The organism is Amycolatopsis sp. NPDC021455 (assembly GCF_040640995.1).
GTDB lineage: Bacteria > Actinomycetota > Actinomycetes > Mycobacteriales > Pseudonocardiaceae > Amycolatopsis.
In genome coordinates this window covers 1-56,187 of record NZ_JBFACT010000032.1, presented here as the reverse complement: position 1 = coordinate 56,187, position 56,187 = coordinate 1, and the positions used below count along the sequence as shown (strand labels likewise).

Sequence of the window (56,187 nt, the reverse complement as noted above, 5' to 3'; positions counted from 1 at the left end):
TGGTCGTCAACCGGGCCCGGCTCGGCCTCGACCTCTTCGGGGGCAAGCTGCTCCCCGTCGGCGGGCTGGGCGAAATCTGGTCGTCCTACCTCACCCCCTGGCACGCGATCGCGGGCGGCACCGGCGCGCCCGCATCGGCGACACTGCCGGTCCTGGGCACGCTCGGCGCGGTGTTCGCCCCGATCGGCGGCCCGGCGGCACTGGTGGCGATCCTGCTCCTCGGCGACATCCCGCTGTCCGCACTGAGCGCGTACGCGGCGACGCGGCGGCTTCGCGTGCGTCGCTGGGTACGCGCCGTCGTCGCCGCGACCTACGCGCTGCTGCCTGCCGCGACCGCCGGCGTGGCCCAGGGCCGTCTCGACGTCGTCGTGGTGCACCTCGTGCTGCCGCTGGTCGCCGCGGGCATCGCCGGGCTGCTCGGGCACGCGGACACGCGCTGGCTGCACGTCTCCGCGCTGTCGGCGTTCGGCGTCGCGCTGCTCGGCGCGTTCTCCCCGCTGGCGCACGGGCTCGCGCTGGCGGGACTGCTGATCGGCTTCGTCGTGCTGCCCGCGCCGACCGGGCTGGCGCGGCGGATCGCGTCGGTCGGGATCGTGGTGCTGCTGCCGCTGGCGCTGCTGCTGCCGTGGCCGACCGTGCTGCTGCGGCACCCGGAACTGCTGGTGCAGGGCCTGGGCGGCGCGGCCGCGGCGGTTTCCGGCACGGATCTGGCCGGGCTCGACCCCGGCGGACCGGGCGCCTGGCCGATCGGGGTGGCCGTCATCGCGGCGGCGCTGGTGGCGCTGGTCGTGCGGCCGACGAAACTCGCCGCGGGCGGCCTCGCGCTGGCCGCGCTGGGCGCGGGCGGGCTGGTCCTGGTGCGGCTGGTGACCGCGACGCCGATGCAGGGCGGCCCCGCGGCGCACGGCTACGCGGGCGTGCCGCTGCTGATCGTCGGCGCGGGGTTGCTGTGGGTCGTGCTGGGTTCCTGGCAGCGCGGCGGCTCGGCCGGGATCCCGGCGACGTGGCTGCCGAAGGTGTTCGCGGTGGCCGGGGTCGTGGTGTTCCTCGGGCTGGCGGCCGGCGCGGTGGTCATCGGCTCCCAGGGACCGCTTCGCGCCGGCGACCGGCCTTCGCTCGCCCCGGAGGTGACGGCCGAGCTGGCGGCGTCCGGCCGGTCGGTGCTCGACCTGGCGCCCGACGCGACCCGCCAGACCGGCGGCCGCCTGCCCCGTTACGGCGACGACGAGCTCGCCCCGACGCCCGGCACACCCACCCGGCTGGCTTCCTGGCGCCGGGACCTGGGCCAGGGCGACGCGGCGGCCGTCCAGCGCGGGTTCGCCTCGGCCGCCGTGGCCGGCGTGCAGTTCGTGGTGCTGCCGCCGGGCGTCGACCCCCAGGCGTATCTGCCGCTCGCGAAGGACATGGTGTCGGTGGCCGCCCCGACGTCGGACGGCCGTGGCGTGCTCCGCCTGCTGCCCCCGGCCGGTCAGGTGATCCTGATCTCGCCGGAGCAGGCGAAGGCGGCGGTCACGGGCGGCGGCGCACCGGGCAACGCGCCGGGTGTCGCACCGGTCCGGGCGAACCTGCCGGACGTCCGCGTCCGCGTGTCGGACGGCCCCACCGGGCGGCTGCTGGTGCTGGCCGCGGAGCAGGAGGCGGGCTGGAAGGCGTCGGTGGGCGGCAAGAGCGTGCCGATCGTGCCGGCGTGGGGTCACCAGGTGGCGGTGTCGGTGCCACCGGCCTCGTCGGAGGTGACGGTCGAATACCCGGGCACCGAACGGAACCTGCTGCTGCTGGCCCAGCTGGCGGCGGTGCTGTTCACGCTCCTGACGGCGGTCCCGGCCCGGCGGCGCCCCTGAAACTGTCGGTGCCGGCCGGTAACGTAAAAACCGGGGGTCCCCCCACGCGCGCGGGTTGTGGGCTTCGCAGCGACCTCCGCCGGGGACGGGACCACCGCTAAGAGCCCACCACCGCCCACCGTGCGAGGCCGCGGGGTTCCGAGCGTCGCGAATGAGTCATTGGGGACCTCGCACGTCCCGAATGAGTCATTCGCGACACCGGCCGGCGTCGCGGCGAGCTCTCAGTCGGGAGCTACTCGCCTTCGATGACGTCCGGCTCCACGCCCAGATAGCCCGCCACCTGCTCCACCAGCACGTCGTGGACCAGCTCGGCCAGCTCCGACGGGTCCTTCGCCCGCGCCTCCAGCGGCCGCCGGTAGAGCACGATCCGAGCCCGCGTCGGCAGGCCCGTCCGGTCCACCCCCGCGGGGACCAGCCGCGACAACGGCACCGCGCCGTCGTGCAGGACGCCGTCCGCCGGGGAGTGGCCGTTCTCACGGACCTCCGGCACGTCGTCGACCGCCACGTCGAGCTTCGTCAGCTCGTGGCGCCAGCGGGCTTCGATCGGCTCCAGCGCGTCGAGCACCAGGGCGTCGAACCGCTCCGCGCGGCTCGCGGCGGCGGGCAGGGTCGCCGGATACAGCGTCCCGCGCAGGCCCCGGCCGTGCCGGTCCCGTCGCGAGCGCCGCCGCTGTCGGTAGTCACGAGCCGTCGCCACGCCACGAAGTCTATGCGGTCGGCGGGTCGCAGCGCGTGTCGCTCCTGGAGACCTTGCGGCGACGCGCTATCGTTTCGTTTCGTGCGGAGCGTACGGAAGTGTTCGCGTACTGGCTGTCTCGAGCCAGCTGTGGCCACGCTGACGTATGCCTACAGCGACTCCACCGCCGTCGTCGGCCCGCTGGCCACCGCCTCCGAGCCGCATTCGTACGACCTCTGCGAAGCCCACGCGCTGCGGCTGACCGTCCCCAAGGGGTGGGAAGTCGTCCGGCACGAAGGCGCCTTCGCCGCGCCGGACCCGTCGGCCGACGAGCTGACCGCGCTGGCCGAGGCCGTGCGCGAGGCCGGCCGCTCCGACAAACCCGCGCCCGCCCCCGAGCCGGAGGGCCCGTCCGGGCGCCGCGGCCACCTGCGGGTGCTGCCGGGCCGCGCCTGAACGCGTAACCCACTCACACCGCCGGTAGGCTTTCCGCGCGGCGCAGCGGGCGCCAGGACGACTATTCGCGGGAGACGGCGTGCCAGACCTTTCGAGCATCGTTAAGGCCTACGACATTCGCGGCGTGGTCGGCGAGCAGCTCGACGCGGACCTCGTCCGCGACTTCGGCGCCGCGTTCGCCCTGCTCATCAAGCCCGAAGCGCCTTCCGTGGTGATCGGCCACGACATGCGCGACTCGTCGCCGGCGCTGTCCGCGGCCTTCGCCGAGGGCGTCACCTCGCAGGGCCTCGACGTCGTGAGCATCGGGCTGGCCAGCACCGACCAGCTGTACTTCGCGTCGGGCTCGCTGAACATGCCGGGCGCGATGTTCACCGCCAGCCACAACCCGGCCAAGTACAACGGCATCAAGCTGTGCCGCGCCGGCGCGTCCCCGGTCGGCCAGGACACCGGGCTCGCGGAGATCCGCGACACCGTCGAGCAGGGCGTGCCCGGGTTCGAGGGCCAGCGCGGCACGGTGACCGAGCGGGACGTCCTCGCCGACTACGCGGCCTACCTGCGCAACCTCGTCGACCTGTCCGGCAGCCGTCCGCTCAAGATAGTCGTCGACGCCGGCAACGGCATGGGCGGCCACACGGTGCCGACCGTGTTCGCCGGGCTCCCCATCGACATCGTGCCGATGTACTTCGAGCTCGACGGCAGCTTCCCGAACCACGAGGCCAACCCGCTCGACCCGGCGAACATCGTCGACCTGCAGGCGAAGGTGCGCGAGGTCGGCGCGGACGCCGGCGTCGCCTTCGACGGCGACGCCGACCGCTGCTTCATCGTCGACGAGCGCGGCGAACCGGTTTCGCCGAGCGCGATCACCGCGCTGGTCGCCGTCCGCGAGCTCGCGAAGGACCCGGGCGGCACGATCATCCACAACCTGATCACGTCCAAGGGCGTGCCGGAGATCGTCGCCGAGCACGGCGGCAAGCCGGTCCGCACCCGCGTCGGGCACTCGTTCATCAAGGCCGAGATGGCCAAGACCGGCGCCATCTTCGGCGGCGAGCACTCCGCGCACTACTACTTCCGGGACTTCTGGCGCGCCGACACCGGCATGCTGGCGGCGCTGCACGTCCTCGCCGCGCTCGGCGAGCAGAGCGGCCCGCTGTCCGAGCTGACCAGCGCGTACTCCCGCTACGCGGCTTCGGGGGAGATCAACTCGACGGTCGACGACCAGGTCGCGAAGATGATGGCCGTCAAGGACGCCTTCGGCGCCCGGTCCGGCGTGGAGATCGACGAGCTGGACGGCCTCACGGTGCAGCTGCCGGGTGGCGCCTGGTTCAACCTGCGCCCGTCGAACACCGAACCGCTGCTCCGCCTGAACGTCGAGGCCGCCAACACCGAGGCCGTGCAGGGGCTGGTGGACGAAGTACTCGCGCTCATCCGCAGCTGACCAGTCCGCGATGAAGGGCGCAACTGTGTCCTGAAGGTGCCCTTCATCACACCTCTCTGCGTGGTATGGAGGAACCATGGCCATCACGCTCGACGCCCAGCTCCTCGAGATCTTGGCGTGCCCGTCGCCCGATCACGCCCCGCTCCGGCCGGGCGCCCCGGACGACCCCGAGGCCGACGCCTTGACCTGCACCGAATGTGGTCGCGTGTACCCCGTCCGTGACGGGATCCCGGTGCTGCTCCTCGACGAGGCGACCCTGCCCGGGGACCACGGAAACTCCGATGCCGACAGTGCTTGACGACACGCTGCTCGACGACCCCGCGCGGCTGGCCGAGGCCGACAGCGCGGGGTTGCTCCGTGCCGCCGCGATGGCCGGCGCCCAGGTCCGGGCGACCGCGGAGATCGCCGCCGAGCTGGAGCTGTCCGACCGGCTCGACATGGGCCGCCCGCGCGCGCTCGTGCTGATCGACCGGCCGGGCGTGAGCCGCACTCTCACGCGGCTGCTGGCCGCCCTGCTGACGCCGTCGTGCCCGGTGCCGGTGGTCGTCGCCGAGGTGGTGCCGAGCTGGATCGGCGCGCTCGACGTCGTGTTCGCGCACACCGACGACCCCGGCGACCGCGAGCTCGCCGCGTCTCTGGAACGCGCCGCGCGCTACGGCGCTTCGGTGGTGCTGTCGGCGCCGTCCGAGGGGCCGGTGGCGGCCGCCGTCGCGGGCAAGGGCCTGCTGCTGGCGCCGCGCATCCCGGTGCCGCCGGAGCTGGCGTTCCCGCGTGGCCTGGCCGCCGGGCTGCTCACCGCGAACGCGCTGGGCCTGCTGATCTCCGACGTCCAGGTGCTGGCCGACCAGCTGGACCTCGAAGCCGAGAAGGACTACCTGGCCCGGGAGTCGTTCGCGAACCCGGCCAAGGCGCTCGCGCTGCGGGTGGCCGACCGCGTCCCGCTGCTGTGGGGGCTGGACCCGGTCGCGGTCGCCGTCGGCGAACACGCTGCGCACGCTTTCGCCGCCCACGCGGCCACGGTGTGCGACGTCGAGGACTATCGTCAGGCCCTGGCGCGCCCCGCACTGCGGCGGGCGGCGCAATCAGGTGGCGCGGAGCGTGACATCTTCGCCGATCCGGACGATCCCTCTGGTGACATCCCCACCCGGGTGCTGCTCCTCTCGGTGCGGACCGGTCCGGCCACGGACGCGGCGCGCTACCAGGCCGAGGATCTGCTGCCGGGTGCGGACGTCATCGCGCCGGCCGAGGAGATCGAGGCCGACGAAATCGTGCGGGCCGCGGTGCTGGCACTGCGGTTCGAACTGGCGGCGGTCTATCTCGGGCTGGCGGCGGGCAGCATCGGCGGCGCGGGCCGCTTCGCGCCCGCGACGGCGTGAGACCCGCCTAGCACCGGCACTGCCGGTGCCGAAGGAGTGGAGTTGAGGTGACAGTGGAGCTGCTGCGCAACGCGGTGCGGCCCTACGCCTGGGGATCGCGGACGGCGATCCCCGAGCTGCTGGGCCGTCCGGTACCCGCGCCGCACCCCGAGGCCGAGCTGTGGATGGGCGCCCACCCGGGTGACCCGTCGCACGTCATCGGCCCGGACGGCACCGAGCGGAGCCTGCTGGAGCTGGTCGACGCCGACCCGGTGACCCAGCTCGGCGAGAAGTGCGCGACGCGGTGGGGTGGGCGGCTCCCGTTCCTGCTCAAGATCCTGGCGGCGGAGGAGCCGCTGTCGATGCAGGCGCACCCCTCGGCGGCTCAGGCCGCGGAGGGGCACGCCCGTGAAGAGCAGCTGGGCATCCCGAGGGACGCGCCGAACCGCAACTACCCGGACCCGACGGCGAAGCCCGAGCTGGTCTGCGCGCTGACGGAGTTCCACGCGCTGGCGGGGTTCCGGGCGCCGGACCGCACGGTGAAGCTGCTCAAGGCGATCGAGACGCCGGGGCTGGCGAAGTACACGGGACTGCTGGAGGCCCAGCCGGACCCGGCCGGGCTGCGCGCGCTGTTCACGACGTGGATCACGCTGCCGCAGCCGTCGCTGGACTCGCTGCTGCCGGAGGTGCTGGACGCCTGTGTCCGGCACGTCCAGGAACACGGCGAGTTCGCGGCCGAGTGCCGGACGATCCTGGAGCTGGGCGAGGCGCACCCGCGGGACGCGGGCGTGCTGGCGGCGCTGCTGCTGAACCGCCTGACGCTGCGCGCGGGCGAGGCGATCTACCTGCCGGCCGGCAACCTGCACCTGTACCTGCACGGCACCGCCGTGGAGATCCTGGCGAACTCGGACAACATCCTGCGGTGCGGCCTGACGCCGAAGCACGTGGACGTGCCGGAGCTGCTGCGCGTGGTCGACTTCGCGTGCGGCGAGATGCCGGTGCAGTGCGGTGACGTCGGCGGCCGGATGGCGGTGTACCGCACGGACGCGCCGGAGTTCGAGCTGTCGCGGGTCGAGTGGGCTGCCGGGCAGGACGACGAGATCTCGGTCGACAGCGTCGGCCCGCAGATCCTGCTGTGCACGGCGGGCTCCCTGCTGGTGACGGCGGACGACGGCGAGCAGGTCGAACTGCGCCGCGGCCAGTCGGTGTGGCTGCCGGCGGCGGACCCGCCGGTCCGCGTGCGCTCCCTGGCCGGCGCCCGCTCCCAGCTCTTCCGCGCCACGGCGGGCACCTGCGAGGACTGACCCGCGCGTACCTGGAGGGTCGGCTCGCGTACCTGCAGGGTCGGCTCGTGAACCGACCGTCCAGGTACGCGAGCCGACTGTCTGGGTACGCGAGCCGACTCTCTGGGTACGTGCGCCCCGGGGTTTCCGTGTGCGTTCCGTGTGGTGGCTTGCGCCACGATCTACACCCGAGGGGATGACCCTGGTGCGCTGGTGCGCGCCGCCGGTTCCCTGGGGGTGGCGCCGGTCTGTTCGCCCGGCGTCCGTGGGCTTGAGGTGGTGCCGCGAGGGGGCGGCACCACCTCGTCAGGCCGGTTCGGTGAGGGCGAGCAGGACACGCCGGACGGCGGCCGCGCTGGCGTCGCGCGGGTCGGCCAGGCGCGCGGCCTCGGCGGCGGCTTCCGACGCCGAAGCCTCGTCGCCGGCGGCCGCGTAGGCCCGCTGGAGGACGAACCAGGTGAGGCCCGTCGCGGCCTTGCCGCCCATTTCGCGGAATTCGTCGAGGCAGGCGCGGAGCACCGGGATCGCTTGCGCCGCCCGGCCTTCGCCGACCCAGCCGGCCGCGATCGCGCGGGTGCAGGAGAGCTCGCGCGGGCGTTCGTCCAGTTCCCTGGCGATGCCGCGGGCCTCCTCGAACGCGGCCGTCGCGCGGTCACGGGAGCCCGTCGCCGCCGAGATCGCGCCCAGCGTGCGCAACGACTTCGCCAGCGCCGAGCGCGCCACCGTCTCGCGCAGCAGGTCCACCGACTCCGCGATGGCCGCCGCCGCTTCCGCGTGGTCGCCGGTGAGCAGCGAGGACCATGCGAACTCGTGCAGTGCCGTGCCGATCCGCCGCGGGTCGCCGGTGTCCCGCGCCGACGCGCACGCGGCCCGGTCGACGTCCCGCGCTTCGGTGACCCGGCCGAGCCGGAGCAGCGCCGCCGACTCCGCGGCCCGGACTCCGGCCGCCTCCGGCTGACCGTCCACAGTGAACAGTTCGCGGGCGTCGGCCGCGGTCTGCAGGGCTTCTTCGGCGCGGCCCAGCCCGATCAGGCAGTGCGCCAGGTTCGCCGAAACCCACGCGTGGGTGCGGTGGTCGCCGTGGGCCTCCAGCTCCTTCGCGCATTCGCGATACGAAGCGGCCGCCTCCTCGTACTGCCCGCGCGCGTGCCGCAGCAACGCCAAGTGCGCTTCGGCGAGCACGGCCTGCCGCCGGTCGTCCGCCGTCGCCAGCACTGTCTCGTAGTTCGCGCGCAGGTCGGCGTAGTGCCCGTGCAGGTACAGGTACACGCCGAGCTTGTCCAGCAGCAGCAACGCTTCCCGCGTGCCCAGCGATCCGATGAGCCGCATGAGGTTCGCGCGCTCGGCCGCGAACCACTCGTCCGGGCGTGCGAGCAGCCGGGCCACCAGCGCGTCCGGCAACGGCTGCGCGAACGGCTCGTGGGCCATGGCCGGCATCGGCACCGTGCGCGGCAGGCGAGCGGCGGCCGCGTCGGCGAGCGCGAAGGTCGCGGCGAGCACTGTCTCGACGCCGCCTTCTTCCGGAGGGCCTTCCGCGGCGTACAGCCGGACGAGGTCGTGCATCCGGTACCGGCCCTCGCCGGTCCGGTCGGCTCCGCGCGCCTCCAGCAGGCTCGCCTCGACGAGCTCTTCGACGGCCTCGTCGGCGTCCGGGTCGCCGACCAGCGTCGTGACCGCCCAGGCGGGCAGGTCCGCCAGGCGGCACCGGCCGAGCAGCCGGAACGCGCGCCGCGCGGGCGGCCGCAGGCCTTCGTAGCTCAGCGCGATGCTGCTCCGGACGGCCAGGTCGCTCACGGTGAGCTCGTCGAGGCGGCGGACCTCGTCTTCGAGCCGGTCGGCCAGCTCGGCGAGCCGCAGGTGCGGGCGGATGGCCAGCCTGCTGCCCGCGATCCGCAGGGCCAGCGGCAGCCGCGCGCACGCGGCGACGATCCGTTCGGCGTCGGCGGCCTCCCGGGCCGCCCGCGCCCCGGCGAGCCGGTGCAGCAGCTCGGTGGCGTCGGCCCCGGACAACGGGCCGAGGGCCAGCCGGTGCGCCCCGGCGAGCCCGCTCAGCCGGCGACGGCTCGTCACGAGCACCGCGCAGCCCGGCGTGCCGGGCAGCAGGGTGCGGACGTGCTCGGGGTCGACGGCGTCGTCGAGCACCACCAGGACCCGCCGGTCGGTGAGGCGGCCGCGGAAGACCGCCGCGCGGGCCCGCACGTCGTCCGGGACCGCCGGGCCGGGCACGCCGAGCGCGCGCAGGAGGTCGGCCAGCACGTCACCGATGTCCCGGTCCGCGAGGGGCACGTACAGCTGGCCGTCCGGGAAGCGCGCCCGCAACCGGTGCGCGGCGCGCACGGCGAGGGTGCTCTTGCCGGCGCCCGGCTCGCCGCTGAGCACCGCGACCGGGACGCCGGCGCCGCTGCCGAGCACGCCGGTCAGCTCCGCCAGCTCCGCGTCGCGGCCGGTGAAGTCCCCGATGTCGGGCGGTAGCTGGCAGACCGGCCAGACGGGTGGGGGCACCGGCACGGGCTCTTCGCCGCGCAGGACGGCGGCGTGCACCCGGCGGGCGTCCGCGCCGGGCTCGACGCCGAGCTCGTCGACGAGGGTGGCCCGCAGCCGCCGGTAGACCTCCAGCGCGTCACCCTGCCGCCCGGCCCGGTGCAGCGCGGTCATCAGCTGCGCGGCCGGCCGTTCGCGCAGCGGATGCTCGCCGACGACGGTCTGCAGCTCGCCGATCAGCTCCCCGTGCCGCCCCGCGGCGAGTTCGGCGTCGACGCAGTCCTCGAAGACGGCCAGCCGCTCGGACTCCAGCCGCGCGACGTCGGCATCGAGCCGGGGCACGTGCAACCCGGCCAGCACGGGCCCCCGCCACTGCGCGAGCGCCTGCCGGTAGTGCCGCGACGCCTCGGCGGCGTCCCCGGCCCGCTGAGCCTCGGCGACGGCGGACCGGAACACGAGCAGGTCCAGCTCGTCCGGCTCGACGCGCAGCCGGTAGCCGAGCGGCCCGTGCTCGATCCGCAGGCCGTCGATCTTCTCGCGCAGCCGCGAGAGGTAGGTGTGCAGGTTGGAGGCGTGCGACTTCGGCGGGCCGCCGGGCCACAGCGCCTCGACCAGCACGTCGACGTGGACGGGCTGGTCGGCGTGGAGCAGCAGCACGGCCAGCAGGGTGCGCTGGTGGTCCCCGCGCAGCGAGAGCCACCGCCCGGGCGGGCTCTCGACGGCGAGCGGCCCGAGCACGCCGAAGTGCGCCATGTCACCTTCTCCGGAGTGGTCGACTGGGAAAGCCACGGTAGCGAAGGGGTCCGACAAAACCGGTGGCCGAGGTTAGCCACGGTCGGGACGGTCCCGAGTGCGCGCTCCCATTAGGCTCCACCCGGACATTCAGGACCTACCCGGGGAGCGGTCGTGTCAGCTGGAGGCGGAACCAAGGCGATCATCGCGGCACTCGCGGCCAACGCCGGGATCGCGGCGGCGAAGTTCGCCGGCTTCCTCGTCACCGGGTCGTCGTCGATGCTGGCCGAGTCCGTGCACTCGCTCGCCGACACCTCCAACCAGGGGCTGCTGCTGCTCGGCCAGAAGACGTCGCGGCGGGAGGCGGACCAGGAGCACCCCTTCGGCTACGGCCGGGACCGGTACTTCTACTCCTTCATCGTCGCGCTCATGCTCTTCACGCTGGGCTCGGCCTTCGCCATCTACGAAGGCATCCACAAGATCGGCCACCCCGAGCCGCTGGAGTCGCCGATCGTCGCGGTGGTCATCCTGGTCGTCGCCCTGTGCCTGGAGGGCTACAGCTTCTTCACCGCGATCACCGAGTCGAAGAAGATCAAGGGCGACGCGAGCTGGTGGGGTTTCATCCGGCAGTCCAAGGAACCCGAACTGCCCGTCGTGCTCCTGGAAGACGCCGGCGCGCTGCTCGGGCTCGTCTTCGCGCTGCTCGGCGTCGGGCTGGCCGTCGTCACCGGCGACCCGGTCTGGGACGGCGTCGGCACCCTCTTCATCGGCGCGCTGCTCGGCGTCATCGCGATCATCCTGATCGTCGAGATGAAGAGCCTGCTCATCGGCGAAGGCGCCAACGAGCCGATGCTCGCGACGATCGTCGACGAGCTCGCCGCCGGCAAGGTCGAGCGTGTCATCCACATCCGCACGCAGTACCTCGGCCCGGACGAGCTGCTCGTCGCGGCGAAGCTGGCGATGGTGCCGGGGCTCGACACGGCCGAGGTGGCCACCGCCATCGACGACGCCGAGGCCCGCGTCCGCGCCAAGGTGCCGGTCGCCAAGCTGATCTACCTCGAGCCGGACCTCGACCGGAGCCTTGCGCGATAGCCGAAGAGCTGCTTCGTGACTTTCGGTGAGCCGTCACGAGGGTGACCCGTTAGGGTGACTTACTGCGATACATGCAGGCCAGCCGCAGGAGGTCAACGGTGCCCGGAACGGGATTGTGGCGCACTAAAACGATCGAACAGTCCATTGCGGACACCGACGAGCCGGACACGAAGCTCCGCCGGAATCTCAGCGCTTGGGACCTCACGGTCTTCGGGGTCGCCGTCGTCATCGGCGCCGGCATCTTCACGCTGACCGCTCGTACCGCGGGCGACTACGCCGGCCCGTCGGTCTCGCTGGCCTTCGTGTTCGCCGCGATCGCCTGCGCGCTGGCCGCGTTGTGCTACGCGGAGTTCGCCTCGACCGTGCCGGTCGCGGGCAGCGCGTACACGTTCTCCTACGCCACCTTCGGCGAGTTCATGGCGTGGATCATCGGCTGGGACCTGGTCCTCGAGCTCGCCGTCGGCGCGGCCGCGGTGTCCAAGGGCTGGTCGGTGTACCTCGAGACGGTGCTCGGCTACCTCTTCGGCAAGGGCACGAAGACGACCTTCGACATCGGGAGCGTGACGGTCGACTGGGGTGCGCTGCTCGTCGTCGCGATCCTGACGACGCTGCTGGCCGTCGGCACGAAGCTGTCGTCGCGGGTGTCGATGGTGATCACCGGCATCAAGGTCGCCGTGGTGCTGTTCGTGATCATCCTCGGCCTCTTCTACATCAAGGGCGCCAACTACTCGCCGTACATCCCGCCGGGCGAGACGGGCGGGGCCGGTCAGACGGGCGTCGACCAGTCGCTGTTCTCCCTGCTCGCGGGCGGCGCGAGCAGCTCGTTCGGCGTCTTCGGCCTGCTGGCCGGTGCCTCGCTGGTGTTCTTCGCGTTCATCGGCTTCGACATCGTCGCGACCACCGCGGAGGAGACGAAGAACCCGCAGAAGGCCGTGCCGCGCGGCATCATCGGCTCGCTGGTGATCGTCACCGTGCTCTACGTCGCGGTATCGCTGGTGGTCGTCGGCATGACGTCGTACAAGGACCTGGCCACCTCGGCGGGTGACGGCAGCCACAAGACCCTCGCGACGGCGTTCGCCGCGAACGGCGTCGACTGGGCGGCCAACATCATCTCGTTCGGCGCGCTGGCCGGCCTGACCACCGTCGTCATGGTGCTGATGCTGGGCCAGGTCCGGATCATCTTCGCGATGTCGCGCGACGGCCTGATGCCGCGCGGGCTGGCGAAGACCGGCGAGCACGGCACGCCGAAGGGCGCGACGCTCATCGTCGGCGGCCTGGTCGCGGTCGCCGCCGGGTTCTTCCCGGCGGACAAACTCGAAGAAATGGTCAACGTCGGCACGCTCTTCGCGTTCGTGCTGGTCTCGGCCGGTGTGCTGGTGCTGCGGCGGAAGCGGCCCGAGCTGCCCCGGGCGTTCAAGGTGCCGCTGGTGCCGCTGATCCCGATCCTGGCGATCCTCGCCTGCCTGTGGCTGATGCTGAACCTGACCGTGCTGACCTGGCTGCGGTTCCTCGCCTGGATGGTGCTGGGCGTGGTGATCTACTTCGGGTACAGCCGCCGGCATTCCCTGCTGGGCAAGCGGCAGGCCGGGGAACCCGTCGAGGTGCCCGAAGCCTGACTTGCGCGAGAAAAGCCCCGTCGTCCTGGATCCCCAGGTCGGCGGGGCTTTTCGCGTTTGGTTGCGTAACGCCAGGTTACGGCTTGATCAAAAGGATCTTGCGATTCGTACCCAATGGGGGACCCGCTGTAAGGGGTCGGGTGACGTGCGATACGTTTCCCTCCTTCGTGTGCCACTGACGGGTGAATTACAGCCGCGTGATTACCACGTGCGGTGGCGCTGCGATCCCCCGAATTTGCCGTTCTTCCCCCGTTCGGTACAGGAGACACTCAATGCGCAGACGTACCTTCCGCGGCGCCGTGGCGGTCATGGCGATCACCACCGCTGCCCTGATCGGGACCGCCGGCTCCGCGCTGGCCTGCTACCCCTCGGACGGCCGGGCCACGCCGGTTCCGAAGACCAACGTGACCACCTGCGAGAACGCCAAGCTCCCCGGCGAGACGCTGGTCAAGTCCGACGAGCTGCCGACCGATGTCATCGACATCGAGGGTGGTGTGCCGAACAAGGACAAGACCCTGACGATCAAGCAGGTCGCCAAGGGCGTCACGATCACCGCGATCGTGGTCAAGGGCGGCGACGGCTACAACATCTACGTCCCGGGCGAGAAGGGCCTGTCCCAGACCCCGCCGTGGAAGGACCTGAAGTCCCCGCTGAACGGCGGCCGCCAGGTTCCGACCATCAGCCACTGGTTCGTCTGCGGCACCACCAAGAACACCCCGCCGGAGACCGCCACCACCGCGCCGACCAAGCCGTCGACGCCGACGAGCACGAAGCCGAGCGCTCCGGTGTCGGAGACCTCGGTCTCGCCGACCAAGACCACCGCTCCGGCCGTCGTCCCGGCGGGCAACGAGTCGGGCACCGGCGGCGGCCTGGCCAACACCGGTTTCGACAACAGCTGGCTGATCTGGGTCGCCGGCCTGCTGCTCGTCGCCGGTGGCGGTCTGCTCGCGCTGCTGAAGTTCCGCCGCAAGGCTTCCGAGTGAAGCTGAGCTAGCTCACGGCTGAAGGCCCCTCGCTCCGCGCGCGAGGGGCCTTCACCGTTTCGGGGGGAAGTCGCCGAAGAGCAGGCCCTGCTCGCCGCAGGACGGTTTGCCGAGGCCCGCGGCCATCGCGACGGCGTGGTCCCATTCGGCGTCGACCACGTAGTCCTGGTGCTTGAGCACCCCCGGCGCCCAGCGGTGCCGCCCGGTCGGCCCGCGCAGCGGGTCCGGCAGCCAGTGGTCGCCGCCGAGGATCAGGACGCCGTTCTCGTCCGCGGTCGCCGACACCGGGCCGCAGCCGCCGTCCGGCAGGAACCCGACGCCGTGCAGCCGCCGGTCGGCGACCGAGTGCCGCCAGGTCGTCACCCCGCCGCCGAAGATGTCGGTCCCGCGGCACAGGGCGCGCCACCGGCCGTCGAGGTCGGCGAACAGCCGTTCCAGCGACTCCTGCGGCAGCAACGCCGGAAACGCCCGCTGGTAGCCCCACTGCAGCGGCGACCCCGCGGTCAGCACGCCGACGCGCTCGAGGTCCGCCTCCGGCAGCTCGGCCGCCAGCCGTGCGGCGGCCATGATCGTGAGCAGGCTGCCGAGGTTGTAGCCGGAGAGCACCACCCGCGTCCCCGGCTCGGCGAGGTGCTCGCGGGCCCGCGCGGCCAGTTCCGGGACGACTTTCAGCGCGTAGCACGGCGGAACCGTCGGGTGCGCGGCCCGCGGCCAGAAGCAGACCAGGTCGGCCAGCGCGCCGAGGTGACGGCTGCGCTGCGGGGTCCGCGCGGCCGTGTAGACCACGCGCAGCAGGCCGGCGGCCAGCGCGCCGAGCGCGACCACGCCGATCGCCGACAGCGGCCCGAACCAGCGGGGTACCAGCCCGAACCCGAACCGCAGCACCAGCAGTGCCGCGCCGCCCGCGGACATCGCCGACGCCACCGCCAGCGCGAGGTGGTGCAGGTGACGGCGTTCCCACGCCGACCGCGCCCACGCCGCGGCGGCTTTGGCCTCCTGCTGGTCGTCGTGCTCCATCAGCTCGACGATCTCGGGGATGCCGCGCCGGAGCCGCCGCAGCGGGACGGCGACCGCGAAACCCAGCACGCCGAGCACCGCGGCCAGCGCCAGCCCGGCCCCCCACAGGACCGTGACCAGCACATACGTGTCGGGTACGCGCAGGATCCCCGCGCCGGAAAGCCGCCGGACGGCTTCGGCGAGCCCGGCGCCGAAGCCGCCGCCGAGCAGACCGGCCAGCGCGAGCACCGGCGCGGCCGCCCAGCCGCCCATCCAAGGCCGCAGCCGTCGCGGCTTGTGCTTCCAGCCGGGCCGGGCCAACAGCGCGGCCGGGGCCAGGAACAGCGCGAACAGCACCGTGACGCCGACCAGCGCCGCGCCGAGGCCTTCGACGACGCCGTTCGTGCCGGGCAGCGGGCCGGCGCCCGGCCCGTTCGAAAGCACCAGCCGCACGGCGGCCACGACGACCAGCAGGCCGGCGAACGCGAGCACGCCGGGCCGGGCGAACCGGCCGGTGTCGACGCCGATCGCGGCCGCGACGACGGTGGCGAGCACCGCGGCCAGCGTGACGATCCACACGACCAGGTCGAAAGTGTTGCCCGGCACGCGGAACGGCCCGCCCAGCAGCAGCAACGCGACCGACGCCAGCGCCGCGACGGTGTGCAGGCAGCGCAGCGCCGGCGTTTCCGGGTCGGCCCGCATCCGCAGCGGCCCGCCGGTCAGGTCGCCGTCGGCGTGCACCGCCCAGGTCGCGCTCGAGATCCGGTGCAGCACGAAGATCACGAGCAGCAGCGGCAGCACGCCGACGACGATCCGCGCCGGGACCGACCGGACCGCGTCGGGGATCGCGGGCAGGCAACCCGATCCCGGCGCGAGGCACTGCGCGGCGAAGAGGTCGAGTGCGATCGCCGCCAGCTGGCCCATCAGGAGCATCGTCAGCAGGAGGGCGGCGACGCGCAGCAGGCCGCGGCAGACAGCGCCGAGGACGCGCGCGAGACGGCGGTCCGGCGGCACCGGCGGCAGCATCCAGAACGCGACGTTGGCCAGCGAGAACGGGAACAGCAGTGCCCAGGTGGCCTTCGCGGCGCCGCCGGAGGTCATGCCGTGCCACAGATAGCCTTCGAGGGTGCGCGGGATCGACCGGCCCAGTGCCGGCAGCACCGGCCCGGGCGCCGGTCTCCGCAGCCGGTCGGCCGGGCGGACCACGCGGCCCAGGCCGTCGCCGGCGACGTCGACGGTCGAAACGGCGTCGAGCAGCGTCTCCCCGCTGGTGCCCACGAGACCGGCGACGCGGATTTCCACGACGCGGGTGTCGGGGCCGGGCATGGGCACGGTAAGGGCCTCCTAACACTTTGAGTGACAGTCGAGCGGACAACGGTAGTGTTCGGGTGTCATCGAGTCTTGGAGGAATCGCCACTATGACCCCCGAAAGCGTTGCCAAGCGGCACGAGACCCGCAACGGCATCGAGTTCGCCGTCGCCGACCTCGAGGCCGCCGAGTTCGGCCGCAAGGAGATCCGCCTCGCCGAGCACGAGATGCCGGGACTGATGGCGCTGCGCCGTGAATACGCGGAGGTCTACCCGCTGCGCGGGGCGCGCGTCTCGGGCTCGCTGCACATGACCGTGCAGACCGCGGTGCTGATCGAGACGCTGGTCGCGCTGGGTGCCGAGGTGCGCTGGGCGTCCTGCAACATCTTCTCGACGCAGGACCACGCGGCCGCGGCGGTCGTCGTCGGCCCGCACGGCACCACCGAGGAGCCCAAGGGCGTCCCGGTGTTCGCGTGGAAGGGCGAGTCGCTCGAGGAGTACTGGTGGTGCACCGAGCGGATGCTCACCTGGGACGGCGAGGGCCCGAACATGATCCTCGACGACGGCGGTGACGCCACGATGCTGGTGCACAAGGGCACCGAGTTCGAGAAGGCCGGCGTGGTCCCGACCCCGGACGAGAACACCTCGGACGAGTTCCGCGTGTTCCTCGAGCTGCTGCGCGCTTCGGTGGCGTCGGACAAGGACAAGTGGACGAAGATCGGCGAAGGCGTCCGCGGCGTGACCGAGGAGACGACGACCGGCGTCCTCCGGCTCTACCAGCTGGCTGCGGCGGGCGAGCTGCTGTTCCCGGCGATCAACGTCAACGACGCGGTGACGAAGTCGAAGTTCGACAACCGCTACGGCATCCGCCACTCCCTGATCGACGGCATCAACCGCGGCACCGACGTCCTGATCGGCGGCAAGGTCGCGGTGGTCTGCGGCTACGGCGACGTCGGCAAGGGCGCGGCGGAGTCCCTGCGCGGCCAGGGCGCGCGGGTGATCGTGACGGAGATCGACCCGATCTGCGCGCTCCAGGCGGCGATGGACGGCTACCAGGTCCGCACGCTGGAGAACGCGCTGCCCGAGGCCGACATCGTGATCACGACGACGGGCAACAAGGACGTCGTGCTGGTGGAGCACATGGCGAAGATGAAGCACCAGGCGATCCTGGGCAACATCGGCCACTTCGACAACGAGCTCGACATGGCGGGCCTGGCGCGTTACCCGGGCATCCGCCGGATCAACATCAAGCCGCAGGTCGACGAGTGGGTCTTCCCGAACGGCAACACGATCATCGTGCTGTCCGAGGGGCGCCTGCTGAACCTGGGCAACGCGACCGGGCACCCGTCGTTCGTGATGTCGAACAGCTTCTCGAACCAGGTGATCGCGCAGATCGAGCTGTTCACCAAGTACGAGGAGTACGACAAGGAGGTGTTCCGCCTCCCGAAGAAGCTCGACGAGAAGGTGGCGAAGATTCACCTGGAGGCGCTCGGTGGTGAGCTGACGAAGCTGACCAAGGAGCAGGCGGAGTACATCGACGTCGACGTCGAAGGGCCGTTCAAGCCGGAGCACTACCGGTACTGAGTTCTTCGCGTTTTCGCAGGCCAGGGCCGTCCCGAAAGTGTTCGGGGCGGCCCTTTGTGCTGCGCTTGTGACAGTGATAGCACGAATGGGTGACGTGTTATCATGGAGTGGTGAAACAGTTGATCACGAGGATCGACGACGAGCTGCACGCCCGGCTGAAGGCGAGGGCCGAAGCCGAAGGGCGCAGCATGAACGACCTGGTCACGGAAGCGTTGAGGGGCGTTGTGGCGAAGACCGAGACACGTGCGGAATGGAAGCGGCGGCTGATCGCCGAAGGCAAGATCGTGCAGGTGGAGCCGCCGGCTCACGTGCCGACCCTGGACGAACTCGAGGACCTGTCCCGAGGCTGGGGCACGGCTGTGAGCGAAGCGCTCGACTGGACCCGAGGGGAGTGGTGACCGTGCTGTACGTCGACACCAGTGCACTGGTCACGGCCTACCTCGGGGACGAGCCGGAGCACACCAAGTTCCGCAAGTTGCTGCTCGAGGGCGATGCCCCGGTGTTGAGCAGCGACTTCACCCGCATCGAGTTCGCCGGCGCCATGACGGCCGCCAAGCGGACCGGCCGGATTCCCGATCCGGCGGCGATGCTGGCGCACTTCGATCACCTCGCCTCCCCGGACGGGAATCTGGTGCTCATCCCCTTCAACCCGGACCGGGTCATTCCCGCCGCTCGCCGGCTGGTCACCGACAACTACCCGGTACGCACCCTCGACGCGATCCACATCGCGGTGGCGATGCACGACACCGCCGAACTGACCGGCGGCGAACCGGTCACCTTCGTCACCCGCGACGAGCGTCAGGCCGATGCCGCCAAGGCCAACGGATTCGAGGTGCTGTGATGGTCGACCTCATGGCGGGCATCGCCGTGTTCGACTACGAGCGGGCGCTGGCCTGGTACGAGACCGCCCGCGGACCGCGAGACCTCCGACAACGGCGTGCGGAAGATGCTCTACCGCGACCCCGAGGGAAACGAGATCGGCATCGGCGGTCTTCCCGCGTAAACTCACTGCCGTTCTTGGCTTCACGAACCTCACGGCCCGGTGGGTAGTCCGGGCGGTCCGCGCAGGGCTCGTTGTCCCGTCAAGGGAAACCGGTGACGCCAGGCTGATCCGTCACGCCTGGAGGTTCCCGATGAGCGGGGTGTTCACGCTGTACCACGACGGCCGGTTCTGGGTCGGCGTCTACGAAATCCACGAAGACGGCCTGGTCCGCGCCGCGCGCCACGTCTTCGGCAACGAGCCCAACAACGCCGAGCTGGCCGCCTTCGCCGCCGGCCGCGACTTCGTGCGCCTGGCCGACGAAGCACGCAAAGCCCCGCCGGTCGCCGCGGAACAGCGCCCGACCGCCCGCCTCAACGCCAAACGCCTCGCGAAGCTGGCGAAGAAAGCCCAGAACGACGAAGGCATCGGCACGGCCGCCCAACGCGCCTTGCGCGACGCGGTCACCGAGCGAGCGGCCGAGAACAAGGCGGCCCGAAAACGCCGCGCCGCGGCCGAGGCCACCCGCCGCCGAACCCTGGCTCGCACCAAGGCCCGAGCCAAACACCGCGGCCACTGAGCAACCGTGTCGACCCTTCAATCACGCGTGTCGACTCCTGAATCACGCGTGTCGACCTTTCCGAAGCGGAAGTCGCCGGCCCCAGTAGTGATCAGTCGGCCGACACGCGTGATCGGAGGGTCGACACGCGTGACTGGAGGGTCGACACGGCGGTCAGTTCCACTCCACCGCGACCCCGGCCAGCCCGGGCCCGGCGTCGCTGAAGAACGCGCTGCTCACGCCGCCCATGTCGCACGCCAGTTCCTCCGCCACCACCGGCAACGCGTCGTCGCGGGCCCGGACCTGACGCGTGCAGCGCGCAGGCAGCGCGTTGCGGTCGAACCGCAGCTGAACCAGGTAACTCGCGCACCGGTCCCGCAGCATCCGGTAGTAGCCCGGCGACGCCGATCCCGAATCGTCGCGGACCTCGAAGCAGAACACGTGGATGTCGCCCTCGGCGAGCTTGCGGTCGAACAGCAGCTCCGTCGCCATCGTGTCCGCGTCCGGGTTGCGGCGCATCCGGCCCACCCGGCAGCCCTCGTCGGTGATCAGCTCGACGTCGTCGATGCGGCAGCCCGGGTCGCCGTTGTACACCGTCAGGTAGCGGTCCGGCCCGTGGCGCCGGGCACGCGTCACCAGCCGCGTGCGCAGGCTGACCTGGCGGTGTTCGGCGTCGAACGTGATCGTGTCGTGCACCGACAGCAGCTCGAGGTCCGCGTTGTAGTGGTTCGACGACGGGTACGCGCCGAGCTCGGCCAGCAGGTCCTCCACGATCGACCCCATGTCGCCGGAGCGCAGGTCGTGGAACGACGCCGCCGGCTGGTGGCCGCGCCGGACCAGGCGCGGCCCGATCAGCACGACCAGGGCGTCCGCGGGCAGCTGGAGGACCGATTCCAGGGCCCGGACCGCCGGCAGCGCCTTCGGCACCTCGGGCTGACGCAGCCCGCGCTGCCAGTAACTCAACGTCGACTGTCCGATTTGGACGCCACGCAGCGCGAGGTGGGCGCGCAGCCTGGCCAGCGAGAGGCCGCGGTAGGCGATCGCGAGTCTCAAGGCGTGGTGGAACTCGCCGGTGCGGAGCGCCTCGGTCAGCTCTTTCGGCAGCTCGGCGACCGATGCCCGGGTCGTGCGGGCGCCATCGATGATCAGTGGGAGGTTCCCGTCTTGTACCACCGCTCGTCCCTTCACCCGACCAGTGTGTGCGCTGGGCGTGAACACCGCGGAACGTTCACGTTAGCAGCGTAGAGTGGACGTGCCGACCCCCGTTCAGGGTGGTTGGCCACGTAAGGCCGAGTGTTCCGCGTTCCGGCAATGCCCCGGAACGGTCCGTTGGTCCGGATGGCGTTCTTGCTCCGGGTGACCGCGTTGTTCACCGTTGTGACCACCGCTGGTTCGCCCCACGTTCGAGCAGGAGGCCGTCCGTGCAGGTGACGTCGAGCCGGGTTCACGCCGTACTGGCCGTGAGCCTGATGTTGTGCCTGGTCGCGCCGGCCACCGCCGTAGCCGCGCCCGGAGTGCCGTCGACGTACCAGGACCGGATCGTGCTGCAGCTCCAGCAGAAGAACCAGTGGTGCTGGGCCGGTGCGGGCAACACCATCGCCGCCTTCCACGGCGCGGTCGTCAGCCAGACGCGGTTCTGCCAGCTCGCGCACGGCGAGACCGGCCAGGACTGCGCGAACCTGACCGGCACCCTCGCCGACGACCAACGTGCTTTCGCCCGGCTGGGCTTCACCTCGCCCGGCCGCTACCTCGACCGGCGCGTCTCCTTCACGGCGATCCGGACGGAGACCGCGGCGAACCGGCCGGTGGCGACCCGCGTCGGCTGGCGCTCGGGCGGCGGTCACGTGCAGGTCGTCCACGGCTACGACACCAGCGGCGACTGGGTCTTCTGGAGCGACCCGGGGCCGGCCAAGCGCTACAACTGGTCGACCTACGGGTACTACGCGCAGAACCCGGCCTTCACCTGGACGCACACGCTCACCGGGATCGCCCGATGAGCAGGCGGGTGCTGGTGCTCGCCGTGCTGACCGGCGCGGCGCTGCTGATGACGGCCCCGGTGTCAGGCGCGGCCCAGGCCGCCGGCATCAGCAGCGCCGACGCCGTGGCCGCGCACGACGCGGCCGCCGGCGTCCAGGACGTCCTGGCCCGGTTCTTCGCGCAGGCGCCGGGCGCCCAGAGCCCGGTTTCGGTGCGGATCGAGCCGGACGCCTTCCCCGTGTACGAGCTCTCGCCGGACTTCGTCGCGGGCAAGCCGGACGCGGCGCCCGGCGAGTTCGCCTACTTCGCGATCCCCGCACGGGCGTCCGACGGCCGGACCGCGACGCTCTGGTCGGTCCGCGGCGAGAACGACGCCTGGCAGGTCGGCAACATCGCCTCGGGTGACGTCGAGAGCGCGTACGCCCGGAAGCTGCCTTCCGGTGCCCAACTGCTGCACGAATCCCAGATCGACGCCTGGTACGCGGTCCGCGACGGCCGCGTGACGTCGCTGTCGGACGGCAAAGCGGCCACCGTCGCCGACTACCGGCGAACCGTCGAGGCGCGGTACGCGGACAAGCTCCCCGGCTCGCGTTACGACCGCGACGGCGACGCCGGCGGCTACGACGCCACGTCCCAGGTCATGCCCCGCGGTGACGGCGGCCCGGCGCCCGCCGGCCACGACACCGGCTGGGTGCCGCTGCTGATCCTCGTCGGCGTGCTGGCGGTCAGCGGCGCCGGTTACGTTTTCCACCTGCGGCGGCACGCCGCCTGAGACGAACCGGCGGGCCCGGTGCCGATCCCTTCCACCGGGCCCGCCGGTCCACCACCGATAATGACGTCCGTGGGTCGACTGGTGGTCATCGAAGGGCTCGACGGCGCGGGCAAGCGCACGCTGGCCGACGGGCTGACGGCGGAACTGCGCGCGAAGGGCGCGAGCGTGGCTTCGCTGGCGTTCCCGCGTTACGGCAAGAGCGTGCACGCCGACCTCGTCCGCGAGGCGCTGCACCGCGGGCACGGCGATCTCGCGGACTCCGTCTACGGCATGGCCATGCTCTACGCTCTCGACCGCAGCGGTGCCGCGGACGAGATCCGCGAGCTGCGGGAGGCGCACGACGTCGTCCTGCTCGACCGCTATGTCGCGTCGAACGCCGCGTACGCGGCCGCGCGTCTGCGTCAGGACGCGGCGGGCGAAGTCGTGAAGTGGGTGTGGGAGCTGGAGGTCGACCGCTTCGGCCTGCCGCGCCCGGACGCGCACCTGCTGTTGCGGGTCGCGCCCGCCGTGGCGGCCGAGCGCGCCGAACGCCGTGCGGAGTCCGAGACCGGCAGGGAGCGCGACGCCTTCGAAACCGACGACGGCCTCCAGCGGCGGTGCGCGGCGGTGTACGACGAGCTGGCCGCGTCGGGCTGGCTGGCACCGTGGCACGTCCTGGACGGCGTCGCGGGCGTGGACCTCGAAGCGCTGGCGACGGCACTGCTGAACTAGAGTCCACAGTGGACGCTAGTCCCGGAAGTACCCCAGCTGCGTTCCCAGGTCCCGCCCGCCGTCGGCGGAGAACTCCTGCTCCCACCGGGCGGAGGTGGCGGTGATGTGCGACCAGGTGAAGTGCGCCTTGATCGGCTTCCCGTCGCGGGTGTCGTCACCGTAGAAGTCGCCGCGCCACGGGAGCCCCGCTCGGGGAAGCGGATCTCCTCGGTGTTGCCGCCGCCGTCGAAGATCGGCACGCAGGTGGTGGTGCCGGAGAAGACGTCCCAATCGTCGCTGCCGGCGAAGAGTGTCTTGAGCCGCCGCTCGGCCTGGACGCCCGCGGAACTGGTGTCACACAGGAAAAGCACCATCCGCGCGATGGCGCGGCTGTATCCCTAGTCCCGGAAGTACCCCAGCTGCGCGGAAAGCTCGTCCGCCGCGTCGGTCATCGGCTTCACGATCTGCTTGACCCGCTGCTTCGAAAGCCGGTACGACGGCCCGGAAGCGCTCATCGCCGCGACGACGTCCCCGCCCGGGCCGTGGATCGGCACGGCCACCGCGTGCATGCCGAGTTCGAGTTCTTCGTAGCAGGCCGCGTAGCCGTCCTCGACCACCCGTTCCAGTTCGGTCAGCAGCTCTTCCGGCTCGACCGTCGTGCGCGGCGTGTACTGCTCCAGCTTCCGCTTGAGGACCCGCTTGCGCTCGGTTTCGGCCATGTACGCCAGGAGGATCTTGCCGCTGGACGTCGCGTGCAGCGGCGTCCGCTGGCCCGTCCAGTTCTGCGTGGTGATCGCCGCCGAGCCGCGGGCCTGGCTGATGTTGATGGCGACGCCGTCGTCGGCGATGGCGATGTTCACCGTCTCGCCCAGCTCCTCGGCGAGCGACTGGCAGGTGGCGCGGCCCAGTTTCGCCAGGTCCATGCGGCCGGTCGCGGCGCCGGCGAGCCGGACGACGCCGAACCCGATCGCGTACTTCCCGCGTTCGCCGAGCTGCTCGACCAGGCCTCTCGTCTCCAGGACGCTGAGCAGGCGCGACGCCGTCGACTTGTGGACGCCCAGTTCGCCCGCGATCTCGGTGATGCCGGTTTCGCCGTTGCGGGCGAGCAGTTCCAGCACGCTGATCGCCCGGTCGACCGATTGCACCTGGCTCTGAGTTGCGTTGCCCGAGTCCTGGTTCCGCATGGCGCAACAGTATCCGTTTCGGGGGGTTCCTATCGGCTGAGTGGGCGAATCTCTTGACGGAGACGCCACTGAAGCCGGATTGTTGCGCAGGAAGCGCAGAGTCGCGCAATGCGCAACTTTCACGAACCGTCCCGGCATCTCGACAGTCGTTCTCGGAGGCCCTGATGATCCGCGCCTGCGCCGTAGCCGACCTGCCCGAAGGCGAATCCCTCCGCCTCGGCGGCCCCGTCCCGATCACGGTGTTCCACACCGAGGACGGCTTCTACGCCGTCGACGACACCTGCACGCACCAGGACGCTTCACTCGCCGACGGCTGGCTCGAAGGCTGCTTCGTCGAATGCCCGCTGCACGCCGCGCAGTTCGACCTGCGCACCGGCGTCCCCACCTGCCTGCCGGCCAAGGAGCCGCTCCGCACCTACGCCGTGGTCGTCACCGACGGCGTCGTGTACGTCGAAGCGCCCGTCCCGGCCGTTCCCTGAGCCCTTCCTCGCAGGTCCATGAGGGGCACCTTCACGGCTTTCCCAGCTATGAGGGTGCCCCTCATGGACCGTCCAAAGCCGCCGGTACCGGCACCCGGATGGAGCAGGGGAGAGTCGCGATCTTGATCTTTCTGGTGGTCAAACACGCGGGTCGTGCGTGCGGGCGCCGGAACTAGTGCGAATATGTGGACATGAAGGCACGTGTTCTCGTGGTCGACGACGACCCCGCCCTCGCGGAGATGCTCACCATCGTGCTCCGTGGGGAGGGGTTCGACACGGCGGTGGTCGCCGACGGCTCACGCGCGCTGCCCGCGCTGCGTGAGCTGAAGCCCGACCTCGTCCTCCTCGACCTCATGCTGCCCGGGATGAACGGGATCGACGTCTGCAAGGCGATCCGCGCCGAGTCCGGGGTGCCGATCGTCATGCTCACCGCGAAGAGCGACACCGTCGACATCGTCCTCGGCCTGGAGTCCGGGGCGGACGACTACGTCGTCAAGCCGTTCAAGCCGAAGGAGCTGGTCGCGCGGGTCCGCGCCCGGATGCGCCGCACCGAGGCCGAGCCCGCGGAGTCGCTCACCATCGGCGACCTGGCGATCGACGTGCCGGGCCACGAGGTCACGCGCGAGGGCAAGGCCATCCCGCTGACCCCGCTGGAGTTCGACCTCCTGGTGGCGCTGGCCCGCAAGCCGCGCCAGGTGTTCACCCGCGAGGTGCTGCTCGAGCAGGTGTGGGGCTACCGGCACGCGGCCGACACCCGGCTGGTGAACGTGCACGTCCAGCGGCTGCGTTCCAAGGTGGAGAAGGACCCGGAGCACCCCGAGGTGGTGTTGACCGTTCGCGGTGTCGGGTACAAGGCCGGCCCGCCGTGATCACCCGATGACCGCGGAGACCGTCAGAAGGATCCCCGCGTCCGCGCGCTCGACGGCACGCCTGGTCAGGCGTGTCGTCGTTTTCGCGCGCCGTCGTGCGGTGGCGTTCAACGAGCTGTGGAAGCACTCGCTGCAGTTCCGCGTCACCGTTTCGACGCTCGCCCTGTCCTCGGCCGTGGTCTTCGTGCTGGGGATGGTGCTGCAGAACCAGATCACCGAACGGCTGCTGGACACCAAGCGCGACGCGGCGATCGCGCAGACCCGCGCGGCGGCGGACACGGCGGCCGGTGAGCTGGTCGGGCTCGGCGGCGAGACGACCGACGCGCTGGCCAACCGGCTCCAGAACGCGCTGAAGAAGATCGCGATCACGCCGACCAGCCAGGACGCGGCGGGTTCGGCGGCGGGCACGTTCGTCCCGGTGCTCGCCAGCGGTGGCCACGACCAGTCCGGCGAGGAGCCCACGTCCGCCGGGCCGTTCGAGAACGTGCCCCCGCGGCTGCGGCAGTTCGTCGAAGCCAACGAAATGAGCCGCGTCGAGCACACCGTCACCGACCCGGACGGCGGCCGCACGACGTACCTGATCGTCGGTACGCCGCTCAACACCGTCGCCACCCCGCTGCAGCTGTACCTGCTGTTCCCGCTGACGACCGAGCAGAACACGGTCTCGACCGTGCAGAACACGCTGCTCGTCGGCGGGCTCGTGCTGCTGCTCCTGCTGGCCGGCATCACGAACCTGGTGACGCGGCAGGTGGTGCGGCCGGTCCGGCAGGCGGCCGCGGCGGCCGAGCAGTTCGCCGGCGGCGACCTCGACCAGCGCCTCGCCGTGCTGGGCGAGGACGACCTGGCGAAGCTCGCCGTGTCCTACAACGAAATGGCCGCCAGCATCCAGCGCCAGATCCGCCAGCTCGAGGAGTTCGGCGGGCTGCAGCGCCGGTTCACCTCCGACGTCTCACACGAGCTGCGCACCCCGCTGACCACCGTCCGGATGGCCGCGGACGTGCTGCACGCGTCCCGCGAGCAGTTCCCGGCCGGGCTCGCGCGCTCGACCGAGCTGCTGGTCGACGAGCTGGACCGGTTCGAAGCGCTGCTCGGCGACCTGCTGGAGATCAGCAGGCTCGACGCCGGGGTCGAGGAGCTGGCCGCGGAGTTCATCGACGTCCGCCCGATCGCCACCCGCGCGGTCGAGCAGGTGCGGGTCATCGCCGGCAACGCGGGCAGCTCGGTCGAGCTCGTGCTGCCCGACGAAGAGGTGATCGCCGAGGTCGACGCCCGGCGCGTCGAGCGGATCCTGCGCAACCTGCTCGCCAACGCCGTCGACCACAGCGAGGGCAAACCGGTGGTGCTCACCGTCGGGGCGAACGAAACCGCCGTCGCCATCACGGTCCGCGACCACGGCGTCGGCCTGCGGCTCGGCGAAGCGGACCTGGTGTTCAACCGGTTCTGGCGCGCGGACCCGTCCCGCAACCGGCGCACCGGCGGCACCGGCCTCGGCCTGGCCATCAGCCAGGAGGACGCGCGCCTGCACGGCGGTGAGCTCGACGCGTGGGGCGAGCCCGGTCACGGCGCCTGCTTCCGGCTGGTGCTGCCGCGCCGCCAGGACGTGCCCGCTGGCGACTCGCCGCTGGCGTTGCCGCCGCCCGACCGGACGGCGCCCGAGCTGCCGCTCGGGGTCATCGAAGTCACGCCGGCGCCCGAGGCGATCTTCGCCGAACGTGAAGGAATCGGTCAGTGAACCCACACCGTCGGCGGGTGGCACGGCTTGTGCTCTCGGTGTTGAGCGTGCTGCTCCTCGCCGGCTGCGCGAACGTGCCGCTGGAGTCACAGCCCCAGGTGGTCCCCGGCGAGCGCCAGGGGCCGGGCTCGGGTGACGTGGTGCCGGAGCCGCCGCCCAACCTCGACCCGCTGAGCCTGGTCCGCGCGTTCGTCGGCGCGACGCTCAAGCCGGGGCAGAACTACGCGGCCGCCCGCGCCTACATGGACGAGCAGAGCCGGGTGAACTGGCGGCCGAGCCGCAGCCTGACGATCATCCAGAACACCTTCGGCACGGTCTACGAGGCCAACCCGAAGCCGGACCCGAACACCCAGATCGTCAACGTGCGCGGAACCGAGCTCGGCACGCTGGACCAGAACAGCGCGTTCGTGCCGGGCGCCGACCAGGCGCTGCTCCAGCTGAAGGTGCGCAAGCAGGCGACCGGCCAGTGGCGGATCGTCGACCCGCCCCCCGACCTGTACACGACCGAGTCCGACTTCAGCGAGAACTACACGCCGGTGCCGGTGAACTTCTACTCGGAGTCGTCGGGCACCTTCGTCCCCGATCGGCGCTACGTCGTCGCGAAACCGCAGTCCGGGCTGCCGGGCAAGGTGATGGACCTGCTGGTCAGCGGGCCTTCGCCGAGCCTGGCCGGTGCGGTGAAGAACCTGCTCGGCGAGCCGGTCGAGATCGACACGAACGTCAAGAACCTGGACGACGGGACGCTCGTGGTCCCGCTGACCGGGGTGACGGGCGTGACCGACGACGTCCGGAAGCTGATGGCCGCGCAGATCGTCCTGTCGCTGCAGTACGTCACGAACGCGCGGATCCGGATCCTCGCCGACGGTGCCCCGCTCGTGCCGAACCACCCCGACTGGCGGGCGAACGAGCTGCCCTCCTACAGCGTGCCGGTGTCGCCGGCCATCCAGCAGCTGGGGCTGATGACGGTCGGCGGCCGGATCCGTTCGCTCGGCGACGGCAACCCCGTCCCCGGCCCGGCGGGCAACGGCGGGTACGACGTCGTGAGCGCCGCCCAGTCACTCGACGGCAAGCGGCTCGCGGTGGTGGAGCGCAGCGGCGGCAGGGTGCGGCTGCGGATCGGGGACCTCGGGCACGAGCTGCCGCCGGTCGACATCGGCGGGAGCACGCTGAGCCGTCCGACGTGGCGCTCCGGCACCGGCGAGGTGTGGACGGTGGTCGACCAGTTCTCGGTGGGCCGGATGGTGGTGAACCCGAACGGCCAGTGGACCCCGCTGGGGGTCAACGCGACGGACCTGGTCCAGCAGGGCGGGATCACGGAGCTGCGCTTTGCCCGCGACGGCGCCCGCGTCGCCGCGGTGATCAAGGGACAGCTGTGGGTGGCGTCGGTGGTCGGCAGTGGCGACTCGGTGTCGCTGCGCGAGCCGCGTCACCTCCAGCCGCGTGACCTCGACGACGTCCTCGACGTCGACTGGGACGCCCAGGACAACCTGGTGGTGGTCACGAAGTCGCCGTCGCAGCCGGTGGTCCGGGTGACGATGGACGGCCAGCGGATGGACGCGTTCAACAGCTCCAACCTGACGCCCACGGTCCACGGTGTCACGGTGGCCCCGGGCGCCCCGATCGTGGTGGCGGACGCGAACGGGCTGTGGATCGCCTCGGTGCTGGGCGAGGTCTGGCGGCCCCACAGCCACACGATGAAGGACGCGGATCCGTTCTATCCGGGCTGAGGCCTGGGTTTCACCTGGTCGGGTGACGTCGGGACGTTCGAAACTGTCGGTGCCGGTCGTGACACTGTCCGTGTGCTGAAGAAACTGCTCGACCTCCTGATCCCCAGCCGCTGCGCCGCCTGCGGAGCCCGCGGCGAGCCGTGCTGCGCCCGATGTGCGGGCGTGTGGGGCTCGGCCACCGAGGTGGTCCGCGCGCCGACGACGGGCCTGGTGCGGGTCTTCGCGCTGGCCCGCTACCGCGGCGTGGCCCGGCGGTTGCTGATCGCGTACAAGGAACGCGGCCGTCGTGACCTGGCGGAGCCGCTGGGCCGGGCCTTGGCGGAGGCGCTGGTCGCGCTGCCGGCCGGCTTCGATGCTGCGCGTCCATCGCCGCTGCGGCGGGCTTTCACGGTTCCGGAGGAAGCGGGTGGTCGTGATCCTGCGCGTTCGGTGCCGTTGCAGTGGGCTTTCGCGGTTCCGGAGGAAGCGGGTGGTCGTGATCCTGCGTGTTCGGTGCCGATGCGGGGGGCTTTCGCGGTTCCGGAGAGAGCGGGCGGCAGTGCTTCCGCGCATTCGGTGCAGCCGCCGAGGGCATCCGCCGTCCCGGCCGGGATCCGCCCGGCCCGGGCGATCTGCCTCGTGCCGGCCCCGAGCCGCCCCTCGGCGGCGAGGGTCCGCGGCGGCCCGCACGTCGAGCGCCTGGCGAACGAGGCGGCGAAGGTCCTGGCCGCTCGTGGCATCGAAGTCGTGGTCGCTCCGGCACTGGAACTGGCCGGCGACGCCCGCGACGCGGTCGGCCTGGGCCGCGAGCAACGCGTGGCCAACCTCGCCGGGCGGCTGCGGTTCCGAGAGGCAGGCCGTCCCCCGCCGGGGTGCCCGATCGTGGTGCTGGACGACGTGGTCACCACCGGCGCCACGGCCGCGGCGTGCGCGCGGGCGCTCGCGGCGGAGGGGTTTACGGTCTCCGCCGTCCTGACCCTGCTCGCGGCGGGGTGAACCGGGCGTGTGTTCGCGGCCGGCCGCTGCCGGGCAAGCCGCTCACCTCCGGCTGGTCCATGGTCACCACCGTGGCACCTTCGCGGCGGGCGTGCACGCTGAGTGGCAGGTGCGCGCGGCGATGAGCCGCGGCCGGGGTGGCTCCCGCCGGCATCGGCTCGGGCGCCGGTCCGGGCGCGAGCCGACCGAACCGAGGCGCCGCCGGGGCGCGTCCCGATCACGTGGTACCGGTTCCGCCGACCCCGTCCACCACCCCGCCCCGATCCCGCGCGAAAGCCATGGAAAACGAGAACTCCCGCAGGTCGAGCACAGGAAGGAGGCACACCCCGGACACTTCCTCGCGCCCGGGTGACCCCGTTGTCACCTACACGAGTGACGTCAGCCGGGAACGCGAACGGGCCGACGCCCGTTGTCGGGGCATGAGGGTGTCGATCACGATCACTCGCCCGCCGCGCCACTCCACCGGAGTGGCGGCTGCGGCGGACCGGGCCGTCACCCTCGGCGTCCACCAGTCGGCGGCGATGCGCCGTCCGTGTGAAAGCACGGCAACCGCGGCGCGTCCGACCAGCGGGTGTTTTGCGGTGCCCACTTCGCGATCACTGCGCGGCGTGACGGAGTCTCATCCCCTGACATCCCCCGGCTCGGGGGCTGTTGTAACGGGCGTGAGGAAGCTAACGTGCTCCGCAATCAGCAATCCCCGCAGGCAGGGAGGTGACGAGCCCATGTCCCTGGCGCCGGAGGTGCGCTGAGTCCGCGCTCGGTCATCGGAACGAGACGTCGTCCACCGTTTCCGAGTTCCTTCTCAGCCCGCGATCCGGGCTTACGTCCCCGCAATACCGGCGCCGTGTGAAAACACAACAGCTCGCAGTCATCTCAGCGAGGGAGGTCGTGTATGGACATCGTCGTTAAGGGCCGCAACGTGGAGGTGCCCGACCACTATCGGGCGCTTGTCAGCGAAAAGCTGGCCCGGCTCGAGCGCTACGACAGGAAAGTCATCCGGTACGACGTGGAACTGTTCCACGAACCCAACCGGCGCCAGGCCAAGAGCTGCCAGCGCGTCGAAATCACCGGAAAGGGGAGGGGCCCGGCCGTACGCGCCGAAGCGTGTGCCGCCGACTTCTACGCAGCGCTCGATTCCGCAGTCACCAAGCTGGAAAACCGGCTGCGGAGGACACACGACCGGAGGCGCGTGCACTACGGCCGCAGCCGCCCGGAATCGGTCGCCGAAGCGACCTCGGCACTGCCGGGTGGTGGATCCCCGGCCGCAGCCAGTCCCGCCGCGCGTACCGCGGTGTTGGACGCACCCGAAGCCGAACCGCAGACGAACGGCTTCGCGAGTGCCGACGAGATCCACCTGCCCCAGCAGCAGAGCTGGGCCGACGACGACCTGGGTCACCAGCCCGGCCGCGTCGTTCGCGAGAAGCAGCACACCGCGGAGCCCATGACGGTGGACCAGGCTCTCTACGAGATGGAGCTGGTCGGCCACGATTTCTACCTCTTCAACGACTCGGAAGCGGGCCGGCCCAGCGTGGTCTACCGGCGGAAAGGCTTCGACTACGGCGTGATCCGGCTCGGCTGAGCCGGTCCTAAGGAGGCCTCGCCGGGTGGCCCGCACGCGCTCGCGTGCGGGCCACCCGCATGTCAGGACGTACGGCGTGTGCACACGACGGCCACCGTTCCCTACGATGGGGGTGGGAAGGTGGCGCCGAACACGGCCGCCACCGCGGGAGAACCTGCCCGGGACCGGCCTGGGCGCGCTCAAGATCAGCTAGTGAGGTCGACCGGATGGTGCTGAACCGCCTGCTCCGCGCGGGTGAGGGCAAGATGGTGAAGCGGCTGCGCAACATCGCCGATCACATCAACACCCTCGAAGACGACGTCAAGGACCTGACCGACGCCGAGCTGCGGGCCAAGACCGAGGAGTTCCGCAAGCGGAACGGCGACGGCGAATCCCTCGACGAGCTGCTGCCGGAGGCCTTCGCGGTCGTCCGGGAAGCGGCCAAGCGGGTGCTCGGCCAGCGCCACTTCGACGTCCAGCTGATGGGCGGCGCGGCGCTGCACCTCGGCCAGGTCGCCGAGATGAAGACCGGTGAGGGCAAGACGCTGACGTGCGTCCTCCCGGCCTACCTGAACGCGATCCCCGGCAAGGGCGTCCACGTCGTCACGACGAACGACTACCTGGCCAAGCGCGACTCGGAGTGGATGGGCCGCATCCACCGCTTCCTCGGCCTCGAGGTCGGCGTCATCCTCTCGGAGCAGCAGCCGGACGTCCGGCGCGCCCAGTACAACGCCGACATCACCTACGGCACGAACAACGAGTTCGGCTTCGACTACCTGCGCGACAACATGGCGTGGAGCCTCGACGACTGCGTGCAGCGCGGGCACAACTTCGCCATCGTCGACGAGGTGGACTCGATCCTCATCGACGAGGCCCGCACGCCGCTGATCATCTCCGGCCCGGCCGACCAGTCGTCGCGCTGGTACGTCGAGTTCGCCCGGCTCGCCCCGCTGATGCAGGGCATCGACACCACCACGATGGGCTCGCGCGAGCGTGTCGAGAAGACGAACCTGATCAACTCGAAGTACCACTACGAGGTCGACGTCCGGAAGCGCACGGTGGCCGTCACCGAGAAGGGCGTCCGGTTCGTCGAGGACCAGCTCGGCATCGACAACCTGTACGAGGCCGCCAACACCCCGCTGGTCGGGTACCTGAACAACGCGCTCAAGGTGAAGGAACTCTTCCACCGCGACAAGGACTACATCGTCCGCAACGGCGAAGTCATGATCGTCGACGAGTTCACCGGCCGCATCCTGGTCGGGCGCCGCTACAACGAGGGCATGCACCAGGCGATCGAGGCCAAGGAAAAGGTCGAGATCAAGGCCGAGAACCAGACGCTGGCCACGATCACGCTGCAGAACTACTTCCGGCTCTACGACAAGCTGTCGGGCATGACCGGTACGGCCGAGACCGAGGCCGCCGAGTTCCACCAGACCTACAAGCTGGGTGTGGTGCCGATCCCGACGAACCGGCCGATGATCCGGCAGGACCAGCCGGACCTGATCTACAAGACCGAGCAGGCCAAGTTCGAGGCCGTCGCCGAGGACATCGCCGAGCGGCACGAGAAGGGCCAGCCGGTGCTGGTCGGCACGACGAGCGTCGAGAAGTCCGAGCACCTGTCGAAGCTGCTGGTGAAGCTGAGCGTCCCGCACGAGGTGCTGAACGCGAAGCACCACGACCGCGAGGCGCTGATCGTCGCGCGCGCCGGCCAGAAGGGCGCCGTCACGGTCGCCACGAACATGGCCGGCCGTGGTACCGACATCGTGCTGGGCGGCAACCCCGACCTGATCGCCGACCAGGTGCTGCGCGAGCGCGGCCTGGACCCGGTCGAGCACTCCGAGGAGTACGAGGCCGCGTGGCCCGAGGTCCTCGAGCAGGTCAAGGCGGAGTCGAAGGCCGAGGCCGAGGAGGTCCGCGAGGCGGGCGGGCTCTACGTGCTGGGCACCGAGCGGCACGAGTCGCGCCGCATCGACAACCAGCTCCGCGGCCGGTCCGGCCGCCAGGGCGACCCGGGCGAGTCCCGCTTCTACCTCTCGCTCGGTGACGAGCTCATGCGCCGCTTCAACGCGACCATGGTCGAGCGCGTCATGACGACCATGCGGCTGCCCGACGACGTGCCGATCGAGCACAAGATGGTCTCCAAGGCCATCAAGAGCGCGCAGACCCAGGTCGAGCAGATCAACATGGAGCAGCGCAAGGACGTCCTCAAGTACGACGAGGTCATGAACGAGCAGCGCAAGGTGATCTACGCCGAGCGCCACCGCGTCCTGGCCGGCGAGAACCTGCGCGACCAGATCGAGGGCATGCTCGAGGACGTCGTCAACGCCTATGTGGACGGTGCGACCGCCAGCGGCTACGCCGAGGACTGGGACCACGAGAAGCTGTGGTCGGCGCTGAAGCAGCTCTACCCGGTGAGCATCGAGTGGGACGACCTGGTGGAGGACGGCGACCTCGACGCGAGCAGCCTGCGCGAGGCGCTGCTGGAGGACGCCCGCCGTGCCTACGACAAGCGCGAAGAGGAGATCAACGCGCTCGTCGGCCCGGAGGGGATGCGGACCCTGGAGCACCAGGTGATGCTGACGGTCCTCGACCGCAAGTGGCGTGAGCACCTCTACGAGATGGACTACCTCAAGCAGGGCATCGGCATGCGGGCGCTCGCGCAGCGCGACCCGCTGATCGAGTACCAGCGCGAGGGCTTCGACATGTTCCGCGCGATGCTCGACTCGCTGAAGGAGGAGGCCGTCGGCTTCCTGTTCAACCTGCAGGTCGAGCGCGCCGAGGCGCCGCCCGCCGAGGACGCCGCCGCGCTGCCGACGGGTGTCTCCTCCGGCAACGGCCAGGCGTCCGAAGGCCGCCACGCGCGGCCGGCGCCGCCGCAGCCGCCGACGACCGACACCGAGTCCGTCCCGGCCGCGCTGCGCGGCAAGGGCCTCGGCGGCGGTGCTCCGCAGTCGGGCATGATGCTGTCCGGCCCGGGCGAGGACGGCGAGGTCGAGTCCCACGCCGAAGGCGGGGCGCAGGCCTCGGGCGGCGGCGGTGCGGCTTCGCGCCGGGAGCGTCGCGCCGCGCAGCGTGACGCCGCCAAGAAGGGCAAGAAGGGCCCGCGTCGCTGACGTTGGACGTGACTCCGGGGCGTGCGGCTGGTCCGCGCGCCCCGGAGTCGTGAATGGGGGTGGCCATGACGGCGACGGTGGATCCGCAGGAGTTCTTCGCGTTGTTCGGCGCCGAGCGGCGGCCGGACCCGTACCCGCACTACCGGCGGTGGCGTGAGCGCCTGCCGGTCGCGGCCTTGGCCGAGGGGATGTTCGCGGTCAGCGGCCTCGCCGAGGCCACGCAGGTGCTGCGCGACCCGGCCTTCGGGCACCCGGAACCGGAGTACCTGGACCCGGCGGACCGGCTCCCGGACCAGCCGGTCGACGAGTCGGGACGGGTGGTCCGGGCGTTCCTGTCGCTGAACCCGCCCGACCACACGCGGCTGCGGCGGCTGGTGGCGAAGGCGTTCACCCCGCGGATGGTCGACCGGCTCACGCCGCGGATCGAAGAGATCGCCGCCTCGCTCATCGACCGCGCACCGGCCGAGTTCGACGTGATGACGGCGCTCGCGAAGCCGTTGCCGGTCGAGGTGATCGCCGAGCTGCTGGGCGTGCCGCTGGACGACCGCGAGCGGTTCGCGGAGTGGTCGCACGCGATGGCGCGGGCGCTGGATCCGCCGTTCCTGCAGCACCCGGACACGGTGGAACCGGCGGTCCGGGCGCGGCAGTCGTTCGTCGGCTACTTCCGCGAACTGGCGGAGCAACGGCGGCGCGAACCGGGGGAGGACCTGCTGTCCGCGCTGGTCGCGGTGTCCGACGCCGGCGACGTGCTCAGCGAGGGCGAGCTGCTGGTGACGCTCACGCTGCTGCTGATCGCGGGCCACGAGACGACGACGAACCTGATCGGCAACGGCGTCCTCGCGCTGTCGCGCCACCCGGACGGCCTGAAGCCGCTAGGCACGGAGGGCGAGCACGCGGCGCAGGTGGTGGAAGAGGTGCTGCGCTACGACTCACCGGTCCAGCTGACGGCGCGAACGGCCCTGCGCGACACAGCTGTCGGCTCGGTGGTGGTCCCGGCGGGCAGCCAGGTGGTCGTCCTGATCGGAGCGGCCAACCGCGACCCGGCGGCGGGCCCGGCCCCGGAGTCGTTCGACCCGGCCAGGGCACCGGGCCGCCACCTGGCGTTCGGCCAGGGCATCCACTTCTGCCTGGGCGCGCCGCTGGCGAGGCTGGAGGGTCGCATCGCCTTCCGCGAACTGGCTCGCCGCCGCCCGCGGCTGACGTTGGCGGGAAGCCCGCAGTGGAACCCGACGACGACATTGCGAGGCTTGGCGACCCTGCCGGTGGTTAGCGGCGGTTAACCGGCGCACCGGATCAGCTCACGACGGAGTTAACGGTCGTTCACGCGGGCGCGGCGGGTAAACGGTGGTTCACTTCTCATCGCGCCTTCGTCGAGGCTCGGTGAGCCCGGTGCGGTTCTTCGCGCGGTGGGGACCGCGGTTCTCGGTTCTCTCGGCCTCGGTCGCCGCAGTGCACAGCTTCACCGGTGATGCCGAATGAAGGCGGAGCCCGGGCCGCGCCGCGGCGCCTCATGCCGCCCGCCGGCTCGGCTGGCCGGGACGTTGCGGCTTCAGCAGCGCGAAGCGCACGCACCGCCAGCCCGTCGGCGTGCGGGTGAAGCGGGCCGCCAGTGCGAACGACCGGCCGTCCGCCTCGACCCGGGCGCAGGCTTCGACCACGTCCGGCGCCGGGGTGCACGTGTGGATCGTCTGCGTCCGGTGCCGTGGCCGCGCCGTGCGCGGCCCGCTGAGGCCCGCGTAGACCTCCGGTGCCACCAAGGCGCGGACCTGCGCCGCCGGGCGGCGGCCGTCGTACGCCTCCAGCAGCATGTTCAACAGGCGCCCCACCTCACTCGCTTCGAGCTGTCTCGGCGCCGGGCACCGGGACCCGCCGCGGCGGTGTTCCCAGGACGCCACCGTCTCCGGCCGGTCCGCCCGGCGTGGCTCCTCGTAGTGCGTCAGCGTTCTCAAGCGGTGTTCCTCGATCATTTCCTCGCCTCCCACCGCTTAGAGGGGCGCACGGCCGAAAAGGAGACGGGAATCGCACGATCCGGGGAAGAACCGCGGAAGCCGTGGATTCCCCGAAGCCCATGCGCTAAGCGGGGTGCCCCGGCTATGGTGTGCGGGGTGCTGAAAGGACTGCTGGTCGATTTCGCCGGAGTTCTCACCGACCCCGACGCCGCACGGTTCTACGACTACCTGGCGACCGCGCGCGAACGAGGCATCCGCACCGCGCTGGTGTCCAACGCTCCCGGCGCGTCGAACGAGGTCAAGAACACGATGTCCGGTTATTTCGACGCTCTGGTGTTTTCCGGCGAGGTCGGCGTGGCCAAACCGGATCCGGCGGTCTACCTGCTCGCGGCCGACCGGCTCGGCCTGCCCGCCATCCGCTGCGCCTTCGTCGACGACTCCGCGACGAACGTCCGCGGAGCCGTCCAGGCGGGCATGGTCGGCGTGCGGCACGAGTCGGTCGAAGAGACGCTGGCCGAGCTCGCCGTGCTGTTCCCGGCCGGGTGAGGGTCAGCGCGCGCGGCGGACCAGTTCGAAGGCCAGCACCGCGGCGGCGGCCGAGACGTTCAGCGACTCGACGTCACCCGGCATCGGGATCGACAGCCACTCCGTGACGAGCTCGCCGACCTCGCCGCCGACCCCGGCCGTCTCGCCGCCGAGAACGAACGCCGCACGCTGCGGCAGGTCGACGTCGAACACCGTCGTCTTCGCGGACGCGCCCAGCGCGTAGAGCCCGTAGCCGGCTTCGGCGAGCAGCTCGGCGGCCTCCCGTGCCGAGCCGCAGCGCAGCACCGGGGCGCGGAACGCGACCCCGGCCGACGCCTTGACCACCAGCGGGTCCAGCGCCGCGACGCCGCGGCGGGGCACGATCACGCCGTCGAGCCCGGCGGCGGTCGCCGTCCGGAGGATCATGCCGACGTTCGCCGGCGTGGTGATGCCGTCCAGCAGCAGCACCCGCGACGGCGGCCGCCGGTCGGCCAGCGCGGCGCCGAGCGCGCGCATCCGCGGCGCTACGACGTCGGCGAGCACGCCCTGGTCCTGCTTGCCGTTGCCGGCGAGGACCTTGACCCGGTGGGCGCTGGCGCGCTGCACCGGCACGCCCGCCGCCTTCGCCGCGCGCTGGATTTCCGCCGCGCCGGGGCCGCGGGCGGTGTCGGCGAGGATCACCTTGTCCACCCGCAGGCCGTCGTCCGCCAGTGCCTCGAGCACCGGCTTCCGGCCGTACACGGTCAGGAAGCGGTCCTTCGGCGAGATCGTCGAGTCATCACCCACACCGGGCAGTCTCGCATTGTGTAAGGATCGGCCCATGCCCGACCGCCTTTCCGCGCTGGACGCCTCGTTCCTGTACCTCGAGGACCACGCGACGCCGATGCACGTCGGCGGGGTGGCGATCTTCGAGCGGCCGCGGTCAGGGTTCGGTTACGCACAGTTGCTCGACCTGATCGGCGGGCGGCTGGCGTTCCTGCCGCGGTACCGGCAGCGCGTGCTGGAGGTCCCGGGCCACCTGGCGCGGCCGGTGTGGGTGGACGACGTCGACTTCGACCTGAACTACCACGTCCGGCGCTCGGCGCTGCCCCAGCCGGGCAGCGACGAGCAGCTGTTCGACCTGGTCGCGCGGCTGATGGCGCGGCGGTTGTCGCCGGAGCGGCCGCTCTGGGAGGCGTACTTCATCGAGGGACTGGCCGGCGACCGCGTGGCGCTGGTGACGAAGACCCACCAGTCCGTTGTGGACGGTGTCGGCACGATCGAGCTGGGGCAGCTCATCCTCGACGCGACGCCGGCCGAGCCGGAGCCGTTCGAGGACATCTGGACGCCGCGCCGCGAGCCCAGCCGCACGCAGCTGGTGCTGGACGCGATCAGCGAAGGCGTGCAGCGGCCGGGCGAGGTCGTGGAGAACGTCCGATCGGCGGCGAACGACGCGGTCGCGGCGGCGGGGAAGTTCGCCGAGACCGTCGGCGGGGTCGCGTCGGCGCTGCGGACGCTGGTGAGCCCGGCGCCGCCCGGCCCGCTGAACGTCCGGGTGTCGGGCGGCCGTGTGTTCTCGGTGGTGCGCACGCGGCTGGAGGACTTCCGGAAGATCCGCGCGGCGCACGGCGGCACGGTCAACGACGTCGTGCTCGCCGCTGTCACGGGCGCGTTGCGTGAGTGGCTGCTCTCGCGCGAGGAGCAGCTGACGCCGAACGCGACGGTCCGCGCGCTGGTGCCGCTGGCGGTCCGCGACGCCGAGACGGCGGAGTACTCGACACCGGCCCTGGTCGGCAACCAGGTGGCCGCGTACCTGGTGGATCTGCCGGTCGGCGAGCCGAACGCGGTGCTGCGGCTGCAGCACATCGGCCACGCGATGGCCGAGCACCTCGACTCGGGCCGCCCGGTCGCGGCGCGCGGGCTGCTCAAGGTCGGCGGGTTCGCCCCGGCTACCCTGCACTCCCTCGGCGCGCGAGCGGCGGGGTCGCTGTCCGGGCGCATCTTCAACGTCATGGTCACCAATTCGCCGGGCCCGCAGGTGCCGATGTACGCGGGAGAGGCCAGACTGGTCGAGATGTTCCCGGTGATGCCGCTGATGCGCACCCAGGCGCTGGCGATCGGGGTGACGTCGTACCACGGCGGCGTCTACTTCGGACTCAACGGCGACCGCAAGGCCGCGTTCGACGTCGACCTGCTGGCCGGGATGATCGAAGAGTCCCTGGAAGAGCTGAAGGGTGCGCACTGGTGAGGGTTTATCTGCCTGCGACCATCGCGATGCTTCGCGACCTCGAGTCTTCGGGGGAGTTCCGTGCCCGCAGCGGGACGGCGTTCGCGCTGACCCCGGCGTTGCGCGAGGCGTATGTGAGCGGGTCGGACGAGGAACTGGAGTACGCGGCGCTGCTCGACGCGGCGCGCGCTTCGCTGCGCTTGATCGCGGCGGAGGAGAAGGGCGAGCCGCGCAGGGTGGTGGTCTCGGCGGACGTCGAGGGCGTGACCCTGCGCCCGGACCTGGACGCCCCGGTGGTCCGAATCGGCGGCCCGATCCCGATGTCGGCGGTGGCGGCGATCCACGTGGACGCCCCGGAGGCGGCGGACGCGGTGGCGGCGGCAGCGGCGGTGATCGACGCGGCGGACCTCGGCGACCCGGACGCGGAGTTCACTTTGGGCGATGCCGAGGACCACGAGCTGGCCTGGTACGCGCCTCAGGAACTGCCGTTCTTGTTGGAGCTGCTCTGAGTTGTCCACAGGGTTCGGTGGTTGTGGACAACTGTGGCTGAGCTGCGGCTTTCCGCCGGGTTTGTCGGTGGGGGCCGATAGACTGGCCTTGGGGCCGCCCCCCTGGGAGTGGCGGGGGCCGGCGAAGTCGCGCCCGGACTCCGGGCACGCAGGTCCGCCCGCCGCCCGAGTCTCCAGTCCGCCCTCCGTGACTGCTGCGACGCTGGTCGTCGAGGTCTGCCGCGCTGCCGAAGGTCGCGAATGAGTCATTGGGGACCTCGTACGTCCCGAATGAGTCATTCGCGACGCCCGGCTGGCAGCGCACAGCGCCTCTTCCGCCGCGGAGCACCGCGGCAGCGATCGACTTTGCCGGAACTCTGCCCTGGGAGGGCGGGCTGTGTGTGGGGCGCCTGAGCGGCGTCAGGTCGCCTTGGTCAGCCGTTCGGTGGCCCACCACCCCGAAGCCGGATTGTGACTACGGCCGGCAGTACCGCGTCAAGGCGGGAAAGCGTGCCTTGACCCGGCACTGCCGGCCGTGTTCTGGCTTCGTATCGGGGCGGCGGGGGAGGTCTGGGTGGTGTGCCAGTCATGCCTCAGCGTGCGGTTCACGCCGGATCTCGAAAGCGCGCTGCGACTTAGCCGGAATCCCGCCCGGGGCAGGGGCTCCGGCTACCAGGGGCCGGGCCGGCGAGTTCATCCGGAGGTGAGACCGGTGGAGGGCTGCGTGACTAGCCCACCTCGCCGGGCGGTGGTGGCTGGACATCGACCGGTGCGCCCCACTCCGAATACCGCGTCGTGATCCGGGCTTCGGCGCCCTGCAGGATGGGGGACAGGTCCAGGACGATCTGCAGTGGACGGTGTGCGTCGTCGAGCCAGAGCTGGACCGGGAACTTGCCGCCGAGCCGTCCCACGGAGTCCGGCGGCAGGCCTGCGGGGAGGTCCGTGCCCAAGCGGGCCAGGTCGAGTTCCACGCGGTAGTGCTCCGCGGCCACTCCGCCGAGGTCGGTGCGCTCCGCCGAGACGATCGTGCCCGCCGTCCGGATTTCGCCCAGGGTGTGCGCCGGGTCGTTCTGGGCCGTCAGCTGCGCCAGGCTGCCGCCGAGCACCTGGGAAAACGGGTCGCTTCCTTCCGTCACCACCACCCACGGCTTGTCCCCGGCACCTTCCGGCACCTTCGCGTACAGCTTCCCGCCCACCAGCCGCACCTCCATCGGCTCGCCGATGAAGTCGGTCGTCATCACCTGGGAAGCCCCGCCGGCGCCGAACTGGCCCTGGCTCTTCGAACGGACCGAGCCGACCGCGACGTCCGTGGCGAACTTCGCCGAGCCGCCGCTCGAGGTGGCCGCCGTGGCGGCGTCGGCCAACGCGAGCGCGTCGCCGAACGCCGGGGGCGGTGGTGGGTCCGAACACCCGCCCGCCAGCAGGGCGAACAGCAGCACGACCGCGGCTTTGCGCATGGTGCAACAAAAACACAGCGGCTCCCCCGAACTCGTTCGGGGGAGCCGCTGCTACTGTCCGTCGTCCGGTCAGCGACCGGCCTTCTTCATCAGCTCGCCGAGGTCGACGACCTGGTCGGCCGGCGGGGCCGCCACATCGACCTGGGTGCCCCAGTCGGTGTACTTCATCGTGAACTTCGCGTCACCGGCCGGCGCGCCCAGCGCCTGCATCATCGGGCCCTGGTCCATGGTCATCTGCACCGGCAGATTGTCCTTGTCCAGCCACAGCTCGGCCGGGATCTTGATGTCCTTGCCCTTGAGCTTCTCGGTGACCTGGCCGCGCGCGGACGCCGGGACTTGCTCGGCGATCTGGTCGACGGCCTTGGCGAGGTCGATCTCCACCTTGTAGTGGTTGACCTGCTGGCCGTTCAGCTCGGTCTGGTCGGACGAGACGATCCGGCCGGCCTTGGAGATCTGGTCGAGCACCTGGCTCGGGTCGCTCTGCTCCGCCGACTGCGACAGCGCGCCGCCCAGCGCCTGCGACAGCGGGTCGGAGCCGTCGGCCGAGACCTTGGCCCACGCCTTGTCCGTGCCCATCTGCTTCTGCTCCGCGGCGGGCAGCTTGATGTACATGATCTTGTCGACCAGGCGCATTTCGGTGGTCTGCCCGGCCGCGGTGGCCGTCATCGAGAACTTGGTCTGCGCGCCGTCGAAGGCCATCGCGCCGTTCGCCTTGAGGGTCTGGCCGCCGGCGGCCCCCTCCATGGTGAACTTGACCGACTTGGACTTCTCCGTGCCCTGCTTGGACGCTGACGCCAGCTGGATCGCGTCCGTGAACGGCGAAGCCAGGCCGCGGCTGCCGCCGTCCTGGGACTGCCCGCCCGCGGCCGCCGGCTGTGCGGTGCCGGTGGCGGAATTGCCGCTGCACGCCGTCAGCGTGAGCACCAGCGCGGCGCCCGCCGCGACCAGGGTGGTCTTGCGCATCGATTTCCCCTCAAAGTCGGATCGTCACCTGGCATATCGCCTGAACGGGTGATTGGTTACCGATGTGACGGTGACGATCGGCGTTCGGTTCCCGGTTGCCTCAGGATTCTGTGACGCGGGTCACGTCGTGACCGCCGCGAGAAGCCAGGAGCCGCCGGAGCGACGTCAGTCGTTCGGGGCTCGCCTTGCCTTCGGTGACGACGTCGTCGAGCGCGCAGTCCGGGTCTTCCGGTGGCCCCAGGTGCCCGCAGCCGGAGGGGCACTCCTCGGCGGCTTCGGCGAACTCCTCGAAGGCGTCGACGATGTCGTCCGCGGTGACGTGGGCCAGGCCGAACGACCGCACGCCGGGCGTGTCGATCACCCAGCCGCCGTCCGGCAGCGGCAGCGCCACCGCCGCGACGGACGTGTGGCGCCCCTTGCCGACCGCGCTCACCACGCCGGTGGCCAGCTCGGCGTCCGGCACCAGGCGGTTGACCAATGTCGACTTGCCGACTCCGGAGTGGCCGACCAGCGCCGTCACGCGGTCCTTCAGCATCTCGGCGAGGCCGTCGGGTTCCTCGTCGTAGCGCGTGACGACGGCCGGGATGTCGAGGCCCGCGTACCCGGCCAGGAGCTCGTCCGGGCTGGCCAGGTCGGCCTTCGTCAGGCAGAGGACCGGTTCGACGCCGCCCGCGTAGCAGGCGACCAGGCAGCGGTCGATGAAGCCGGTGCGCGGCGGCGGATCGGCCAGCGCGGTGACGATCAGCAGGCGCTCGGCGTTGGCGACGACCAGCCGCTCGTACGGGTCGGTGTCGTCGGCCGTGCGCAGCAGGGAGCTGCTGCGCTCGTCGACCCGGACGATCCGGGCGAGGGTGTCCGGCTTGCCGGAGACGTCCCCGACCACCGCGACGCGGTCGCCGACGACCACCGGCGTCCGGCCCATTTCGCGGGCCCGCATCGCGGTGATCACCCGGGCCGGATCGGCGTCGATCGCGCAGGTCCAGCGGCCGCGATCCTTGCCGATGACCATGGCGGTGACGGCGTCGGCGTGCTCGGGACGGCGCTTGCTGCGAGGCCTGGTGCCCTTGCCGGGGCGTACCCGGACGTCGGACTCGTCCAGCTTGCTCCAGTCGTTGCGCGCCAAAGGGCCCTCCTCCCGTGCGCCGGTGCCCACCCGAATGATCCCATGCCGCTCGCCACGGCCCTGGCTTGCGTGTAACGATGACCTATCCGGCAAGAGGAGGCGCTCATGTGCGGCCGCTACGCCGCCACCAAGGACCCGGCGAAGCTGATCGAGGAGTTCGACGCGGTCGACCTCACCGAAGGCCACGCGCGGGCCGACCACAACGTCGCACCGACGAAGAACGTCGTGACGGTCGTGCAGCGGCACCCTCGTGACGAAGAAGGCCAGGTCCTCGAGGACGAGCCCGCCGAGCGCTCGCTGCGGATCATGAAGTGGGGCCTGGTGCCGTTCTGGGCCAAGGACCCGTCGGTCGGCTCGCGGATGATCAACACGCGGGCGGAGACGGCCGCGGAGAAGCCGGCTTTCCGGCGCGCGCTGACGTCCCGCCGCTGCCTGGTGCCCGCCGACGGCTGGTTCGAGTGGCGCCGCACCGGCGAGGAGAAGGAGCCGTTCTACATGACGGCTCCCGACGATTCGTCGATCGCGTTCGGCGGGATCTGGGAGAGCTGGCGTCCGAAGGACGACGACAACGCGGCGCCGCTGATCACCTTTTCGATCATCACGACCGACGCCGCCGGCCAGTTAACGGACGTTCACCACCGGATGCCGCTGATCGTGCCGCGCGACCACTGGGACGGCTGGCTGGACCCGGACCGCGAGGACGTCAAGGATCTGCTGGTGCCCACGCCGGACGACATCGTGGCGTCGCTGGAGCTGCGGCCGGTTTCGAGCCTGGTGAACAACGTCCGCAACAACGGGCCCGAGCTGCTGAAGCGGGTCGATCCGGCGCAAGAGGGCGCGTTGTTCGACGCGCCGAAGTCATGACCGCCATCTCGATCGACACGGCGTACGGCCCGGCGCGGGTCTACCTGCACTGCGCCGAGGAGGGCGACGCGGTGCTGATGCTCGGCCACGGCGCGGGCGGCGGCCTCGGGGCGAAGGACCTGGTGGAGGTGACGCGGGCGGCGCAGGCGGCCGGCGTGCACGTGGCGCTGGTCGAGCAGCCGTACCGGGTGGCGGGCCGCCGCGCCCCGGCCCCGGCGAACCAGCTGGACACGGCCTGGCTGACGGTGGCGGAGGACCTCTCGGCCCGCTTCGACTCGCTGCCCTTCGTGTTCGGCGGCCGTTCTTCGGGCGCGCGGGTGGCCTGCCGGACGGCTTCGGCCGGGCAGGCGGTGGCGGTGCTGTGCCTGGCGTTCCCGGAGCACCCGCCGGGCAAGCCGGAGAAGACGCGCCAGCCGGAGCTGGACGCGGTCGATGTCCCGGTGCTGGTGGTGCAGGGGGAGCGGGACCCGTTCGGCCGGCCCACCGGTGGGCCGCACCACGAGATCGTCATGGTCGACGGGGACCACACGCTGTCGGCGGATCTGGAGAGCGTTTCCCGGGCGGCTACGGAGTGGCTGTCGCGGGTGCTGCGGCCGCTGGCGTGACTCAGGCCGCGATCGGCGCCACCACGGCGCCGGCCAGCCGGACCAGGTCCGCCGGGGCCAGCTCGACCTCCAGCCCTCGCCGCCCGGCCGAGCAGAACACCGTCTCGAACTTCTCCGCCGACGCGTCGATCACCACCGGCAGCCGGCTCCGGTGGCCCAGGGGTGAGATCCCGCCCAGCACGTACCCCGTCGCCCGCTGGGCCGCCGCCGGGTCCGCCATCTTCGCCTTCTTGCCGCCCGCCGCGGCGGCCAGGGCCTTCAGGTCCAGCTGGCCCGTGACCGGGACCACGCCGACCGTGAGGCGGCCGTCCACCTCCGCGACCAGCGTCTTGAACACCCGCGCGCGGTCCAGGCCCAGCGCCTCCACGGCCTCCAGCCCGTACGACTCCGCCCGCGGGTCGTGGTCGTAGGCGTGCAGCGTGTGCGCCACCTTCTGCTTCACCAACAACGCCGTCGCCGGGGTGCCCTTGCCAGCCATGGCGGAAGTCTAGGGAATGCCCGATCCCCCTGATCGGTTGTACGGGGCGTGACAACAACGCTCGCTACCACACGCTCACGCAGCCGCCGCCGTCCCGAGGCACCGGCGAACCGCGGCGTGCCCGGTCCCCGCGTAAACTCGGGTCCGCCGTATGCGCGCACGCGCATCGACGCCGAGCGGGAAGGGAACGGTTTGCCGAGCACGGAGAACTCAGCGCCGGAAGAAGCGACCGAGGCCGAGCGCGCCGAGCGCTTCGAGCGGGACGCGATGCCGCTGCTCGACCAGCTGTACTCGGCCGCGATGCGGATGACGCGCAACCCCGCCGATGCCGAGGACCTGGTCCAGGAGACGTATCTGAAGGCGTACGCCGCCTTCGCGTCCTTCAAGACCGGTACGAACCTCAAGGCGTGGATGTACCGCATCCTGACCAACACCTACATCAACGGCTACCGCAAGCGGCAGCGGCAGCCCGTGCAGGCGCCCACCGACGAGATCACCGACTGGCAGATCGCCAAGGCGGAGAGCCACACCTCCAGCGGGTTGCGCTCGGCCGAGGTCGAGGCGATGGACAACCTGCCCGACACCGACGTCAAGGCCGCCCTGCAGAAGCTTCCCGAGGAGTTCCGGCTGGCCGTCTACCTGGCCGACGTCGAGGGCTTCGCGTACAAGGAGATCGCCGAGATCATGGACACGCCCATCGGCACCGTGATGTCCCGTCTGCACCGCGGCCGCGCCCAGCTGCGCGACCTGCTCGCCGACGTCGCGCGGGAGCGCGGCTTCATCCGGGGTGCCAAGGAGGAGGTGGCCGGGCGATGACCGACATGTGCGAGGGCGCGTCCGACAAGGTCCGCTGCGAAGAGGCGCTCGCCGACATCTACCTGCTGCTCGACCGGGAGTGCAGCCCGGAGCGCGACGCCGCGTTGCGCGCCCACATCGAGGACTGCCCGCCGTGCCTCGAGGAATACGGCATCGACGAGCACATCAAGCAGCTGCTGGCCCGCAAGTGCGGCGGCGAGCACGCGCCGGCCGAGCTGAAAAGCCGGTTGCGCGCGTCGATCCGCCAGACCGTCGCCTCCCGCGGCGGCGTCACCGTGGAACGCACCGAGATCACCCTCGAGCAGCGCTCCGAGTAGCGCCCGAGCACTACGAAGGCCCCCACACCGCGGTGTGGGGGCCTTCGTCATGCCGAACGCCGGAATCAGGCGTTGGGCTTCTTGCCGTGGTTCGCGCCGTTCTTCTTCCGGTCGCGACGCTTGCGGGCGCGCTTCGACATGTTCACTCCTCGTCGTCAAAGGTTCCTGGTCAAGTGTGTCATGGCGGCCCGCTCTGGTTGGATGGGGTGCGTGTCCACGCTCGCCGAACTGCTCGCCGACAACACCGGCCTCCCCGGGGAGGCGGCCGACCACCTCCAGACCGTCGTCGCCGAGTGGCAGCTGCTGGCCGACCTTTCCTTCGCGGACTTCCTGCTCTGGGTCCCGGTGACCGAGGAACTGCAGCCGGACGGCGGCGACTTCGTCTGCGTCGCGCACGCGCGGCCGACGACGGCGCCCACCGCGCACCCCGAGGACGTCGTCGGGACGCGGTTCACGGTGGAGGAGCACCCGCAGCTGGCGAAGGCCATGCGCGAGGTGCGGATCTGCCGCGAGGAGGACCCGCACTGGTACCGCGACCTGCCGATGCGGCGCGAGGCCATCCCGGTGCGGTTCCACGACGAGGTCATCGCCGTGATGAGCCGCGAGACGAACCTGGCCGCGCCGCGGGTGCCTTCGCCGCTGGAGATCGCGTACCTGGGCAGTGCCGGCGACCTGTGCCAGATGATCGTCGACGGCACGTTCCCGCCGAGCGGCTCCAACCAGACCGACACACACACGTCCCCGCGGGTCGGCGACGGCCTGATCCGGCTCGACTCGAGCGGCACGGTCGTGTTCGCGAGCCCGAACGGCCTGTCCGCCTACCACCGGATGGGGCACGAATCCGACCTGGTCGGGACGCGGCTGGCGCCGTTGACGCGGTCGTTGATCCGCGACCCGTTCGACGCGACCGAGGTGTCCCACCGGATCATCGAGGCCCTCGACGGGAAGCCGTCGAGCCGCACGGAGGCCGACTCGCGGCGCGGCGCCGTCGTGCTGTTCCGTGCGCTGCCGCTGCGCCCGGCGGGGCAGGCGGCGGGTGCGCTGGTGCTGGTCCGCGACGTCACCGAGGTGAAGCGCCGGGACCGGGCGCTGCTGTCGAAGGACGCGACGATCCGTGAGATCCACCACCGGGTGAAGAACAACCTGCAGACAGTGGCGGCCCTGCTGCGGCTGCAGTCCCGCCGGACGTCGTCGGAGGAGGCGCGGCTCGCTTTGGCGGAGTCGGTGCGCCGGGTGACGTCCATCGCGCTGGTGCACGAGGCGCTGTCGATCTCGGTGGACGAGCGCGTCGACCTCGACAAGCTGCTCGACAACGTGCTGCCGATGGTCGGCGAGGTCGCCACGGCGGAGTCGCAGGTCGGGCTGTCGCGGAAGGGCTCGTTCGGGGTGGTGGTCGCGGAGATCGCGACGCCGCTGGTGATGGTGCTGGCCGAGCTGGTGCAGAACGCCATCGAGCACGCGTTCCCGGCCGGCCGGTCGGGCAAGGTCGAGCTGATCGTGGAGCGTTCGGCGCGCTGGCTGGACGTCGTCATCCGCGACAACGGGCGCGGCCTGCCGTCGGGGTTCTCGCTGGAGCGTTCCGACGGGCTGGGGCTCCAGATCGTGCGGACGCTCGTGGAGTCCGAGCTGCGGGGCTCGCTGTCGCTGCGGAAGGTGCGGTCGGAGGCGTCGTCGACCCGCGTGACGGGGACGGAAGCCGCGCTGCGCATCCCGCTGTCTCGCCGGCTCTGACTCGTGTCGTCCCTTCGATCACGCGTGTCGTCCTCCTGATCACGCGAGTTGACTGCTCGATCACGCGTGTGCCCCTCGGCGGTGTGATTCGAGGGTCGACACGTGTGATCAAAGGGTCGACACGCGTGATTGGGAGGACGACACGATGAAGGCCCGGCACCAGGTGCGTGGTGCCGGGCCGTTCAGCGCTTCGCGGGAGGACTTGAAGTCCCGGTGAGGTTTCACCGCACCCGTCGCCAGGTGGTTTCGCCTCGCTTGTTAAGCTCAAGCCGGGTAGGTATCACCCCAGACGGCGTGGGCACGACGAATGCCCGCCGGGTGAAAATCTGCTCGGCTCGGGTGGGTCTCGAGAAACTCAGGCGTTGGTACGCGTGCCGATGTGCGTACGGCGGCGCTTGAGAGCGCGTCGCTCGTCCTCGCTCATACCGCCCCACACACCCGCGTCCTGTCCGCTGGCCAGGGCCCAGGCCAGGCAGTCGGAAGCGACGGTGCAGCGGTGGCACACGGCCTTCGCCTGCGCTACCTGCGACAGAGCAGGACCGCTGGTTCCCACCGGGAAGAACAGCTCGGGGTCCTCGTCTCGGCAGGCCGCGTCGTGGCGCCAGTCCATGTTCGTGAGCTCCTTCATATGGCGCGGGAGGGCCGCGCCACAGTCGTCAATGGCGGTCGTGTTCTTGGGTGCTTGTGAATGCTTTCACGAAGCACCGCTTTCGACAAGGGTTTCCGGGAGATCGGTGAGTCAGGTCACCCGGCCGAGCGACCCCTCTGACCTGCGGTTTCTCTCCGAAACGACCGTCCGAAGGGAAGGTTGATGCGCTGAGTGGAGCTTCTCCGTCGACGAACGGCACCTGCTACTTTGCCGCAGGCGATCAGCGGTCTCGTCGTCACACGATTACCGTGAGTGCATTCGGGACGCTGAAGAATTCCACCCTTGTCCGCTGGCCGACGAGGTCGCCGTCCACCTGGAAGTTTACCGGTTCAGCTGCGTCTATGCGGATCATCGGCAGGTCGTCGTGACGCACGAGACGTCGCCCGCGCTGGTTGCTCTTCGTAGCCAAGGCTTGGCGTACATGCTTGAACACGGTGGGCAACCCCAGACCGCTCAGCGCGAACAAACCCAGTCCCGTCTCGAACGAGCAACCCGGATTGAGGTGGACGGCACGCTCGCCCAGGTAGCTCCACGGATCGGTGTTCGACACGAAAGCGGTCAACGCCTCGATCGGGTCCTCGCCGGGGATGCGGATCGTCAGGGCCGGCCGGCCCAGCGGCGGCCGGAAGTAGGAGCGGACGGCGGCTCGCATGTAGAGGCCGGCGGTGGTCTGCTTGCCGCGGCGCTTGGCGACCCGGCCGACGACGTCGGCGTCCCAGCCGAGGCCGGAGTTGAACGTGAACCAGTGCCCGTCGGCCAGGCCGAGTCCCACCCGGCGTGAGCGGTCGTTCTCCAGCGCGTTGAGCAGCTGGTGGGTGGCCTCGAAGGAGTCCGCGGAGATGCCGAGGGCACGCGCGAACACGTTGGCCGAGCCGCCCGGGACGACGCCCAGGGCGGGCACCTGCCCGATTTCGGCGGGATCGCCGTCGGCGTCGGCCAGCAGGCCGTTGACGACCTCGTTGACCGTGCCGTCGCCGCCGTGCGCCACGACCAGGTCGATGCCGTCCCGCGCGGCCGAGCGCGCGACGGCCATCGCGTGACCGCGGTAGTCCGTCTCGACCACGTCGAGCTTGACCTGGCTGGCGAGCGCGTGCGCCAGCACGTCCCGGCCACCCGCGGTGGTCGAGGTGGCCTGGGGGTTCACGACGAGGATTGCGCGCATTACCGCAGAGTAAGTGACTTCCGGCGGCCCGAGAACCTTCCGGCGTCGCATGGTGACGGGCGCAACCCTCGGAACAGCACCTTCGGACCCTGTGCCGGGCGGCCTCCTTCACGTGCGAGTGTCCGCTCGTCGTGACAAGTGCACCCGGGCCGACCGCCCGCTCATCAACGACACTGAAATTTTCGTTGCCCGGGCGGTCCCGGGAAAACGGCCGACCGGGTGGCATACGATCGAAAGAGCTCACGCACGGTGACTCGCCCTGGTCGAGTCCACTGTGTCGTCGCAAAACACTTCGCCAAGTCGCTCCGGAAGGTCGCCGCAGTGAAGCTCTCGCCCGCTCCCCGTGAGGTCCGGCTGGCCGGCGTCGTCACCGCGGTGCCGTCGCTCGCCCTGCTGGTGTTCGGGGTGGTCGTGCTGGTGAACGGCCTGCGTTCGCCCGCTCAGCCGGGCAACAACGTCTTCGCCGAGTCGGGCACGTTCATCGTGGTGGCGCTGGCGTTCCTGGCCGCGTCGGCCGGGCTGGTCCTCGGCCAGACCTGGGCGCGTTCGCCCGGAGTGGTGATCGCGCTGATCGTGATCGGGCTCGGCTGGTACCTGCTCGGCCCGTCGGGCCTGCCGGCGTGGGGCGTGCCGGTCGCGCTGTTCGGCATCGCCGCGCTGGTGCTGCTGTTCCGCCGCCCGTCCCGGGCCTGGGCCCTGGACCTGCGCGAAGGCGAAACCGAGACGGAGGCCGCCGAACGCGGCGGTCTCGCCGGCCGCCGCGCGGAGCGCGAAGGCCACGACGAGGACTGACTCAGCCTCGTCCGGACGTCCTGAACGACTCGTTCAGGACGTCGGAGGTCCTGAACGAGTCGTTCAGGACGTTCAAGCTTGGGCGGCCAGGGCTCGGAGGGGTTCGTCGGTGAGGCGGTTGACGGTCCACTCGTCCATCGGGACCGCGCCGAGGGCCTTGTAGAACTCCGTGGCCGGGTTCCAGTCCAGCACCGACCACTCGAGCCGCGCGTAGCCGTTCGCGACGCACTCGGCCGCGAGTGCCGCCAGCAGGGCCTTGCCCAGCCCGGTGCCGCGCTGGGAGGGCAGGACGAACAGGTCCTCCAGGTAGATCCCGTGCACCCCGCGCCAGGTCGAGAAGTTGAGGAACCAGACCGCGAAGCCGACGACCTCGCCGTCCACTTCGGCCACGTGCCCGAACAGCTTCGGGGCCTCGCCGAACAGGGCTTCGTGCAGCTGCGGCGCCGTCAGGTGGCACTCGTCCGGTGCTCGTTCGTACTCGGCGAGGGCGTACGCCAGGCCGACGGCCGCCTCGACGTCGTCGGGGCGGATCCGGCGGATGCGGTCGTCGGGCACGTCAGTCCTCCGCGGGCAGCAGGTTGAGGTGTTCGATCTGGGGTTCGCCGCGCTCGTCGCCGAGCACCGCGATGCCGGCGGCGTCCAGTCCGAAGTGGACGCCCGCGGTGGCGGGCAGGCCGAGCCAGCGCGCCACCAGCACGCGGCTGAAGTGCCCGTGTCCCACGAGGATCACGTCACCGGTCTCGATGTCGCGGCGGGCGCGGTCCAGCACGCGGTCCGCGCGGGCGGAGACGTCCGAAGCGCTTTCGCCGCCGGGGATCGGGTGGGTCCAGACCGTCCAGCCGGGCACGGTTTCCCGGATCTGCGGCGTGGTGATGCCCTCGTAGTCGCCGTAGTCCCACTCGGCGAGGTCCTCGGTGACTTCGTCGACGCGCAGGCCGGCCAGCGCGGCCGTGCGCAGCGCCCGCGCGCGGGGGCTCGACACCACCAGCGACGGCCCGCCGACCAGGCTCCGGAGGGTCCCGCCCGCGGCGCGCGCCTGGCCTTCCCCGGCCGGGGTCAGCGGGATGTCCGTGCGGCCCGTGTGCCGCCCGTTCAGCGACCACTCGGTCTGGCCGTGCCGGAGGAGGAAGAGACGGTTCGCCACACGGGCGAATATATCCGGCGGTTTGCCACCCGGCCGGGCGTCTGCTTAGCTACTGAACGGTAGCTTAGTTCGAGGAGACGCTCATGCCCGAGACGCCGACGTTCGCCCTGTGGCACAAGCTCGCCGCGAAGCCGGGCGGAAAACAGCTGTTCAGCGCCGCGATGTGCCTGCGCGTGCCGTACTTCCGCACGGTGCTGCCCTCGGTGCGGGAGCTGCGCCCTGGCCACTGCGAGGTCACCGCGCCGAAGTGGTGGGGTGTTCACAACCACATCCGGACGTTCCACGCGATCGCCGCCTGCAACCTCGCCGAAATCGCGATGGGCATGCTCGCCGAGGCCACCGTCCCGACCACGCACCGCTGGCTGCCGAAGGGCATGAACGTCCAGTACGTCGCCAAGGCGGAGACCGGCCTGCGCGCGGTCGCCGCACTGCCGGAGCTGCCGGTGTTCGGCGATGACGGCTTCGACCTCGAAGTCCCGGTGACCATTTCGGACACGAACGGAAAGCCCGTGGTCACCGGGACGATCACCATCTGGGTGACGCCGAAGAAGCGTTAGAGCTGCTTGTACTGCACGTACGTCGTCTGGTGGAACTCGGACGGCGACGGCAGGCCCAGCTTCCGGTCGACGAGCTTGCCGAGCGGCCCGCAGCCCTGCGTGGCCGGCAGTGCGAGGCCTGGATCGACGACGCCGAAGTGGAACGTCGGCGGGTTCTTGGAGAGCACCGCCGGCGGCAGCGCCGGATCGTCGTGGACGACGGTGTGCAGCGGCGCGGCCGCCGTGCCGATGCTGCATTCCTTGCGCAGCAACGGATGGCGCAGCACCGCGTAGACGTCGAGCTCGCCGCGCCGCTCGGCGTTGCCCTGGAAGTCCGAATGGCCGCCGTAGCGCAGCTGGAGCGTCGTGCCGGCCAGGCCGGGGACGCGGACCGGTTCGTGCCGCAGCGCGCCGAACTCCTGCGCGTACTGGCCGTTCACCCGGCCTTCGCTGAACGTCAGCCGCATCTCGCCGAGTTGGATCTCCTGGCTGCCGATCGTCAATTTTCCTTGGGACACAAAGGCTTCGCAGCGCCACGTGCCGGGGTCGGCGTTCGCGGGCGGTGCCGGGCAGTCGGTGAAGTCGAACGTCGGAAGTTCGTCCGCGGAGGCGGTGCCCGGCAGCAAGGCCAGTGCGACCGCGGCCGCCCCCAGTGCGAGAAGTTTCATGGCGGTGAGCCTGCTCGCGCCGCGCCGCCGCGACATCCGGGATCGCACCCAGGGGAGGCCCGGGATTTCGTCAAGGGGCGAGCCGGGCCAGCGAGTCGACGAAGCCGTCGTCGGTGGCCGAGAAGAACTCGGCGTCGGCGGTTTCGACGTCCTTGAGTGCCTTCGCGACCAGCTCCAGGCCGGCGGGGGTGACTTCCAGCCGCTTCGCGCGGGCGTCGGCCGGGTCGTCGGCGCGCGCCAGCAGCCCCCGGTCGGCGAGCTTGCGGACGACCTGGCTGGTCATCATCGTGTCCGTGCCCGCCTGGTCCGCGAGCTGCCGCTGGGTCGGTGGCTCGCCCGAACGGGTGAGCCACCACGTCGTCGTCAGCAGCACGAACTGGACGTGCGTGAGGTCGTGCGGGGCCAGCGCGGCCCGCATCGCCCGCTGCCAGGCCAGCGTCACGCGCCACAGCAGGAAGCCGGGGCTGCGCTCGGGGCCGGGCAGGCGGGACTCGGGAGCGGTCATACTCGCGAGCTTGCCTCAGCCTCGGCGAGCCGGGCCAACGCGCGCATGGCGTCCGGAGTGTCCGAGGTGACCTGCGGGCCGAACCCCTCCGGGCCGTCGATCGTGACGCGGTAGGTGATCCGCGTGCCGCCGTCGACGTCGGTCAGGACGTGCTCGAACCGCAGGTGCGCGTCCGGCAGCCGCGTCTCGTCGGTGAAGCCGCGGCCCTCGGTGACCTCGGTGAGGGTGAACGGGATCGGCGGCATGCCGTCCATCGTCATCGTGCCGCTGGTCCCGACGGCGAACGGGCCGTCGAGGACCACGGACCGGACGCCGGTGTCCCACTCCGGCCAGCGGCCGGTGTCGGCCCAGAGCGGCCAGATCGCGGCGGCTGGGGCGGTGGACAGCTCGCTGTGCTCGTACTCGTAAAGTGCCATGCGGACAGACTATATGCGCGCTTACTAAATGCGCAAGCGGCCCGCCGGCCGGAACGGTGGGTGGTCAGTTCGCCGAGCGCAGCTTGTCGTAGTAGGCGACGCAGTCGCTGTAGAGCGGGAGCAGGCCGCTGTCGCGCGCTTCGGCGAGCGTGGGCGCGGCGCGGTCCTTGTCCGAGAGGACCGGCTCGATGCCGGTCGGCCACGGCAGGTCCAGCGCCGGGTCGAGCGGGTTGATCCCGTGCTCGGCCGTCGGCGCGTACGGCTCCGAGCAGAGGTAGCTCATCACGGTGTCGTCTTCGAGCGCGATGAAGGCGTGTCCGAGGCCTTCGGCGAGGTAGACGGCGCGGTACTCGGTCGAGTCGAGCCGGAGTGCGTCCCACTCGCCGAACGTCGGCGAACCGACGCGGAGGTCGACGACGACGTCGAGCATCGAACCCCGCGGGCAGTAGATGTACTTCCCCTGGCCGGGTGGTGTGTCGGCGAAGTGGATGCCGCGGAGGGCGCCACGCCGGGAGACGCTGTGGTTGGTCTGGCCGAGCCGCAGCGGGTGGCCGACCGCCTCGCGGAAGGCCGCGTCCTGGAAGGGCGCGACGAACAGGCCTCGCTCGTCGGGGAACGCCCGGGGGGAGAACTCGTAGGCGTCCGGGACGCTCAGCCGGCGGAATTGCATGGCGGCATCATATCGGGTGCCAAGAAAACCGGACAGACGTCTTGGTAATTGCCGCAATTCGCCGCGGATGTGACGTCAACCGCACCGAGGGGTCAAGGGCGCGGGCGGACCTGTCACAATGAACGAACCGCCGCGTCCGCGGTCATCGCCAGACCTAGGTACCGATGGCCGACGTGACGCCTCGCCGACAGGCCGGCGCTACCGCGCTGGGCTGCCGTGCCGGAGGAAGTTCCCGCGTCAGCAGGGTGCGCCTTCTCCCGCTGTCGTGGTCCCCCGCTCGCATGCCCAGGAGAAATTCCAGTGACCCACGTTCGATCCGCGAGTTCCGTCATTCCCACTGGAGGAATGACGGAAACGACGACAGGAAACCCCATGAGCGACCCCACCGGCACTGTCGCGCCGGTCACCGACGAAGAGATCTTCACCGGGCACGAGGGCGGCAAGCTCTCGGTGGCGGCCACCCGGCCGATTTCCAGCCCGCGTGACCTTTCGATCGCCTACACCCCCGGTGTGGCGAAGGTGAGCCGCGCGATCGCCGAGGACGCCGCCAAGGCCAAGCGGTACACGTGGGCGGACCGGCTGGTCGTCGTGGTGAGCGACGGGACGGCGGTGCTCGGCCTCGGCGACATCGGCGCCAGCGCGTCGCTGCCGGTCATGGAGGGCAAGTCCGTCCTGTTCAAGACGTTCGGCGGGCTCGACTCGATCCCGCTGGTGCTCGACACCACCGACGTCGACGAGATCGTCGAGACGCTGGTGCGGCTGCGGCCGTCCTTCGGCGCGGTCAACCTGGAAGACGTCTCCGCGCCGCGGTGCTTCGAGCTGGAGGACAAGCTCAAGGAGGCGCTCGACTGCCCGGTCATGCACGACGACCAGCACGGCACGGCGATCGTCACGCTGGCCGCGCTGCGCGGCGCCAACCTGGTCCTCGACCGGGCGATCGCCGACCAGCGCGTCGTCGTCTCCGGCGCCGGCGCGGCGGGTGTGGCCTGCGCGAAGATCCTCCAGGAAGCCGGCATCGGCGACGTCACCCTGCTCGACTCGCGCGGCATCATCCACGAGGGCCGCGACGGCCTGAACCCGGTCAAGGCGCGGCTGGCCGCGACGACCAACAAGGCGGGCCTGCGTGGCGGCCTGGCGGAGGCCCTGGAAGGCGCGGACGTGTTCCTCGGCCTGTCCGGCGCGACGATCGACGAGTCCCTGCTGGGCCGGATGGCGGGCGGCGGCATCGTGTTCGCCCTGTCCAACCCGGACCCGGAAGTTCACCCGGACGTGGCCGCACGGTACGCCTCGATCGTGGCCACCGGACGCAGCGACTTCCCGAACCAGATCAACAACGTGCTGGCGTTCCCGGGCGTGTTCCGCGGCGCGCTCGACTCCGGCGCGCGGGCGATCACGGAGAACATGAAGCTGGCGGCCGCCGAGGCGATCGTTTCGGTGGCGATGGACGACCTGGGCCCGGACCGGATCGTCCCGAGCCCGCTCGACCCGCGGGTGGCCCCGGAGGTCGCGGCCGCGGTGGCGAAGGCCGCCGAGGCCGACGGCGTCACCGGCTGACGTTTGTCCGTGAAGGCCTCCTTCCCGGCTCTTATGGCCGGGACACCGCCACCGACCGGAAGCCCGCCTTGACGCAGGCGAGGTCGAGCACCATCCACTCGTACGACGTCGGCCCGAT

At 71.3% G+C, this 56,187-nt stretch carries 55 protein-coding genes (1 of these 55 only partly in view); 35 read left to right on the top strand and 20 right to left on the bottom strand.

Translation table 11 applies throughout. The annotated features are described in order from the left end of the window. Positions 1-1,841: the 3' portion of a glycosyltransferase family 2 protein gene (locus AB0G28_RS29435; RefSeq protein ID WP_361095989.1), read on the top strand. The gene continues 1,423 nt to the left of window position 1, outside the view; 1,841 of the gene's 3,264 nt are visible here — the last part of the coding sequence; its start codon lies beyond the left edge, outside the window; the stop codon is at positions 1,839-1,841. 232 nt (positions 1,842-2,073) lie between these two features. Here the strand turns inward: AB0G28_RS29435 and AB0G28_RS29430 are convergent, their stop codons facing one another. Beyond that, positions 2,074-2,538 (bottom strand): metallopeptidase family protein, encoded by a 465-nt coding sequence (locus AB0G28_RS29430; RefSeq protein ID WP_004559274.1) that lies wholly within the window; start codon positions 2,536-2,538, stop codon positions 2,074-2,076. 81 nt (positions 2,539-2,619) lie between these two features. On the opposite strand from AB0G28_RS29430, the gene AB0G28_RS29425 reads away from it, so the two are divergent. The 5 genes from AB0G28_RS29425 (at position 2,620) to manA (ending at position 7,067) form a co-directional block, all read left to right on the top strand. After that, positions 2,620-2,973, top strand: coding sequence for a DUF3499 domain-containing protein (locus tag AB0G28_RS29425; protein ID WP_033261311.1), 354 nt, complete (start codon positions 2,620-2,622; stop codon positions 2,971-2,973). Between the two features lie 79 nt (positions 2,974-3,052). Beyond that, positions 3,053-4,408, top strand: a complete 1,356-nt coding sequence (locus AB0G28_RS29420; protein ID WP_361095984.1) for a phosphomannomutase/phosphoglucomutase — start codon at positions 3,053-3,055, stop codon at positions 4,406-4,408. Between the two features lie 76 nt (positions 4,409-4,484). After that, complete coding sequence (locus tag AB0G28_RS29415) at positions 4,485-4,706, top strand: Trm112 family protein (protein WP_072476466.1); 222 nt, start codon at positions 4,485-4,487, stop codon at positions 4,704-4,706. Further along, entirely contained in the window at positions 4,690-5,784 is a 1,095-nt protein-coding gene (locus AB0G28_RS29410) for a hypothetical protein (RefSeq protein WP_361095980.1), read from the top strand. The genes AB0G28_RS29415 and AB0G28_RS29410 overlap by 17 nt, the downstream gene beginning before the upstream one ends. Positions 5,785-5,837: 53 nt before the next feature. Continuing rightward, positions 5,838-7,067, top strand: coding sequence for a mannose-6-phosphate isomerase, class I (gene manA, locus AB0G28_RS29405; RefSeq protein ID WP_361096087.1), 1,230 nt, complete (start codon positions 5,838-5,840; stop codon positions 7,065-7,067). A 285-nt stretch (positions 7,068-7,352) separates the two neighbouring features. Here manA and AB0G28_RS29400 read toward each other — a convergent pair whose 3' ends face one another. Beyond that, entirely contained in the window at positions 7,353-10,280 is a 2,928-nt protein-coding gene (locus AB0G28_RS29400) for a BTAD domain-containing putative transcriptional regulator (RefSeq protein WP_361095977.1), read from the bottom strand. Between the two features lie 153 nt (positions 10,281-10,433). On the opposite strand from AB0G28_RS29400, the gene AB0G28_RS29395 reads away from it, so the two are divergent. The 3 genes from AB0G28_RS29395 (at position 10,434) to AB0G28_RS29385 (ending at position 13,950) form a co-directional block, all read left to right on the top strand. Further along, complete coding sequence (locus AB0G28_RS29395) at positions 10,434-11,351, top strand: cation diffusion facilitator family transporter (protein ID WP_361095974.1); 918 nt, start codon at positions 10,434-10,436, stop codon at positions 11,349-11,351. Positions 11,352-11,449: 98 nt separating this feature from the next. Then, positions 11,450-12,967 (top strand): amino acid permease, encoded by a 1,518-nt coding sequence (locus tag AB0G28_RS29390; protein WP_361095971.1) that lies wholly within the window; start codon positions 11,450-11,452, stop codon positions 12,965-12,967. Between the two features lie 272 nt (positions 12,968-13,239). Further along, complete coding sequence (locus AB0G28_RS29385) at positions 13,240-13,950, top strand: LPXTG cell wall anchor domain-containing protein (RefSeq protein ID WP_361095968.1); 711 nt, start codon at positions 13,240-13,242, stop codon at positions 13,948-13,950. Positions 13,951-14,001: 51 nt separating this feature from the next. Here the strand turns inward: AB0G28_RS29385 and AB0G28_RS29380 are convergent, their stop codons facing one another. Further along, positions 14,002-16,272: a hypothetical protein gene (locus AB0G28_RS29380; RefSeq protein WP_361096084.1), complete on the bottom strand. Its 2,271-nt coding sequence runs from the start codon at positions 16,270-16,272 to the stop codon at positions 14,002-14,004. Positions 16,273-16,364: 92 nt separating this feature from the next. Between AB0G28_RS29380 and ahcY the strand changes: the two genes are divergently transcribed. The 4 genes from ahcY (at position 16,365) to AB0G28_RS29360 (ending at position 19,396) form a co-directional block, all read left to right on the top strand. Beyond that, positions 16,365-17,837: an adenosylhomocysteinase gene (gene ahcY / locus AB0G28_RS29375; RefSeq protein ID WP_361095965.1), complete on the top strand. Its 1,473-nt coding sequence runs from the start codon at positions 16,365-16,367 to the stop codon at positions 17,835-17,837. Between the two features lie 110 nt (positions 17,838-17,947). Then, positions 17,948-18,235, top strand: coding sequence for a toxin-antitoxin system HicB family antitoxin (locus AB0G28_RS29370; protein WP_361095962.1), 288 nt, complete (start codon positions 17,948-17,950; stop codon positions 18,233-18,235). Next, a complete protein-coding gene (locus tag AB0G28_RS29365) occupies positions 18,229-18,678 on the top strand; it encodes a type II toxin-antitoxin system VapC family toxin (protein ID WP_361095960.1) in 450 nt (149 codons plus the stop codon). Before AB0G28_RS29370 ends, AB0G28_RS29365 begins: the two co-directional genes overlap by 7 nt. 292 nt (positions 18,679-18,970) lie before the next feature. Next, positions 18,971-19,396 (top strand): YjdF family protein, encoded by a 426-nt coding sequence (locus AB0G28_RS29360; RefSeq protein ID WP_361095957.1) that lies wholly within the window; start codon positions 18,971-18,973, stop codon positions 19,394-19,396. A gap of 153 nt (positions 19,397-19,549) precedes the next feature. Here the strand turns inward: AB0G28_RS29360 and AB0G28_RS29355 are convergent, their stop codons facing one another. Next, positions 19,550-20,548, bottom strand: a complete 999-nt coding sequence (locus AB0G28_RS29355; RefSeq protein ID WP_091317693.1) for a hypothetical protein — start codon at positions 20,546-20,548, stop codon at positions 19,550-19,552. A 248-nt stretch (positions 20,549-20,796) separates the two neighbouring features. On the opposite strand from AB0G28_RS29355, the gene AB0G28_RS29350 reads away from it, so the two are divergent. From AB0G28_RS29350 to AB0G28_RS29340, 3 genes are read left to right on the top strand one after another with little or no spacing between them, the layout of a single operon-like run. Then, entirely contained in the window at positions 20,797-21,372 is a 576-nt protein-coding gene (locus tag AB0G28_RS29350; protein ID WP_361095954.1) for a papain-like cysteine protease family protein, read from the top strand. Beyond that, positions 21,369-22,124, top strand: a complete 756-nt coding sequence (locus AB0G28_RS29345) for a hypothetical protein (protein WP_361095951.1) — start codon at positions 21,369-21,371, stop codon at positions 22,122-22,124. Before AB0G28_RS29350 ends, AB0G28_RS29345 begins: the two co-directional genes overlap by 4 nt. A 60-nt stretch (positions 22,125-22,184) precedes the next feature. Next, entirely contained in the window at positions 22,185-22,835 is a 651-nt protein-coding gene (locus tag AB0G28_RS29340) for a dTMP kinase (RefSeq protein WP_361095948.1), read from the top strand. A gap of 15 nt (positions 22,836-22,850) precedes the next feature. Here the strand turns inward: AB0G28_RS29340 and AB0G28_RS29335 are convergent, their stop codons facing one another. Together AB0G28_RS29335 and AB0G28_RS29330 are read right to left on the bottom strand one after the other, a co-directional pair. After that, positions 22,851-23,105, bottom strand: a complete 255-nt coding sequence (locus AB0G28_RS29335; RefSeq protein WP_361095945.1) for a hypothetical protein — start codon at positions 23,103-23,105, stop codon at positions 22,851-22,853. Positions 23,106-23,212: 107 nt separating this feature from the next. Next, the gene (locus AB0G28_RS29330) at positions 23,213-23,998 is read right to left on the bottom strand and encodes an IclR family transcriptional regulator (protein WP_361095942.1); all 786 of its coding nucleotides are present in this window, start codon (positions 23,996-23,998) and stop codon (positions 23,213-23,215) included. Between the two features lie 164 nt (positions 23,999-24,162). Here AB0G28_RS29330 and AB0G28_RS29325 point away from each other — a divergent pair, with 164 nt between their 5' ends. The 8 genes from AB0G28_RS29325 (at position 24,163) to AB0G28_RS29290 (ending at position 35,731) form a co-directional block, all read left to right on the top strand. After that, positions 24,163-24,477, top strand: a complete 315-nt coding sequence (locus AB0G28_RS29325) for a bifunctional 3-phenylpropionate/cinnamic acid dioxygenase ferredoxin subunit (RefSeq protein ID WP_361095939.1) — start codon at positions 24,163-24,165, stop codon at positions 24,475-24,477. A gap of 191 nt (positions 24,478-24,668) precedes the next feature. After that, positions 24,669-25,346, top strand: coding sequence for an MtrAB system response regulator MtrA (gene mtrA, locus AB0G28_RS29320; protein WP_005150760.1), 678 nt, complete (start codon positions 24,669-24,671; stop codon positions 25,344-25,346). 7 nt (positions 25,347-25,353) lie between these two features. Continuing rightward, positions 25,354-27,078, top strand: a complete 1,725-nt coding sequence (gene mtrB / locus AB0G28_RS29315; protein WP_361095935.1) for an MtrAB system histidine kinase MtrB — start codon at positions 25,354-25,356, stop codon at positions 27,076-27,078. 17 nt (positions 27,079-27,095) lie between these two features. Then, positions 27,096-28,805, top strand: coding sequence for an LpqB family beta-propeller domain-containing protein (locus AB0G28_RS29310; protein WP_361095932.1), 1,710 nt, complete (start codon positions 27,096-27,098; stop codon positions 28,803-28,805). Positions 28,806-28,877: 72 nt separating this feature from the next. Beyond that, positions 28,878-29,780, top strand: a complete 903-nt coding sequence (locus AB0G28_RS29305) for a hypothetical protein (RefSeq protein WP_361095929.1) — start codon at positions 28,878-28,880, stop codon at positions 29,778-29,780. A gap of 892 nt (positions 29,781-30,672) precedes the next feature. Continuing rightward, positions 30,673-31,359: a ribosome-associated translation inhibitor RaiA gene (gene raiA / locus AB0G28_RS29300; protein ID WP_361095926.1), complete on the top strand. Its 687-nt coding sequence runs from the start codon at positions 30,673-30,675 to the stop codon at positions 31,357-31,359. Positions 31,360-31,565: 206 nt separating this feature from the next. Further along, positions 31,566-34,451, top strand: a complete 2,886-nt coding sequence (gene secA, locus AB0G28_RS29295) for a preprotein translocase subunit SecA (RefSeq protein WP_361095923.1) — start codon at positions 31,566-31,568, stop codon at positions 34,449-34,451. 65 nt (positions 34,452-34,516) lie between these two features. Beyond that, entirely contained in the window at positions 34,517-35,731 is a 1,215-nt protein-coding gene (locus AB0G28_RS29290) for a cytochrome P450 (protein WP_361095920.1), read from the top strand. A 228-nt stretch (positions 35,732-35,959) separates the two neighbouring features. On the opposite strand, the gene AB0G28_RS29285 is transcribed toward AB0G28_RS29290, so the two are convergent. Then, complete coding sequence (locus AB0G28_RS29285) at positions 35,960-36,418, bottom strand: Rv3235 family protein (protein ID WP_361095917.1); 459 nt, start codon at positions 36,416-36,418, stop codon at positions 35,960-35,962. 153 nt (positions 36,419-36,571) lie between these two features. On the opposite strand from AB0G28_RS29285, the gene AB0G28_RS29280 reads away from it, so the two are divergent. Further along, positions 36,572-36,946, top strand: coding sequence for an HAD-IA family hydrolase (locus tag AB0G28_RS29280; RefSeq protein WP_361096081.1), 375 nt, complete (start codon positions 36,572-36,574; stop codon positions 36,944-36,946). Positions 36,947-36,949: 3 nt separating this feature from the next. On the opposite strand, the gene AB0G28_RS29275 is transcribed toward AB0G28_RS29280, so the two are convergent. Continuing rightward, complete coding sequence (locus tag AB0G28_RS29275; RefSeq protein WP_361095914.1) at positions 36,950-37,711, bottom strand: RNA methyltransferase; 762 nt, start codon at positions 37,709-37,711, stop codon at positions 36,950-36,952. Positions 37,712-37,745: 34 nt separating this feature from the next. On the opposite strand from AB0G28_RS29275, the gene AB0G28_RS29270 reads away from it, so the two are divergent. Both AB0G28_RS29270 and AB0G28_RS29265 read left to right on the top strand, forming a co-directional pair. Further along, positions 37,746-39,152 (top strand): wax ester/triacylglycerol synthase family O-acyltransferase, encoded by a 1,407-nt coding sequence (locus AB0G28_RS29270; RefSeq protein WP_361095911.1) that lies wholly within the window; start codon positions 37,746-37,748, stop codon positions 39,150-39,152. Next, on the top strand, positions 39,149-39,640 hold the full coding sequence (locus AB0G28_RS29265; protein WP_285458820.1) for a hypothetical protein: 492 nt from the start codon (positions 39,149-39,151) through the stop codon (positions 39,638-39,640). Before AB0G28_RS29270 ends, AB0G28_RS29265 begins: the two co-directional genes overlap by 4 nt. Positions 39,641-40,347: 707 nt before the next feature. Here AB0G28_RS29265 and AB0G28_RS29260 read toward each other — a convergent pair. The 3 genes from AB0G28_RS29260 to rsgA form a co-directional block, all read right to left on the bottom strand. After that, the gene (locus AB0G28_RS29260; protein WP_361095907.1) at positions 40,348-41,076 is read right to left on the bottom strand and encodes a hypothetical protein; all 729 of its coding nucleotides are present in this window, start codon (positions 41,074-41,076) and stop codon (positions 40,348-40,350) included. Positions 41,077-41,145: 69 nt separating this feature from the next. After that, the gene (locus AB0G28_RS29255) at positions 41,146-42,039 is read right to left on the bottom strand and encodes a hypothetical protein (protein ID WP_361095904.1); all 894 of its coding nucleotides are present in this window, start codon (positions 42,037-42,039) and stop codon (positions 41,146-41,148) included. A gap of 100 nt (positions 42,040-42,139) precedes the next feature. Beyond that, entirely contained in the window at positions 42,140-43,162 is a 1,023-nt protein-coding gene (gene rsgA, locus AB0G28_RS29250) for a ribosome small subunit-dependent GTPase A (protein ID WP_361095901.1), read from the bottom strand. 105 nt (positions 43,163-43,267) lie between these two features. Between rsgA and AB0G28_RS29245 the strand changes: the two genes are divergently transcribed. After that, positions 43,268-44,026, top strand: coding sequence for an SOS response-associated peptidase (locus AB0G28_RS29245; protein WP_361095898.1), 759 nt, complete (start codon positions 43,268-43,270; stop codon positions 44,024-44,026). After that, on the top strand, positions 44,023-44,631 hold the full coding sequence (locus AB0G28_RS29240) for an alpha/beta family hydrolase (protein ID WP_361095895.1): 609 nt from the start codon (positions 44,023-44,025) through the stop codon (positions 44,629-44,631). Before AB0G28_RS29245 ends, AB0G28_RS29240 begins: the two co-directional genes overlap by 4 nt. 1 nt (position 44,632) lies before the next feature. Here the strand turns inward: AB0G28_RS29240 and ybaK are convergent, their stop codons facing one another. Next, positions 44,633-45,109, bottom strand: coding sequence for a Cys-tRNA(Pro) deacylase (gene ybaK, locus AB0G28_RS29235; protein WP_361095892.1), 477 nt, complete (start codon positions 45,107-45,109; stop codon positions 44,633-44,635). A gap of 192 nt (positions 45,110-45,301) precedes the next feature. Between ybaK and AB0G28_RS29230 the strand changes: the two genes are divergently transcribed. The 3 genes from AB0G28_RS29230 to AB0G28_RS29220 all read left to right on the top strand — a co-directional run bounded on the left by AB0G28_RS29230 (position 45,302) and on the right by AB0G28_RS29220 (position 47,973). Then, a complete protein-coding gene (locus tag AB0G28_RS29230; RefSeq protein ID WP_361095889.1) occupies positions 45,302-45,925 on the top strand; it encodes a sigma-70 family RNA polymerase sigma factor in 624 nt (207 codons plus the stop codon). Then, positions 45,922-46,242: a mycothiol system anti-sigma-R factor gene (gene rsrA / locus AB0G28_RS29225; protein ID WP_361095886.1), complete on the top strand. Its 321-nt coding sequence runs from the start codon at positions 45,922-45,924 to the stop codon at positions 46,240-46,242. Before AB0G28_RS29230 ends, rsrA begins: the two co-directional genes overlap by 4 nt. Before the next feature lie 210 nt (positions 46,243-46,452). Then, on the top strand, positions 46,453-47,973 hold the full coding sequence (locus tag AB0G28_RS29220; RefSeq protein ID WP_361095883.1) for a histidine kinase N-terminal domain-containing protein: 1,521 nt from the start codon (positions 46,453-46,455) through the stop codon (positions 47,971-47,973). A 355-nt stretch (positions 47,974-48,328) separates the two neighbouring features. Here AB0G28_RS29220 and AB0G28_RS29215 read toward each other — a convergent pair whose 3' ends face one another. Together AB0G28_RS29215 and AB0G28_RS29210 are read right to left on the bottom strand one after the other, a co-directional pair. Next, positions 48,329-48,583 carry a WhiB family transcriptional regulator gene (locus tag AB0G28_RS29215; RefSeq protein ID WP_072481920.1) on the bottom strand — a complete coding sequence of 85 codons (255 nt, stop codon included), beginning with the start codon at positions 48,581-48,583 and terminating at the stop codon, positions 48,329-48,331. A gap of 274 nt (positions 48,584-48,857) precedes the next feature. Next, complete coding sequence (locus AB0G28_RS29210) at positions 48,858-49,784, bottom strand: diacylglycerol kinase family protein (protein ID WP_361095880.1); 927 nt, start codon at positions 49,782-49,784, stop codon at positions 48,858-48,860. A 321-nt stretch (positions 49,785-50,105) separates the two neighbouring features. Here AB0G28_RS29210 and AB0G28_RS29205 point away from each other — a divergent pair, with 321 nt between their 5' ends. After that, positions 50,106-50,576 carry a hypothetical protein gene (locus AB0G28_RS29205; RefSeq protein ID WP_361095877.1) on the top strand — a complete coding sequence of 157 codons (471 nt, stop codon included), beginning with the start codon at positions 50,106-50,108 and terminating at the stop codon, positions 50,574-50,576. 72 nt (positions 50,577-50,648) lie between these two features. On the opposite strand, the gene AB0G28_RS29200 is transcribed toward AB0G28_RS29205, so the two are convergent. Further along, positions 50,649-51,131 carry a GNAT family N-acetyltransferase gene (locus AB0G28_RS29200; protein WP_361095874.1) on the bottom strand — a complete coding sequence of 161 codons (483 nt, stop codon included), beginning with the start codon at positions 51,129-51,131 and terminating at the stop codon, positions 50,649-50,651. A gap of 1 nt (position 51,132) precedes the next feature. Continuing rightward, positions 51,133-51,720 (bottom strand): acid phosphatase, encoded by a 588-nt coding sequence (locus AB0G28_RS29195; RefSeq protein WP_361095871.1) that lies wholly within the window; start codon positions 51,718-51,720, stop codon positions 51,133-51,135. Between the two features lie 83 nt (positions 51,721-51,803). On the opposite strand from AB0G28_RS29195, the gene AB0G28_RS29190 reads away from it, so the two are divergent. Further along, on the top strand, positions 51,804-52,277 hold the full coding sequence (locus tag AB0G28_RS29190; RefSeq protein WP_361095868.1) for a hotdog fold domain-containing protein: 474 nt from the start codon (positions 51,804-51,806) through the stop codon (positions 52,275-52,277). Here AB0G28_RS29190 and AB0G28_RS29185 read toward each other — a convergent pair. The 4 genes from AB0G28_RS29185 to AB0G28_RS29170 form a co-directional block, all read right to left on the bottom strand. After that, on the bottom strand, positions 52,274-52,924 hold the full coding sequence (locus tag AB0G28_RS29185) for a hypothetical protein (protein WP_361095864.1): 651 nt from the start codon (positions 52,922-52,924) through the stop codon (positions 52,274-52,276). The genes AB0G28_RS29190 and AB0G28_RS29185 overlap by 4 nt on opposite strands. Before the next feature lie 70 nt (positions 52,925-52,994). Further along, positions 52,995-53,429, bottom strand: coding sequence for a MarR family transcriptional regulator (locus AB0G28_RS29180; RefSeq protein ID WP_361095861.1), 435 nt, complete (start codon positions 53,427-53,429; stop codon positions 52,995-52,997). Then, a complete protein-coding gene (locus tag AB0G28_RS29175) occupies positions 53,426-53,845 on the bottom strand; it encodes an SRPBCC family protein (RefSeq protein ID WP_361095858.1) in 420 nt (139 codons plus the stop codon). The genes AB0G28_RS29180 and AB0G28_RS29175 overlap by 4 nt, the downstream gene beginning before the upstream one ends. Before the next feature lie 64 nt (positions 53,846-53,909). Then, positions 53,910-54,515 (bottom strand): dTDP-4-dehydrorhamnose 3,5-epimerase family protein, encoded by a 606-nt coding sequence (locus AB0G28_RS29170; RefSeq protein WP_361095855.1) that lies wholly within the window; start codon positions 54,513-54,515, stop codon positions 53,910-53,912. A gap of 372 nt (positions 54,516-54,887) precedes the next feature. On the opposite strand from AB0G28_RS29170, the gene AB0G28_RS29165 reads away from it, so the two are divergent. Beyond that, a complete protein-coding gene (locus tag AB0G28_RS29165) occupies positions 54,888-56,069 on the top strand; it encodes an NADP-dependent malic enzyme (protein WP_361095852.1) in 1,182 nt (393 codons plus the stop codon). The last annotated feature ends 118 nt before the right edge of the window (positions 56,070-56,187 follow it).

Coding starts and splice junctions, on each gene's coding strand:
- AB0G28_RS29415 (WP_072476466.1), top strand. CDS start 4,485: ATGGCCATCACGCTCGACGCCCAGCTCCTCGAGATCTTGGCGTGCCCG.
- AB0G28_RS29410 (WP_361095980.1), top strand. CDS start 4,690: ATGCCGACAGTGCTTGACGACACGCTGCTCGACGACCCCGCGCGGCTG.
- AB0G28_RS29400 (WP_361095977.1), bottom strand. CDS start 10,280: ATGGCGCACTTCGGCGTGCTCGGGCCGCTCGCCGTCGAGAGCCCGCCC.
- AB0G28_RS29385 (WP_361095968.1), top strand. CDS start 13,240: ATGCGCAGACGTACCTTCCGCGGCGCCGTGGCGGTCATGGCGATCACC.
- AB0G28_RS29380 (WP_361096084.1), bottom strand. CDS start 16,272: ATGCCCGGCCCCGACACCCGCGTCGTGGAAATCCGCGTCGCCGGTCTC.
- ahcY (WP_361095965.1), top strand. CDS start 16,365: ATGACCCCCGAAAGCGTTGCCAAGCGGCACGAGACCCGCAACGGCATC.
- AB0G28_RS29360 (WP_361095957.1), top strand. CDS start 18,971: ATGAGCGGGGTGTTCACGCTGTACCACGACGGCCGGTTCTGGGTCGGC.
- AB0G28_RS29345 (WP_361095951.1), top strand. CDS start 21,369: ATGAGCAGGCGGGTGCTGGTGCTCGCCGTGCTGACCGGCGCGGCGCTG.
- AB0G28_RS29340 (WP_361095948.1), top strand. CDS start 22,185: ATGACGTCCGTGGGTCGACTGGTGGTCATCGAAGGGCTCGACGGCGCG.
- AB0G28_RS29330 (WP_361095942.1), bottom strand. CDS start 23,998: ATGCGGAACCAGGACTCGGGCAACGCAACTCAGAGCCAGGTGCAATCG.
- AB0G28_RS29325 (WP_361095939.1), top strand. CDS start 24,163: ATGATCCGCGCCTGCGCCGTAGCCGACCTGCCCGAAGGCGAATCCCTC.
- mtrA (WP_005150760.1), top strand. CDS start 24,669: ATGAAGGCACGTGTTCTCGTGGTCGACGACGACCCCGCCCTCGCGGAG.
- mtrB (WP_361095935.1), top strand. CDS start 25,354: ATGACCGCGGAGACCGTCAGAAGGATCCCCGCGTCCGCGCGCTCGACG.
- raiA (WP_361095926.1), top strand. CDS start 30,673: ATGGACATCGTCGTTAAGGGCCGCAACGTGGAGGTGCCCGACCACTAT.
- secA (WP_361095923.1), top strand. CDS start 31,566: ATGGTGCTGAACCGCCTGCTCCGCGCGGGTGAGGGCAAGATGGTGAAG.
- AB0G28_RS29290 (WP_361095920.1), top strand. CDS start 34,517: ATGACGGCGACGGTGGATCCGCAGGAGTTCTTCGCGTTGTTCGGCGCC.
- AB0G28_RS29285 (WP_361095917.1), bottom strand. CDS start 36,418: ATGATCGAGGAACACCGCTTGAGAACGCTGACGCACTACGAGGAGCCA.
- AB0G28_RS29270 (WP_361095911.1), top strand. CDS start 37,746: ATGCCCGACCGCCTTTCCGCGCTGGACGCCTCGTTCCTGTACCTCGAG.
- AB0G28_RS29260 (WP_361095907.1), bottom strand. CDS start 41,076: ATGCGCAAAGCCGCGGTCGTGCTGCTGTTCGCCCTGCTGGCGGGCGGG.
- AB0G28_RS29255 (WP_361095904.1), bottom strand. CDS start 42,039: ATGCGCAAGACCACCCTGGTCGCGGCGGGCGCCGCGCTGGTGCTCACG.
- AB0G28_RS29245 (WP_361095898.1), top strand. CDS start 43,268: ATGTGCGGCCGCTACGCCGCCACCAAGGACCCGGCGAAGCTGATCGAG.
- AB0G28_RS29240 (WP_361095895.1), top strand. CDS start 44,023: ATGACCGCCATCTCGATCGACACGGCGTACGGCCCGGCGCGGGTCTAC.
- ybaK (WP_361095892.1), bottom strand. CDS start 45,109: ATGGCTGGCAAGGGCACCCCGGCGACGGCGTTGTTGGTGAAGCAGAAG.
- rsrA (WP_361095886.1), top strand. CDS start 45,922: ATGACCGACATGTGCGAGGGCGCGTCCGACAAGGTCCGCTGCGAAGAG.
- AB0G28_RS29215 (WP_072481920.1), bottom strand. CDS start 48,583: ATGGACTGGCGCCACGACGCGGCCTGCCGAGACGAGGACCCCGAGCTG.
- AB0G28_RS29210 (WP_361095880.1), bottom strand. CDS start 49,784: ATGCGCGCAATCCTCGTCGTGAACCCCCAGGCCACCTCGACCACCGCG.
- AB0G28_RS29190 (WP_361095868.1), top strand. CDS start 51,804: ATGCCCGAGACGCCGACGTTCGCCCTGTGGCACAAGCTCGCCGCGAAG.
- AB0G28_RS29185 (WP_361095864.1), bottom strand. CDS start 52,924: ATGAAACTTCTCGCACTGGGGGCGGCCGCGGTCGCACTGGCCTTGCTG.
- AB0G28_RS29180 (WP_361095861.1), bottom strand. CDS start 53,429: ATGACCGCTCCCGAGTCCCGCCTGCCCGGCCCCGAGCGCAGCCCCGGC.
- AB0G28_RS29175 (WP_361095858.1), bottom strand. CDS start 53,845: ATGGCACTTTACGAGTACGAGCACAGCGAGCTGTCCACCGCCCCAGCC.
- AB0G28_RS29170 (WP_361095855.1), bottom strand. CDS start 54,515: ATGCAATTCCGCCGGCTGAGCGTCCCGGACGCCTACGAGTTCTCCCCC.
- AB0G28_RS29165 (WP_361095852.1), top strand. CDS start 54,888: ATGAGCGACCCCACCGGCACTGTCGCGCCGGTCACCGACGAAGAGATC.